Below are 55,675 nucleotides of genomic sequence, written 5' to 3'. Positions count from 1 at the left end.
ATAGCGCGATCTGGTGCGCCGAGGCTCAAGGCTGCCGAGAAATAATAAACAACCTGAGACATGATGCGTCCCCAGTTGATTGAATTCACACCGGAAAGCGAAATGCTATCGCGGAATTCGAGGTCGTTGAACATGCCTTTGACCAGATTCTGACAATCATCGAAGTTGCCTTCGATAGACAGGGCATGAACATTTGAGAAGCCGGAGCTGGTCATCTGGCGCTGCTGCACCGGAGACACGCGGCCATTCGGGAACAGGATGAAAATATCGGTGTTGTCGCGACCGCCAAAGGCTTCAATCGCTGCGCCGCCTGTGTCGCCGGATGTGGCGCCAACAATCGTTGCACGTTCGCCGCGTTGCGCGAGGACATAATCCATCATGCGTGCAAGAAGCTGCATGGCGACGTCTTTGAAGGCAAGTGTCGGGCCATGGAAAAGCTCAAGCACGTATTCATTCGCGCCGGTCTGGACCAATGGGCAAACTGCGTCATGACGGAACGAGCCATAGGCTTCACGCACCATGTGTTCAAAATCTGCCTGCGGAATTTCACCATTTACGAAAGGTGTTAGAACGGCCAGCGCGATATCCACATAGGATTTTCCACGCAAATCACGGATCTGATCAGCGGCGAATTGTGGGTATTCCTGCGGGAGATAGAGGCCGCCATCACGGGCAAGTCCGGCGAGCAGAGCATCGCTGAATCCCAGAACTGGGGCTTCGCCGCGGGTGCTTATATATTTCATCTCAAAGGCCTTCATTTCGGGTCAAGGCAGATTTTTAGCCGAGAATGCAATAAAGCTTCCCTAAAAAAGCCGCAAGAATTAATGCATGTTTTGCGCGATGGGGTTGCTCTTGGCTGCAAAAAACAGGAAAACACCCTCACGCTATGCATCGCACAGCGGTGTAGAACAGGTCGATCAGTGCAGGGAAGCCCGGTTTATGCTTAAAGCATCACAGAATCGTTCATCATTGTTTCCAGTCGTTGCAACGGTTTTGCTCGCAGCACTTGCCGGCTGTACCACCAGTGGCACGCAGAATGCGGCGGATAGCGCAGAGCCGCGCGTCAAAGCATCCGACCTTATGGCGTTTTGCCCAAGTGTTTCACTGCGTGAAGGTACTGCCTATTTCAGCACCTATGAAAAAGGCGGCGACAAAGATGCAGGCCGTGTAATTTACCAAGCTTCGCTGACGGACACGACGCGAGATTGCCAGCATAATGCAGGTACGATTACGCTTGACGTAGCTGCGGCTGGTAAAGTTGTTCCGGGTCCAAAATATAAGAGCGGCAACATTACAATGCCGATCCGCGTAGCTGTCGTTCAGAATGGCAATGTGATCTATTCCAAACTGCACAAACAGACAGTCAGTGTCAGCAATGGCGGCGGCGCAACGCAGTTTGTGTTCAACGACAAGGGAATTTCGATTCCGACCGAAAGCGCGCGCAGCGTGCAGATTTTCGTTGGTTTTGATGAAGGCCCATACAACACCAAGTAATGGGTCTTAGAAGTTATCGAATTTAGAAAGCGGCTTTTGATTTTACCATTGGCCGCTTTTTGCTGTATTGCGTTTTCGATTTTAGATATGTTGCGCTAGTATATTAATTGTTCTTTTTACAGCCGTTTTGAAACAAGAAGCGGTCTGTTTACTTTTCCAATAATTTCGAATTAATGTCATCTATAGAGAAGTGTAATTTCATTTGGACTTTTTGTAGATTTTTATCGAGGCGATCTTTTATGGGGTTGAAACGCAGCGTATTTTTTTCGCCTGTACCCTATGTAATTTGCATCATGTTATTGCTTGGCGCCATTGCAGGTAAATGGGCCGGGGATCAGTTTCGCCTTTTCGATGAAGAAAAGGACATGGATGCGTATATGACTGTGCTCATGACGCAGGCTAACCGTATAGTGAACTCTGCGAAAGAGACACTTAGCAAGGTCAATCAGTCTCCCTATGCTCTGTGTTCGTCAGACGATAAGCGCTATATGCGCGAGTTGCTTTTTGCTGCTTATCACATCAAGGACATTGGTCGTCTTGAGCATGACATGCTGCAATGTTCGACGCTTTTAAGCGATGTCGTGACAACAAAACCCAGAAGCAAAGAAGATGTTCTTCTTAAGGACGGCGTTTATGTTTATAAGGATCAAGAGCTTATAACAGCTGGGAGCCATGGCCCGATTTTTGGCCGGAACACCGGCAATCTCGTTTTAAGTGCGCTGGCTTTTGATGCGGTGCATGTTCCGCAATATGATTTCGCAATCTTTATGACGAATAGCGATCGGACGCAGTACGCCAAGCTTTATAGTAACCCCGATACGTTTCCTGAGAATATCAGCAATAGCTTTATCCCAACCAATAGTATGCGGTCGTTTGGTGTAACGAATGGCGTTTTGCAACAAAAAGCGTGCGACGATGAAACAGGCGTTTGCGTTGCGATTGCAACGTCTGAAAGCTGGTCTGACCATACCGACGAGTTGCTACCGTTTGTGTTCACAAGCCTGGGTTTACTTGTTGGCGGTGGCGTTGCCATTGGCTGGACGTTTTACCGTAACCGTGACCGCTCACTTGTCTCGTTGCTTAAAAAGGCGTTGAAGGCAAACGAGCTTGCGCTGGTCTATCAACCTGTAGTCAATCTTGGTGATGAGAAGATTATAGGCTTTGAAGCGCTTATTCGGTGGGAGATTACAAAAGGCGATTTTGTGCCGCCGGATCTGTTTGTTGCACGAGCGGAAGCGGCTGGTGTAGGCCATCTCATAACCGCTTATGTGCTGGATAATGTTATTGCAGAAATGGGTGATTTGCTACGGCAGCAGCGGGCCCTTTATATCAACGTGAATATAACCTCCGGTGATCTGCAAAGCCCGGATTTCATACAGTCGCTTGAAGCTCGCCTGTCAGACGCCGGAATTCAGCCGCAACAGATTGGTCTTGAATTGACCGAGCGAACCGCAGTGGATTTCGCGAAAGCCAGTAGCGGTATTAAGGCTCTGCGCGAAAAGGGGTATAAGGTCTATATCGATGATTTTGGTACTGGCTATTCCAGTCTCGCTTATCTGGGCGAGTTGCAAGTCGATGCCATCAAAATCGATAAGGCATTTACACGCACGCTGGGTGGTGAGGCAGAAACTGTTTCTATCGTTCCGCAAATTATCGCTATGGCGCATCAATATGGGCTTGGAATTGTGGTGGAGGGTATTGAAACTGGAGAGCAGCTTCGCTGCTTGCGTGATATTTGCACCAATCTTGCGGGGCAGGGTTGGTTTTTCGGCAAGCCGGTGAACGCCAGTTTAGCTCAATCACTGGCTGGATTTTCGATCAAAAAACGGAAGCGGTCCAAGGTTGAATCCAGCTCCAAATAGGTGTTTGACGCTTTGATTTTAGCAATAGAAATTTAACTATAGAAGTAATCTTTGATGCGTTATTTAAAAAACCTTGTTTGTGTGAAGTGAATTGCAAGAAGTTTAATTTAGAAAAACTGTTCGTGGGAAGGCTGTGCCTTAAATTAGCCGGTTGAGCCTCTCATGTGGAATTGCAACGAAACAACAGGGGCAGAACGGCAGTCAGGTCCGTTCTGAGCTTAGGGCCATGAAGCCAAAATATGAACGCGTTCTTGAACCCACGGATACCTGGGCGATCTTCGACTTAGCGACCGACGAGCCTGCATCGATCGGTGACAGGTTGATGATCGGCCTGAGCGAGAGCGAGTCAGAAGAGTTGCTCGCTACGCTTAATGCTGAGGCAAAAGGCAAAGGCAAGCGTAGCGCCGCCTGATAGGTCTTTGCGCGTCGTTAAGAGCGCATCCCGAAAAGTGTGAAGCGGTTTTCGGACAAGATGCGCTTAAAAAATGGTTAGAGCGCCGATCTGATTTCATCAGATCGAAATGCGCTCTAAGGCGCGCAAAAGACATTGTCTGAGTTAGACTAGATCAGATTACGCATCCGTCCAGATTGAAAGCGCCTCGATAACGCTTGGCAGATCTTTATGGCGATGTATGACGGTTTCTGCACCTGCATCCGTTAGCTTGTCGGCATGGCCCGGATAGGTGTGTGCGCCGCCAGTGAATCCGATTACCCGCATTCCAGCGGCGCGTGCGCCATGAATGCCGTGTGCAGAATCTTCAATGACAATGACATCTGCCGGATCCACGCCGAAATGCTTTGCCGCGTGCAGGAAAACATCTGGCGCTGGCTTTGGCTTTTTCGTGCCGACTTCGCGCGCCGAAAAGATATTTGGCTCAAACAGATCGTAAAGACCAACGCGCTTGAGCATAAGATCAAGGCGAACGCTGGTTGAATTTGAGCAGATGCACTTTGGCAGGTTTAGCGCTTCAACGACTTCAACGATGTCTTCAATCGCCTGAACTTCATTTTTCAGACGTTCATCAAGCAGTTTTTCTGCCTTATCGAGAAGCGATGCCGAAATCGGAATGCCAGCTTCACGCTCTACGGTCAGGAGAATGTCCTGCCATGTCAGGCCTGCAAAACGTTCGCCAACTTCAACGGCTTCAATCGGATACCCGGCTTCTGTCAGGAGTGCCGCGTCAACTTCTGCCGCGATGACTTCAGAGTCCACCAAAACGCCGTCACAATCAAAAATAATCAGGGCTGGAGCCGCCATGTCAAAAGCCTTTACTTGGGAGATATTGGGCGAGGATCACCCGCAAAACATTGGGGATGAGCTACAACTTTATGGCCCACAGGTCAAACTTTGCTGGGGCGGCTTTAGCGAATTATGGGAACGATGTTTGCGCGAGGCCGTTCCTTTTCTCCATGAAGGAGAAGTCTATGCGTAAATCCGTTGTGCTGTTTGTTACAGCTGTTGCCGTCGTTCTGTTGTTCATTATCGCGACGCCATATTATTACAGCGTGACACCGGAAAACCGCGGCACAGAACCCGTGACCGAAACCGCGCAGTAATCAAACCTCGCCGGACACCTCACGCCTGCGCCGGTCCAGTTCTTCGCTATAGCGGCGCAGGGTATGCGCTTCGCTCAATTGACCAAGCACTTTGCGCTCCTGCGCATTATTGATCACGGCGAGCGCTTCCGCTTCTGCCCGATCAAAGCGGACAACGGCCTCTTTCGCGTTCATCTGCGGCAGCAAGAACTCATCCTGATAACGCAGCAACTCGCGAATGCTGCGCGCTTCTTCCGTCTTGTCGAAGCTCTCGGAATAAGCCGCGGGTACGGGGATCATGCCAACATAACGACCTTCGCTGTCCACCGCGATAACGCGCTGGGTAGAGCCAAGCGGGAAGTCATGGCGGAAGGTTTCTATGTCGGTATCAATCGGCACAGTTTTAACGTCATGACGCATCATTCGGGTCACAGTCAGATTGCGCACCCAACCAATATCATGTGCTGACCGAATGGCTTCGCCGCGTAGGTGAAAACGCCATGTGGCAAATGAGTAGCCAAAGGTTTTGCGAACCATCATGGATGACGATACAACGGCACCCAGAACGAGCATCGCAATCGGAAAGTCGCCGGTAAGTTCCAGCGCCAAAAATGTCATTGTCAGCGGTCCGCCGATAATTGCCACTGCCATCGAGCTCATGCCGATGACGGCATAGGCTTCCGGCTCAAGCGTTAGTGGCAAGACATAGCCTGTTAGTGCCGCAAAAAGTTTGCCTGTCAGTGCGCCAAGAAACAGTGATGCAAAGAACAGGCCACCGCGAAATCCGGACCCAATCGAAACAGCCGATGCCAACGATTTGCTGAAGATCAGCAAAAGCAGCACAGGAATTGTCAGGTTGGCATTCAGATCAAGATGCAGTGCACCATGGCCAGATGCCAAAACCTGCGGAGAAACGAAGGCAATCATGCCCACGACAATACCGCCAATGGCCGGTGCTAACACGGTCGGCACAACGCTTTTGCGTGCAATACGCTCGACAGTCGTGACACCACGCATGATGAGAATACCAATGCCAGCTGTGATGAATCCGAGAACCAGCGCAGGCACATAATCGCGTGCGGCGATGCCATCAAGCGGGCCAATATGGATCACCAGCGGCGCACCACCGATGGCTTGCGTCACCAGCATTCCGACGATTGCGGCCACGACAACGGGGGCCAGCGTAGCGATCGAATAAACGCCGATAATCAGCTCAAACGCATAGAATGCGCCTGTCAGTGGTGCGTTGAATGCACTTGCAATAGCCGCTGCCGCACCACAGCCTACAAGCGTTCGTAAGTCTGCCCGACGCAGTTTGAGCGCGCGCCCGATGCGGGAAGCAAAGCCACTTGAAAGCTGAGTATAGGCTGCTTCCAGACCTACCGATGCGCCAAACCCATTGGAAATAAGATTTTGTCCGACAAGGATAAAACTATCGGTCAGTGAAAGATGCCCACCATGCAGCGCATTGGCTTCGATCGGATCGACGATGGGCTTTTTGCGCCAGCGTGCCAACACCCATATCACGATGCCCATGAGAATGCCGCCCGCGACGGGTGCAATATAAGCAGTCGTGCTTAGTTGCGATGCTGAACTCAATCGCTCGCCATCGGCGAGACCAAAAAGCGCCTGATGCATCCACTGCGAGATGCCTGCAATCGCGGCCACGGCGAGCGCGGAGATGATGCCAATAACGGCACCCGCGATGACCAGTCCGATTTCGCTACCACGCACAAGCGCACGCATGCGGAAGGGCACAAATAGAACCCGTAAATACCGGTTATGACGCAGCTCGTTGATATTCATGGACCGCACATCAGGAAAAGCAAATCAGTTTCCGCGCGATCATAGGCAAAAACGAATAACCAAGCCTTAGTGATTGCGCCAAATTTTGCTCGTGAACTGCAATTTGTTGACGGCATTAATAAGGCTGGAAGAAAACTCTCAAAATTTGATGGTTGCCAAAAGTGCCAGAAACCCGGGCTTTTTATGTCAAATTAAGAAAAGGTTTACGATTTCAATCACTTGGCGTTAACCGCATATTTACCCTGTTCAGTAACCATAAGGACAAGTTTTTAGCGTTCACAGGTAATCGAGTATCCCATGTCCCTAGTACGTCTTGCACATGAGTTGCCTATTGAGGCCCCACGTACCGCCTGGCTCGACTCTATCATCAAGGGTGATTGCGTTGCCGCTTTGGAGCGTCTTCCTGATCATTCGGTGGACGTCATTTTTGCTGATCCTCCATACAATCTCCAGCTTGGTGGCGATCTGCATCGCCCGGACCAGACCATGGTCAACGCTGTTGATGATCATTGGGACCAGTTTGACAGCTTTCAGGCTTATGACGCGTTTACCCGCGCATGGCTGATGGCTTGCCGCCGTGTGCTCAAGCCAAATGGCACGATCTGGGTCATCGGTTCGTATCACAATATTTTCCGTGTCGGCTCACAGCTTCAGGATATCGGCTTCTGGCTGCTCAACGATGTGATCTGGCGCAAGACCAACCCGATGCCAAACTTCCGTGGCCGTCGTTTTCAGAACGCGCATGAAACGCTGATCTGGGCTTCGCGTGACGAAAAGGGCAAAGGCTACACCTTCAATTATGACGCTATGAAAGCGGCGAACGACGATGTTCAGATGCGCTCTGACTGGCTGTTTCCGATCTGCACAGGCTCGGAGCGCCTGAAAGACGAGAACGGCGACAAGGTGCATCCGACCCAAAAGCCGGAAGCTTTGCTTGCACGCATTTTAATGTCGTCGAGCAAGCCGGGCGATGTCATCCTTGATCCGTTCTTCGGCTCGGGCACAACGGGTGCAGTTGCGAAGCGTCTTGGTCGTCATTTTGTCGGTATTGAGCGTGAGCAGGACTACATTGATGCTGCGACTGCACGCATTGCTGCCGTCGAGCCGCTTGGCAAAGCCGAACTGACCGTTATGACTGGCAAGCGTGCTGAGCCACGTGTCGCTTTCACCTCGATCATTGAATCAGGACTCCTGCGTCCGGGTACGGTTCTGTCTGATGCGCGTCGTCGCCATGCAGCGATTATTCGTGCAGACGGAACTCTGGCGGCCAATGGCGAAGCAGGTTCCATTCATCGCATTGGTGCGAAAGTACAAGGCTTTGATGCCTGCAATGGCTGGACTTTCTGGCACTACGAAGAAGCAGGTGTGTTGAAGCCTATCGATGATCTGCGCAAAGTCATCCGCGATGAAATGGCAGCAGCAGGCGCATAAAATATACAGAACTTAATATCGGACGACCTCCAACAAAGTCTGATGAAAAGACCCTCGAAGCAGTCTGCTCCGAGGGTCTTTTTTGTCGATTTATTTAGAACGAGAGGCCGAGGGCTTTCAAATCATCTGCAAGCTTAGGTGCACCGGTAAAGTGCACAGCTTGCCAGCCAGCAGCTTTTGCACCATCAACATTGGCTGGACTGTCATCAATGAACAGCGTTGCAGCCGGGTCGAGATCAAAGCTTGCGACATGATGCTCATAAATCTCACGGTCTGGCTTCAACATCCGAATATCGCCTGAAATCGTAACACCACGGCTTTCGGTCAGGAACGGAAAGCGAGCCTGTGCTTCGCGCAGCGTATCGGAGGCAAAATTCGTGAGCATCGTCACGTCGTTGCCTTGTGCAATCAATCCACGCAGGATCGCAACGCTGTCTTCGTAAGCGTGCGGAACCATAAGATTCCAGTTTTGCCGGAATGTTTTGATGTGATCGCTGCGCTCAGGATGATCATTGATGAGCAGAGCTTCGGCGTCTTGCCAGCTACGCCCGCGATCTTGTTCGATATTCCATGCGCCGGTGCAGATATTCTCCAGAAACCATTGGCGTTCAGCGGCATCCGGGATTGTTTCCAGATAAGCGAGTTCTGGATCGTAATGCAAAAGCACTCTACCAATATCGAAAACAACGTGCCGGACTGGAGTGGTCAAGGTTTCTTCCTTCCCTTTTTGAATGCTTCTGGAATAGCAGCCGTGATTGCTTTTTTCATGACGGTGGGCAGTGCCTCGCCTTCAAGCTCTGAAGGGGAAGACCACCAGCCATCAATATCATTGCGTTTGGCCGTATTGTTGAGTGAATAGACAGACAGGCGCAATTCAAAATGCGTGAAGATATGCGTGATGCTGCCTGCCGACTGCCAGCTGGCAGGAAAGGGCGCGGCATCAATCGTTGCGTCGCCGTCAATGCGTGCGGTCCATGCGCTGCCGGGAACTTCGCTCATACCAGCTAGCAAGCCTTCGCCCTTGCGCTTTCGCAGCAGCACCGATCCATCCTCGGAAATTGCGATAAAAGCAGCACCAGTTCGCACCGGCTTTGCCGTTTTCGGCGCTTTAACTGGAAAAGTTTCCGGATCGTGGTGTGCAAGCGCTTCGCAATCATCATTGACCGGACAAATGGCACACGCAGGGCGGCGCGGCGTACAAATGGTTGCGCCTAAATCCATGACAGCCTGCGCAAAATCGCCGGGTCGATCATACGGTGTCAACTCGCCCATGCGAATGCGAATTTCTGCTTTTGCAGCAGGTAGGGGAGTGTCGATAGCATAGAGGCGCGAGATAACGCGCTCAACATTGCCGTCCACAACTGCCGCAGGTTCTCCAAATGCTATCGCTGCAATAGCCGCTGATGTGTAATCGCCGATACCCGGCAATTCCTTTAGCTGAGATGCGGTTGAGGGGAATTCGCCGTTATAGTTTGCAGCAATAAGATCGGCACATTTCTTGAGATTGCGCGCGCGTGAATAATATCCCAAACCTGCCCAAGCACGAAGAATGTCATCTTCACTCGCCGCTGCCATAGATGCGACATTCGGCCAGAGTGTAACGAACTTGTTGAAATAGGATTTGACTGCTTCAACGGTTGTTTGTTGCAGCATGATTTCGGATAACCATACGCGATAGGGATCAGCCTTGATGCCGCGCGCTTGTTCTGGTGGTGTCACACGCCAAGGCAAAATGCGGTGATGGCGGTCGTACCAACTGATAATTGCCTTGCTGCGGTCGAATTTAGCTGTTTTGAGCATGGATATTGTTTGATCGCTTTTCACGGGGCAGCTAGTAATTTCTATGTACCTTTAAATTTTGGGAGTTGATTTGAAATTCAAGTGCTTTTGATATGGCGCTTTATGATAGATAAGGCTGTTACAAGGCAAATAAATGTTGAAGAAAGATAATTCGTGAGCAACTCGGTTCCTGTCTACGTCATTAATCTAGCGCGTTCTGCGCAGCGATGGGATGATGTTAAGAAGAGTGCCGATCAGTTTGGGATTGAACTGCGACGCGTCGACGCCGTTGAAGGCAAATTGTTAAAGCCGGACGAACTCCAAAATTTTGATGTAGCGGGTTTTCGTCGACGTCATGGCAAGATCGCACTGCCGGCGGAAATTGGTTGTTATTTTAGTCATATTAAAGTGTTGGAAACGATTATTGCAGCACCCGAAAATCATGCCGTTATCGTTGAGGATGATGTACGGTTTTCATCAGATTTTTTGCCGTTTGTTTTAAGCTTATCAAAAATGAGCGGTTGGGATGTGGTTAAACTCGTTAATCACCGAACGGCAGCATTTCGCCAGTTTGGTTTGGTGAATGGCCGATATTCAATTGGTCGCTGTTTGCATGGACCACTTGGTAGTTCGGCCGCTTATTTGGTTACCCGGGACGGAGCCAGAAAACTACTAGCTGCAATAAAACCAATGTCGCTGCCCTATGATGTTGCACTGGAGCGTGGCTGGGCAGGGGGCTATGAGATTTTTGTAACAGATCGGCCGTTGGTGGAGCTTCCCAATGTCGCGCTTTCAACGATCGCAGATAGTCGCGAGACATACGCTAAGGCACGTTTGCCAGCATATAAAAGGATAAGCACCCTATTCTTTAGAGCAACTGACTATATCAGGAGAATCGCTTACGCTTTGCGAATAAAGCGATTGGTAGGGGTAGAGAAATGAGCTTTTTGAAAAAATCGTTTCTGCTCCGGAGAAGGATAGACGGCTGGGCTTTGGCCGTTGGTTCCGCGGCGATGCCAATAAGGCTGGGGCTGGGGCCGGTTGTGCTTTTTCTTTTCTCGTGTCTTGGTATTTATTTGGCGATTGCCCGACACAATACGACACGGCTGTTTGCGAAAAAATTCTATATTTTCATTCTTCTTTATGCTGTTTGGTCTCTTGGGCTTATTCTTTATCGTGGAGAGCCATTCTCCGGTAATCGTCAGATTAGCTACACAACATTAATCGCCGTTTTTGCTTTTGCAGGCGCGGGTATGGTTCTTATCAAAGATCCCTTGCGTTTCTATGTCCTTGGAGCGCGAGCAGGCGTTATTCTGACCATACTGGCGGTTATTTATTTGGTGTTTACCGAAGGTGGTCGTATTGGCGTTGGCGGCAATCAAGCCGTGTTTGCTTTTGTTGCAGGGGTTGCGGCGATTTCCGCCGCTATTCCTGTTTCCAAAGCGCCACGGTATCTGCCGAACGGGCCACATTGGCTGGTTCTTGGATTTGCAGCCGTGCTGACCTCTGAAACGCGCGCCGTGATCGTTGTTTTGCCGATATTTGCAGCTCTCGAAATCGCACTTTTCTTAAGGAAATATAATCTCAGGCAACAGGGCGCGGTCTATATGGCGCTCATGGCGGCACTTGCTGCGCTGATTGTTGTCGGGCCTTTAGGTGATGTAATTTCCAAGCGCTTTGCAGGAATGGTCGAATATTACGACAGCGGCGATAGCTCAAAATGGGAAGATAAGCTCTCTGCCGATATTCGGGAGGTAATGTGGAAAAGCGCAACTGTGATTATCAAGGAGCATCCGATCACAGGTGTTGGATCCTACGGCAAGATGGATATGGTGAGACAGCAGGCGGGTGAGCAGGCGCCGATGCTTGAAGGCTTCCGACATGTGCACAATACAGTGCTAGATGAACTGCTGAATGACGGGATTGTCGGCCTGTTTTTTATGTTTGCAGCTTTTATCGCGATCTTCATTTATCTGTGGCGAACTGCGGATAGCTGGGCAATGCGGCGAGCGCTGATTTATTTCGCCTTTGTATGTGCCAGCTATGGCATGCTGCATAACCCATTACTGCATGAAGTCACAATCGCATCTACTATGTTCTTCATCGCTGCGTTAAATGCTGCGGCTTCAAGGCGTGTTATGGCGCTGCGTCGCGCTGGCCTTACCAACTACATGTGCAGGAAATGATACTTATGAAAGCGATAGTGACGGGCGCCGCTGGCTTCATCGGCTACCACACAGCAGCGCGCCTTTTGGATGAAGGCTGGCAGGTTATTGGCGTTGATAATCTGAATGATTATTATCAGGTAGATCTCAAAGAAACACGTCTGTCTAAGTTGACTGCGCGTGACGGTTTCCGCTTTGCACAGGCTGATATTTCCGATGCGGCAGCCTTTAATGCTGCTATTGGCACTGACCGCGATGCCGATGTGATCGTGCATCTGGCGGCACAGGCAGGTGTCCGCTATTCCATCGAAAATCCTGCTGCCTATGTCTCCGCAAATGTCATGGGACAGGTGAGTGTATTTGAAACGGCCCTGAAGCTCGATAAACGTCCACCTGTCGTCTATGCAAGCTCATCGTCCGTCTATGGCGCCAACGAAAAAATTCCGTTTTCGGAAACCGATGCGGTTGATCATCCTGTCTCGGTCTATGCGGCGACTAAGCGATCAGGCGAGCTTCTGGCGGTCTCTTACAAGCACGTGCACGGTCTGCACTCGACCGGTCTGCGCTTCTTCACGGTCTATGGTCCATTTGGTCGTCCCGACATGGCGCCTTGGCTGTTTACGTCAGCAATTCTCAAAGGCGAACCGATCCGCGTTTTTAACAATGGCGAAATGCAGCGCGACTTCACATTTGTAGACGATATCGTAAGTGGTGTTTTGGGCGCTGTTAAAAGGATATTGGAACAGCCAGCAGATACGGCTCCGGTCTATAATCTTGGCAATAATCGCCCCGTGATGCTCAATGATTTCATTGCAGCGATCGAAAAAGCATGTGGCAAGCAAGCCATCCGCAAGCTGGAGCCGATGCCCGCTGCTGATGTTCCTCGCACCTATGCGGATATTGCACTGGCCGCACGCGATCTCGGCTTCAGCCCCCAAACCACGCTTGATGAAGGTATTCCTTTGTTTGTTGATTGGTTTCGCGGCTATAATGGAACGCGATGAACGAGCGCAAACCAAAACGAGGCTTTCGCCCGCTGGCTGATATGACATCTGGTCTGATGGACCCGATGTTGCAAAAGCGTGCGGGGATCAGCCTCTCATTGCTGCAATCGTGGGAAGATATTGTTGGTCCGGCAATAGGAAGCTCTTCGCGGCCGTTGCGTATTTTATGGCCTCGACGTTTGAGCGATGACGATCCTTTCAGTCCGGCCACTTTGATTATCGCGTGCGAAGGTTTCGCTGCTTTGCAGATCCAACACGAAACTGGAGAAATCATCAGCCGCGTGAACGGCTTTCTCGGTTTCTCTGCGATTGGTCGTATCAAGATCGAGCAGAAGCCGCCCGCGCTTGATTTTAGACGCAAGCCAAAACGCTTTGCGCCTCTAGCACCGTCGGAAGAGCGGCGCATTGATAAGGCGACTGACGGTATTGAAGATGATGCGCTGCGAGCGGCTCTTGCTCGACTTGGTAAAAATATACTCGCAGAGAAACGATCAACGAAGAAGTGATTGGCCTGCCATAAATTCGATTCAAGACTATTGTTGAACTTCATTTGATCACGTGAGGGCTGGTGAATATCGGCTGGTCGCTCTAAATTGTCTTTAAAAGTCAACATTCAAACAGGACTGGATGATTCGTATGCCTGCAACGCTTAACCGCAGACATGTTATTTCTCTTGCTGGCGCAGCTGCCGCAGGACTTGCTTTTAGCGGCAATGCGAGCGCTCAGTCACGCAGCGCTGAAGCAACTGTCGACGCTGCCAAGGTTGCTGATCCGGGCAAGATTAAAGACATGGTTTATGGCAAGGCCGATGCGCCTGTTACCATCGTGGAATATGCATCGCTGACCTGTTCGCATTGCGCAGATTTCGCTATCAACACCTTGCCGACTATCAAAGAAAAATACATTGATACCGGTAAAGCGAAGCTGATTTTCCGCGAATTCCCATTCGATCCACGCGCGACCGCCGCTTTTATGCTGGCGCGCTGCGCACCGGAAGACCGTTATTTCCCTATGGTTGAAGTGTTCTTCAAGCAGCAGCAACAGTGGGCTGGCGCAGCCGATGGTGAAGCTGCACTGCTCCAGATTGCGAAACTTGCAGGTTTTACACAGGAGTCGTTCAAGGCTTGCTTGACGAACCAGCAAGTTCTCGATGATGTGAGGGGAACCATGGAACGCGGATCGACGGAATTTGGTGTGAACGCCACGCCAACTTTCTTCATCAACGGACAGAAATATGCTGGAGCCCTTTCGGTTGACGAGATGTCGGCAATCATTGACAAGCTGCTCTAAGCCGCCTTTCGGCATGAAAAGCGGACGCTTCATTGCGTCCGCTTTTTGCGTTTCTGAGGGAGGCGCTTACTGATGCGTTTCTCTAAACTGCGCCTTGTTGGTTTCAAGTCCTTTGTCGAGCCGATGGAGTTCGTCATTGAGGGCGGGCTGACGGGGGTTGTCGGGCCGAATGGCTGCGGCAAGTCCAATCTCGTTGAAGCGCTGCGCTGGGTGATGGGTGAAAACTCATACAAAAACATGCGCGCTTCCGGCATGGACGATGTGATTTTCTCCGGTTCTGCTACGCGTCCGGCGCGTAACACGGCAGAAGTTACTCTTTTTCTTGATAATTCCGACCGCTCGGCACCTGCGGCCTATAATGATCAGGACGAATTACAGGTTTCACGCCGCATTGAGCGCGAAGCAGGCTCCGTCTATCGCATCAACGGCAAGGAAGCGCGCGCCAAGGATGTGCAGCTGCTGTTTGCGGATCAATCGACGGGGGCTCGCTCACCGTCCATGGTGGGGCAGGGCCGCATTGGTGAACTCATTCAGGCTAAGCCACAGGCGCGGCGCGCGCTGCTCGAAGAGGCAGCTGGTATTTCTGGCTTGCATACGCGCCGCCACGAAGCGGAGCTGCGGCTGCGTGCAGCCGAAGGAAATCTTGAACGTCTTGAAGATGTAGTGGGCGAACTTGGCAGTCAGATTGAAAGCCTGAAACGTCAGGCGCGTCAGGCCAATCGATTCAAGGCACTATCAGCCGATATGCGTCGCGCTGAGGCATCTTTGTTGCATTTGCGCTGGTCGCAGGCGAAAGCGCAGGAAGGCGAAGCACAAAGCGTATTGGCACAGGCAACCACCGTTGTTGGTGACATGGCACAGGCGCAGATGAATGCGGCGCGCGAACAGGGTGTTGGCGCACATAAATTGCCTGAACTGCGCGAGGCAGAGGCCAAAGCCGCCGCTGCATTGCAGCGTCTTTCTATTGCCCGCACGCAGCTTGACGAAGAGGATGACCGCATTCGTTTGCGCCGTGCCGAGCTGATGAAGCGGCTTGAGCAACTCACGTCAGATATTGCGCGTGAAGAACAGATGGTGCGTGAAAACGCAGATATTCTGGAGCGGCTGGACGAAGAAGAGCAGGAACTGATTGCTTCTAACGAAGCATCTGGTGAGCGCGATGAAGAATTGCGTGCGATCTTTGAGGAATCGGAAATCCGGTTGCAGGACAGCGAAAACTCGCTGGCCCGCGTGACAGCGGAACGCGCAGAGGCCACCGCTGAGCGCACACAGATCGAGCGCGTTTTGCAGGAAACGCAAAGTCGTCGTAACCGTTTGGCAAGCCAGATGGAGACAATAGAGCGCGATATCGCGGCGGTTGCTGAACAGATTGGCGGATTGTTTGATCCTGCTGAAAAGCGTTTGGCGGTTGAAGCTGCAACGGATGCGCTGGCAGCCTCTGAAGATATGGTCATTGCAGCTGAAGAACTTGTCGGTGCTGCGCGTGAGCAGGAAGCGGCAAGCCGCCAGCCGCTCAATGAAGCGCGCACGGAACTCAATCGTGTGGAGACCGAAGCGCAGACACTGGCGCGTATTCTCAATGCGGGTGAAACGGGACAGTTTCCGCCGGTTGTTGAAGAATTGCAGGTTGAGAAGGGCTATGAAATCGCCCTTGGTGCAGCATTAGGTGAAGACCTAGATGCCGCAAGCGATGCTAATGCGCCAGTTTTCTGGGCCTATAATCCGGCAATACAAAGTGACCCGGCTTTGCCAGAAGGCAGTACGCCGCTTGATCGCTTGGTGGAGGGGCCGCAGCAATTGCGCCGCAGACTGGCGCAGGTCGGTGTGGTCTCCGATCAGGACGGCCAACGTTTACAGGCGTCGTTACGCCCTGGTCAGCGGTTGGTTAGCAAAGCTGGTGCATTGTGGCGCTGGGATGGTTACACAGCAAGCGCTGATGCGCCAACGCCTGCTGCACAGCGACTTGCCCAGAAGAACCGCTTGGCGGAACTTGAGCAAGAGGCAGTGAATGCCCGCGCGCGGGTTCAGTCTGCGGAGCAGGCTGTGCAGCGCTTTGAAGTGGCTGTGCGTCAAGCTGTGGAGAATGAACGCGTGGCGCGCGATTCATGGCGCGCCAATCAGCGCAGGCTGGATGAGGCGCGTGAAGCTTTGGCTGCAGTGGAGCGTGCTGCTGGGCAACTGGCGACTAAGCGCGCTGGTCTCGAAGAGGCCAAGTCTCGTCTCGAAGAAAATCTCGAAGAAGCACAGATCCGCGTCGTTGAAGCCGAAGACCGCCTCAATGAAATGCCGGATATGGATGCAATTGGCGAACGTCATTCGGCGATGACTACGGAAGTCCAGTCGGATCGCGTGCAGCTTGCCGAAGCGCGCGCGGCTTATGAAGGGCAGCGACGTGAAGCGGACAATCAAGCCCGTCGTCTCGCGATGATTGGGCTTGAGCGTCGCAACTGGGCGTCGCGCGCAGAAAATGCTGCACAGCAGATTGCGGCCCTGAATGATCGTCGTGCGGAAACAGCCGATGAAGCGGAGGCGCTTGCCGAAGCACCCGAGGAGATTGAGAGCCGCCGTCGTGCATTGCTCAATGAGCTTTCAGACGCCGATGGGCGCCGCAAACAAGCGGCCGATATTCTGGCGCAAGCGGAGACTGCGCAGGCAGAACTCGACAAGGCTGCAACGCTTGCAATTCAACATCTTGCGACCAGCCGCGAACAGCGTGCGCGTGCGGAAGAGCGTCTGACAGCTGCGGAAGAACGCCGCAAGGATACCGAAGCACGCATTGCCGATGCATTGAACTGTGCGCCACATGAAGCCATCCGTCACACGGGCTTAAAGCCTGATGACCGTATGCCTGACCCCGATCAGCTTGAACGCCAGCTTGAGCGCTTGCGTATTGAGCGCGAGCGCTTGGGTGCGGTCAATCTGCGTGCAGAAGAGGAAAGTCAGGAGCTTTCTGCACGTCTTGAGGCGATTATTTCTGAGCGCGAAGACGTTATTGAAGCAATCAAAAAACTGCGTCAGGCGATCCAGAGCCTTAACCGTGAAGGGCGTGAACGTTTGCTGGCGGCGTTTGATGTGGTGAATGCGCAGTTCCAGCGTCTGTTCACACATCTTTTTGGCGGCGGTACTGCGGAATTGCAGTTAATTGAAAGCGATGATCCACTGGATGCTGGCCTTGAAATTCTGGCACGCCCACCCGGCAAAAAGCCCCAAACCATGACGCTGCTTTCAGGCGGCGAACAGGCGCTGACTGCAATGGCACTGATTTTCGCCGTGTTCCTGACCAATCCGGCACCAATTTGCGTGCTGGACGAAGTGGATGCACCGCTCGACGATCATAATGTCGAGCGCTATTGCAATCTTATGGATGAGATGGCGGCTTCAACCGAAACGCGTTTTGTGGTCATCACGCATAATCCAATTACGATGGCGCGCATGAATCGCCTGTTCGGCGTAACCATGGGCGAGCAGGGTGTGAGCCAGCTCGTTTCGGTTGATCTTCAGACCGCAGAGCAATTGCGCGAAGCGGTCTGATCCTTGCAGCTAAGTTAGCTTATTATTCCTCATCGTCGCTTTCGTCTTCGTCATCATCGGCTTCAATGATTTGCCAGATGAACTCATGAAGACGTTCTTCAATGCTTGCTCTGGAAGCACCTGATGCTTCCATGTCGCGCTTGATTTTGAAGAACTGATCCTTGTCGGATTGCGACAGGTATTTAGCGGCGGATTCAAGGGATGACAGAGATGTGGACATGGCTGTTGTTACTGTCTTGTTTGGTCAAATACTAGAGTTTATCAGCGCGCTCTATACGTCACGGTCATTTTTGCGCCCGTGAATGCATGATCTGCAAGCTTGCCCGGTTCCAGATCATTGAGGCCGATTGGCGTTGGTTTGTCGAAATGCAAATCCAGTGTGAAGAAGCCGTTCGGATGCGGCATATCCTGGACAAAGCGCAGCAGAGATTTTCGGGATGAAGCATCAATCTGATTGTCCGGCATGGCTTCGACAGATTTGCTCACAATATCACGCAGACGCGCAATATCGACTTCTGGGTCGCTCTCACCAGTCTCAGTTGGTAAGGCGGCGTAATTGGCAAGAAGGGGCAAAGCGAGGCTTTCCCACAACCCCTGATTATCGAGGCGTATGCGCAAATGAGAGAGCGTGGCGCTCGGATTGGCGGTGAGGCTTCCAACAGTTGAATCAACCGGCAGGTTGATCTCGGCAGACAATGACGCCTTGCCCATCTTGGTGCTGTTAATCTCTGCATTTTGGATATGGAGATAACCGTCTTTCGGATTGAAGCGATAAGAAGCGCTGAAATCGATTGGCCATTGCTGAATTGAGGTGATGTAGTCCGATACTTTGCTGCCGCTGTTTATCGTCATACGCATACCATCAACGGCTATGCGTCCCCATTGCGGGACGGTTTTGTTCAGATCAGGTGCCTCAGAAAGATAGTCTTGAAACCGGTCAACTTCCAGAATGGCTCTCTCGATCGTCCAGCCCATCAAATGCATGGTGTGATAAATGCTGTTCGACACGACGCAACCATCAGGAATATCTCTGACGGCATAATCCTTGGCGGGCGTGAGAAGGCTCATTCCTTTTAGAAATTCTTCACACTGACTGAGTGGCACATTTTCAGGTGCTGGCACTTCTGTTCGGGCAAAAGCAGAGGTTGCAGCGAGGGAAAGCAGAACAGTTGGAAGAATGAAGCGCATGTCACCAAATTCTCTTTGAATTAATAAGATGCGCCGCATCATTTACAAATGGTCGCTGCTGTCAACCAGCGACCATGATGTTGTTAGTTCTCGCTCCAGACTGCAAGCTCATTGCCAGCAGGATCAGTGAAGTGAAAACGACGCCCACCCGGAAATGTAAAGATCGGTTTTACAACAGTTCCACCGGCTTCGGTGACGGCCTTTAGTGTTTCCTCAAGCTGTGCGGAATAAAGGACAGGCAATGGCTTGCGCGTCGCTTCCGGGTCTGCATCGAAACCACCATCCAGACCTTCCGCAAAGGCGGAATAGGTAGGGCCATAATCAATGAAAGACCAGCCAAACGCGCGCGCATAAAAACTTTTGGCACTATCCAGCGAACCATTGCCCGCGGGCATTTCCAGATAATCGAGTTTGCCGGTGATACGCATAGTCAACTCCACATGTTCTATTTTTGTTCTTATTTTTGCCGCAAGACGCATGAAGAGTCAATCGTTGCTACAGCTTAAAAGCCGTCTAATCGATTCTATTACGAGCCTTTGTCTTTTTTGATTGGCAGACAGTGACTTGATCGCATAAGCACGAAGAGAGTTTCTGCAAGCCTGTGGAAAACCACAGACATTGCGGATCGTTACCTGCGCATGGGAGGCCAGAATGGCAAAGTGGGTGTACGCATTCGGTGATGGCAAGGCAGAGGGCGCTGCGAGTGATCGCAACCTTCTCGGCGGCAAAGGAGCGAATCTGGCTGAAATGAGCAGCCTTGGCTTGCCTGTGCCGCCCGGTTTTACAATCACCACAGAGCTGTGCACCTCTTATTACGACAATGAGCGCACCTATCCTGCTGAGCTGGACCAGCAGGTACAGACCGCTCTTGATCAGGTGGCGAAGCTAACCGGACGCGTGTTTGGTGGCGCGGAAAAGCCGTTGCTTGTGTCGGTGCGTTCGGGTGCGCGTGCATCCATGCCGGGCATGATGGATACGGTTCTGAACTTGGGCCTCAATGATGAAACCGTGCAGGCAATCGCACGTGAGGCAGGCGACGAACGCTTTGCCTATGACAGCTACCGCCGGTTCATTCAGATGTATTCGGACGTCGTGCTGGGCGTCGATCATGGCTTCTTTGAAGAAATTCTTGAAGACAAAAAAGCCGATCTCGGCGTTGAGGTCGATACGGCTTTGAGTGCGGATGACTGGAAAGATGTGATCGCGCTTTATAAGGAAAAGGTCGAGGAAGAACTTGGCCAGCCTTTCCCACAAGACCCGCATGAGCAGCTCTGGGGTGCTATCAGTGCGGTTTTTTCAAGCTGGATGAATGCGCGAGCGATTACCTATCGTCGTCTGCATAACATCCCGGCGCAATGGGGCACAGCAGTAAATGTGCAGGCCATGGTGTTTGGCAATATGGGCGACACCTCTGCAACTGGCGTTGCTTTCACACGCAATCCATCGACGGGTGAAAAGAAGCTCTATGGCGAGTTTCTGGTTAATGCACAGGGCGAAGATGTGGTGGCAGGCATTCGCACACCGCAGAACATTACAGAAGAAGCGCGCATTGCAGCGGGTTCTGATAAGCCTTCTCTTGAAAAAGTCATGCCGGAAGCTTTCGCCGACTTTCTGAAAGTGGCAGATCGGCTTGAACAGCATTACCGCGATATGCAGGATCTGGAATTCACCATTGAGCGTGGCAAGCTCTGGATGCTGCAAACCCGTTCGGGCAAGCGCACGGCAAAGGCTGCACTCAAAATGGCTGTTGAGATGGCCGCAGAAGGTTTGATAACGGAAGAAGAAGCCGTACTGCGTATTGATCCAGCAGCGCTGGATCAGCTTCTGCATCCGACCATTGATCCGCGTGCCGAGCGCATTGTCATCGGACAGGGCTTGCCGGCTTCACCGGGAGCTGCGACGGGCGAAATCGTGTTCTCATCGGAAGATGCTGAACAGGCAAAGGCTGAAGGCCGCAATGTCATTCTGGTGCGTGTCGAGACAAGCCCGGAAGATATTCATGGTATGCATGCGGCTGAGGGCATTCTGACCACGCGCGGCGGCATGACCAGCCATGCGGCAGTGGTTGCACGCGGTATGGGCAAGCCTTGCGTGTCGGGTGCAGGTTCGCTGCGCGTTGATTATCGCAATGGCATCATGCTTGCAGCAGGTCAAACCTTCAAAAAGGGTGATGTGATCACCGTTGATGGCAGCAATGGTCAGGTGCTGAAAGGCAAGGTCGCCATGTTGCAGCCAGAGCTTTCGGGTGATTTTGGCAAGCTGATGGAGTGGGCGGACAAAACGCGCCGCATGAAAGTGCGGGCCAATGCTGAAACGCCAGCAGATGCGCGCACTGCGCGCTCTTTTGGTGCAGAAGGCATCGGGCTTTGCCGCACTGAACATATGTTCTTTGAAGGCGAGCGCATTATAGCTATGCGCGAGATGATCCTTGCCGATAAGGAAGAAGGTCGTCGTGCGGCTTTGGCCAAGCTGCTGCCAATGCAACGCTCGGACTTTGTCGAGCTGTTTGAGATCATGAAAGGCTTGCCTGTTACGATCCGTTTGCTTGACCCGCCTTTGCACGAGTTTCTGCCGCGTACCGACGAGGAAGTGGCAGAAGTGGCAAACGCTATGGGTGTGGACGCAGAGAAATTGCGCGAACGTGCCGATAGCCTACACGAGTTCAACCCGATGCTCGGTCATCGCGGTTGTCGCTTAGCGATTTCTTATCCCGAAATCGCTGAAATGCAGGCACGTGCGATCTTTGAAGCAGCCGTTGAAGCGGGCAAGAAGACCGGTGAGCATGTGGTGCCGGAAGTTATGGTGCCGCTGGTCGGTCTCAAGGCAGAGCTTGATTTCGTCAAAGCGCGCATCGATGCTGTGGCAAAAGAAGTGATCGGCGAGTCCGGTGTTCAGATCGACTATATGGTCGGCACAATGATCGAATTGCCGCGGGCGGCTTTGCGGGCTGCTGAAATTGCGGAAACGGCTGAGTTCTTCTCATTCGGCACCAACGACCTCACGCAGACGACATTTGGCATTTCGCGAGACGATGCTGCACCTTTTCTTTCGACCTATCAAAGCCGTGGCGTGATCGAGCAGGATCCATTTGTTTCGCTCGATTTCGATGGTGTGGGCGAGTTGATCCAGATTGCCGCCGAGCGTGGACGCAAAACACGCGACAAGCTTAAGCTTGGCATCTGTGGCGAACATGGCGGTGATCCGGCTTCTATTGCTTTCTGCGAGCAAACAGGTCTTGATTACGTGTCCTGCTCGCCATTCCGGGTGCCGATTGCACGTCTTGCTGCAGCTCAGGCGGCGGCGCGGAACATAAGTGCATCCTGAAAAGAGTGAAGCAGTTTTTTGACAAGATGCCTGTAATAAATGCATGCCATAATTCGGCTTTGGTTCTGGCGCTGTAAGTGCCAGAATTTTTAATTATCGGGGCAACAATGTTTCGTCAGTTGTTAGCGGCGGGGGCCGCTTTGGTTTGCTTTAGCACTGTGTCCAACGCCTATGATGCGCTGCCACAGCAAGAAAAGCATCAAAAGATCAGTATCGTGGAGCCGCAACTGCGCATTGCGAAGGGCGGCGCTGCAGCGCCGCAAGTAGCACTGACGCTTGATGCCTGTATGGGGAAGACGGATCATCGTATTCTGGACGTGCTGGTAGAGAACCGCATTCCAGCGACAATTTTTGTCACTGCGCGCTGGTTGAGGCAGAATGCTGAATCTTTTGCGGTAATGAAGGCTCACCCCGAACTCTTCGATATTGAAAACCACGGCAATATGCATGTGCCAGCCATTACCAATGTGCCGACCATGTATAATATCAAAACGGCAGGGTCGCTGGATGCTGTTCGATCCGAGATTGATGGCGGTGCGGATGCTATTGCCAAATCGGGTGCATCAAAGCCGCAATGGTATCGAGACGCAACAGCACGTTATTCAACCGATGCTGTGAAGCTCGCGGAAACGATGGGTTACAAAATCGGTGGCTATTCGCTCAACGGCGATCAGGGTGCATCTTTGCTGGCACCGGTCGTTGCAAAGCGTATTGCGGCGGCGCGTGATGGCGATGTCATCATTTCGCATATCAACCAGCCGACACGTTCGGCGGGTGAGGGTGTGGCCAAAGGCATTCTGGCGCTTCAAGCCAAAGGCATGAAATTTGTAAAGCTGCGCGATGTTGAGACGACCATGGAGCTTAATCCGGTGCCTGCACATAATTTGCACGCTGTAGCGCCTGCGACAATTGCAAAACCAAAGACTGGCGATTGATACTGTCAGCCGCCGTTTGTCGTCTTGCCGTTCGGTGTCAGGCTTTTCATAACATCTGCATAATTGCGACCAAGGCTTACAAATAAAGCATTTTCACCAGTGGGTGGAGCCACTGAAAGCGTGGTTCCATCATGGCCTAATGTCACAAATACAACCTGATCGTGCGGTTGTCCGGCAATGGCAATCGCACCTATGCGCTGTGCCTGAGTGGTGTCCAGCGCTGGCATGTTGAAAAGAACTTCGCCGCCTACGCGCTCGGCTGCCTTGGCAAGGGCTGTGTCAAATCCTTCGATGAAAACGTCGATGGCGCCAAGAGCAAATTCAAGCTCGACAGCTTCCAGCGTCATGACATCCTGCTCTGCTTGCGCAGTGCTGGGTGTAGCTGGCATATGGCCATTATGAAGGGTGCGATCCATGTCGTCCTCTCCGACGATTCCTAAAGAAGCCCCCATATACGTAATCATGCCTTCCGTTAGAAGTTGCTGCAATAGCTTTTATATTGATTTAACTCTATTTTTCCCGACTATTTTTATAACTGGTTAAATTCACAGGGTAGAGCGAGCCTTTTTCTTTTGCGCTTGAACAGTCTCTGTTATGCATGGACGTGCTCCAAACGCAGTTGGGAACCCGCATGAAAAAGCTTCGCTATCAGCGCCGACAGTCGCGCTCCGCAATATGGGCATTGCGGCTTGGCGTGTTCGCCATGGTTTTTTCGACGATTGGTTTTATCCTGCACCGGTTTGGCAAAATAGAGACGCCTGACTTTGTGCTGCTTGCAGTCGTCGGTGGCATCTTTGCGATTTTAGCACTGATTTTCGCGGCGAAAGGGCTACGCAATCTATGGGTGAATGGTGACAAGGGCGGCGCGCGCTCATTCTGGGCATGTTTTCTTGCATTAACTGTTTTGTTGCCAATCTGTTTTGTTGCTTCACTTTGGTATAGCTCGCCGCCGCTCTATGATCTGACGACCGATTTTGATACGCCGCCTCAATTCCCTTCGACAATGCCCGCGCGCCTTGCACGTATGAATGCACTGCCGTTAGAGATTCAGGGCGATATGCTGGGGCAGATGTCTGCCTATCCTGATGTGATAGGACGCCGTTATGAAGCCGCACCCGATCGGGTGGCGCAAGGTGTCGAAAATACGCTGAAGGCCTTCGGTTGGGAAAAGATCGGGCGCGATACGCCGCTGACCGCGCAGAACGCCACACGATTTGCAGCAACAGCGCATAGCACCATTCTTGGGTTGAAAAGTGACGTTGTTATCCGCCTGCTGGATGAGGGGGAAACGACTTATGTCGATATGCGATCTGTCTCGCAGTACGGCGAGCGGGATATGGGCCTGAATGCTGCCTTTGTCACAGAATTTCTGTCAGCGCTCGAAGGTGAGGTTAACAAGGCACCCGCTGATGTGCAGTGATCAGCGTGGCTGATAGATGCCGCTGATCGATGGAAAGCCATCCGTGGTGATCTCTCCGCGACTGACCAGATCTTCCAGGTGAGCGAGAACAGAAAGTGCGGCTGCTCCATGCAGGCGCGGGTCCGTATCGCGATAGATCGCTTTGACCATATCGTGAATAGTGCGATCACCCTGAAGAATTCTCTCTAATATCGCCCGTTCGCGCATTTTGCGATGCGCGCGCAAGCCACGCACGAAGGCTGCCGGTTTGGTGACAGCGCCGCCATGGCCGGGCAGATATATGCTGTCGTCGCGCTCCAGCAGCTTTTCAAGCGAGGTCATGTAATCGCTCATCGATCCATCGGGTGGCGCTACAATCGATGTTGCCCATGCCATAACGTGATCGGCGGAAAACAGAAAACCTGTTCCCTCTAAACCGAAGGCCATGTGGTTAGCGGCATGGCCGGGCGTATGTATGCCACGCAACGTCCAGCCATCGCCATCAATTGTTGCGCCATCGTTTAGCGCTATGTCTGGCATAAAATCCGTATCTGCACTTGCTTCAAGCATGTTCACTTCGCCACTGTAATAGGGGCGGGAGGGGCGATGCGGACCTTCGGCAACAACAAGCGCGCCAGTTTCGTGTTTTAGTTGCTGTGCAAGCGGCGAGTGATCGCGATGGGTGTGGCTTACAAAAATATGGCTGACCGGACGTCCGGCGATAGCTGCGAGAAGTGCCTGATAATGCGCTTCATCTTCCGGGCCGGGATCAATGACGGCAAGCGTATCGGTGCCGACAATATAGCTGTTTGTACCATGAAAGGTAAAAGCACTCGGATTGTTAACGGTCAGGCGTAAAAGACCTTTACTCACGGCAACCGGAGTTCCATATTCAGGCAGAAAGCTGCCGTTGAAATCGAGTGCCATTGAATAGTCCCCATTGAATAATCATAGTTCTTTGGTTTTATGGTTAAACCGGATTAAAGTTTATGGTGTTGGGTTTCAAATGGATTATCTGGCTTGTTAGCGGAAATACCCAGTCGGAAGGAGTGACACGGATATGCAGAACAGATCACGGGCAAAAGTCGCCACCGCATCGCTCGCAGCACACTACTTGCCGACGCGTCAACTGACGCGCGCTTTTTACTTCGTATCGCTTGCGCTGATCGGCACGGCTATCCTGACGATTTCGGCCAACATCAAGGTCGATCTTCTTTACGTCAATGTAACGATGCAGACCTTCGCACTCTTTGCAATTTCTGCGGTTTATGGATCGCGTCTTGCTGTTGCAACCGTAGCGCTCTATTTGCTTGAAGGCGCACTCGGAATGCCAGTGTTTACCGGCACGCCTGAGAAGGGCATTGGCCTTGCTTATATGGTAGGCCCGACCGGCGGCTATTTGCTTTCCTATCTGTTGGCCGCATGGATGATTGGCCGCGCTGCCGATAAGGGGCTTGCACGCAATCCTTTCAAGCTGGGCGGCGTGATGTTGCTTGCTGAGGCCGTTGTGCTTGTCATGGGCGCAGGCTGGATGGCGTATCTGTTCGGTCTCGAAAAAGGCATTGCCTTTGGCTTCGGTGTTTTCATTATAGGTGATCTGGTCAAGCTTGCATTGGCTGCTTGCGGTGTTCCTGCTGTGAGCGCGCTGTTTAAGCGCCGATAGTCCTAAGTTATCGATAGATTTTAAAGGCCGGGCACGTGACCCGGCCTTTTTCGTATCTTTGTTGAAACTGCTTCGCGGTTGACAATGTGCGACCTGCAAAGCTTTGTTGTTCCAACATTTGTCTGGCTCGTGGGGAGAGTGACGTGAAGTTTGAAGTGCTTGAGGTTGAGCCGCTGACAAAAGTCGGCTTTGCGCCTTTTGGCGATGTGATTGAGACGGAAGGCGCTGAACTGCGTCTTATTAACAATGGCACAACAGAGCGCTTTCACGACCTTGCTCACGTCGAAGCAGAGGGTACTGACGCACGGGTTCTTATCAATATTTTCCGAGGTCAGTCATTCAAAGCTCCAATCGATATTACGATGCTGGAACGCCATCCTTTTGGTTCGCAAGCTTTTGTCCCGCTGCATGGCAGGCCGTTCCTGATTGTTGTGGCAGAGGATGGCAATGGAAAGCCAGCAAGGCCACGGGCGTTTCTTGCGCGCGGCGATCAGGGCGTGAACTACTGGCGCAATGTATGGCATCACCCGCTTGTGTCGCTGGAGGAGACATCAGATTTTTTGATTGTCGACCGCGCAGGCAAAGAGGATAATCTGGAGGAGTATTTCTTCACGGATGCCACATACCGGATTGAAACTATTCCGGCTCTTGCAAGGAAAATTTGAGGTTCATTATGGGCAAGTTATCCACACATGTTCTCGATACGGCACATGGCAAGCCTGCGGCTGCGATGCGGCTTGAACTTTATCGGCTGGGTGCTTTGGGAAAGACGGAGTTGATAAAGCGCACCGTGACCAATCTTGATGGCCGCACCGATGAGCTTTTGTTGAGCGGAGGTGAAATGCAGGAAGGGACTTATGAGCTGCACTTCCATGTAGCTGAGTATTTCGAGGCGAACGGTGCAGAAGTGGCCCATCCACCATTCCTTGACCTGATCCCGATTCGTTTTTCCATTGCGAATGAAGACAGCAATTATCATGTGCCGCTGCTGGTTAGCCCGTGGTCATATTCGACATATCGCGGTAGTTAACTTATCCCCGTCTGCATAAACCCTCTTAAGCTCCCCGTATTATCACTGCGAGGAGCTATTTATGGATCAGACACCCAATCTCAAACTTCCCTATATAATGCCAAGTCAGGCACAAAAACATGTCACGCACAACGAGGCGATACGTCTTCTTGATGCAATTGTGCATCTAAGTGTGCGGTCTCAATCGCAGACTACTGCGCCTGTCACACCTGCATCGGGCGACCGCTATATTGTTGCTGCCCCTGCTACAGGGACTTGGGCTAACAAGGCAGGAATGGTCGCCTTTTTTGTTGATGGAGGCTGGTCTTTTATCGCAGTTGCAAAAGGCTGGCTCGCTTATATTGAAGATGAAAGCAGCTTGTTCGTATTTAATGGCACAAGCTGGGAAAGTACCGCTGGTGCACTGCCTGAAAACTTGTCTGTGTCTATGCTTGGCATTCAGGCAACGGCTGATGCCATCAACCGTTTTTCAGTCTCTTCGCAAGCTAGTCTTTTTAACAATGCCGGTGCCGGTCATCAGGTAAAAGTTAATAAGAACGCATCGACGGATACGGCAAGCTTATTGTTTCAGTCTGGCTGGACGGGGCGCGCCGAGATGGGGCTTAACGGAGACGATAATTTCAGCATCAAGGTCGGCGACGATACTGGCAATTGGCGTGTAGCAATGAGGGTTGATCGAGCAACGGGTAACCTTGCTGTTGGAACACTTTCACCAACCACGAAGCTTCACGTTGAAGGTCCAATACGGCTCGCGGCCTACCCGGTTCTGGCATTGCCATCGGCTGCGCAGATTGGTGCGGGCAGTATAATCTTTGTCAGTAACGCGAGTAGTGGAGCGCAAATGGCTTACTCAGATGGTATTGCCTGGCGTAGTTTTCGAACGGGGGGCAATATTATTTGAGTTGCATTCAGGAATGGCTTGGTGAGGTTTTCGGCGCGCTTTAGTGAATTAATATAAATATTTTAAAATGAAATGTATAAGCCCGAAGAGTTTGCATCTTCGGGCTTATCTGTACCATTTGTCAGATTAATATGGGCTGTCGACTTTACCCATTTCGACATAGACGGTCTTGATCTGGCTATAGTGAGTGAGGGCGGCAATGCCGTTCTCACGGCCAATACCAGACTGCTTGTAGCCACCAAATGGCACCTCAACGGGCGTCAGATTATAGGCATTGATCCAGCAGGTGCCGGCCTTGATCTGGTTGATGACACGATGGCCGCGCGCGATGTCGGCGGTGAATACACCCGCCGCCAAGCCGAACTCGGTGTCGTTGGCGCGCGCAATCACTTCGTCCTCGTCTGAGAATTCGAGAATGCTCATCACCGGACCGAAGATTTCTTCGCGGGCAATTGTCATCGTGTCGGTAACATCAGTGAAGACTGTCGGCTCGATAAAGCAACCCTTATCAAAGCCCTGAAGCTTCGGAATGCCACCACCACAAGCAAGGGTTGCGCCCTCTGCTTTGCCTTTTTCGATATAAGATAGAACCTTGTCGCGTTGTGCAGCATTAATGAGCGGTCCCATCTGCGTGGCTTCATCCAGCGGATCGCCAATGCGGATTTTACGGGTGCGCTCAACCAGACGTTCAACAAATGTCTCGCGCACATTCTTATGAACGAACACACGCGTACCGTTTGAGCAGACCTGTCCGGTCGAATAGAAATTGCCAAGCATTGCGCCGCCAATGGCGCTGTCGAGATCAGCGTCGTCAAAGACGATGATTGGCGACTTGCCGCCCAGTTCCATCGTGACATGCTTGAGGTGTTCACCTGCTTGCGACATGATCCGCTTGCCTGTCGGCACGGAACCTGTGAGCGATACTTTTGCGGTTAGGCGGTGATTAACAAGCGCTGCACCCACATCGCCAAAACCCTGAACGACGTTGAATAGCCCATCGGGAAGTCCGGCCTCCTTATAGGCTTCAGCGAGTGCTAATGCTGAAAGCGGCGTATTTTCGGACGGCTTGAAGATGAACGCATTGCCCATTGCGAGTGCTGGAGCAGACTTCCATGCCGCGATCTGAATCGGATAGTTCCATGCGCCGATACCAACGCAAATGCCGAGCGCTTCCCGGCGCGTATAGGCAAACGAACCGCCAAGCTCTACGAATTCACCATTGAAACCGGAGATGACGCCGCCGAAGAACTCAAGCGCATCGGCTGCGGATGCAGCATCCGCGACCAGCGTTTCCTGTAGCGCCTTGCCTGTATCGAGCGTTTCGAGCTTGGAAAGTTTCTTGTTCCTCTCGCGCAGAATTTCGGCGGTACGGCGCAGGATGCGACCGCGTTCAACTGGCTTGAGGGCTGCCCATTCGCCTTGCGCTTTAAGTGCTGCCGCATAGGCTGCTTCAATCACGTCAGGCGTTGCAGAATATAGCTTCGCAATTTCTTCGCCCGTTGCTGGATAGATAACGGGAAGCGGCTTGCCAGCCTTGTCTTCCACGAATGCGCCGCCGATGAAGTGCGAGGCTTTTGGTTGTACTTTCATTTTATTTTCCTCGAAATTTATTAGCGGTCGGATATTTCCCAGCGCGGATTGATCCATGGTTCCTGATTGGATCGCGCCAGCGGCGTGCGACCCAGAATATGATCTGAAGCCTTTTCGCCTGTCATGATCGATGGGCCATTTAGGTTGCCATTGGTTATACGCGGGAAGATTGACGAGTCCGCGACACGCAATCCCTCCACGCCAATAACACGGCATTCCGGGTCAACAACCGCCATTGGGTCGTCAACTGAACCCATTTTACAGGTTCCGCAAGGGTGAAACGCGCTTTCCACATGCTCCCGGAGGAAGTTGTCGATCTCGTCATCCGACTGCACTTTTGCACCAGGTTGAATTTCGGCACCACGATAGGCGGCGAATGCATCTTGTCCGAAGATTTCGCGTGTCAATCGCACGCAATGACGGAAATCGGCCCAGTCATCCTCATGCGACATATAGTTGAACTTTATGACAGGCTTTTCGCGAGGATTGGCCGAGCGAAGAGTAACACTGCCGCGGGACTTCGAACGCATCGGTCCGACATGCGCCTGAAAGCCATGCGATTGCGCTGCCGCTTTGCCATCATAGCGAATGGCAACTGGCAGGAAGTGATATTGAATATCGGGATATTCCACACCTGCTTTTGAACGTACAAAAGCTGCCGATTCAAAATGGTTCGTCGCGCCATCGCCGGTTTTAAAGAACAGCCATTCCGCGCCAATTCTCGCTTTCGAGAACAGGTTCAGCTTGGAATAGAGCGTAATCGGCTGCGTGCATTCCTGCTGGATATAGACTTCCAGATGATCTTGCAGGTTTTGGCCCACGCCCGGTCGGTCGGCCACGACCTCAATGCCTTGTTCTTTAAGCTGTGCGGCCGGGCCAATGCCTGAAAGCATCAGCAGCTTTGGTGAATTGATGGAGGATGCAGCGATAATAACTTCTCGACGCGCGCGGATGGTCGAGAAAGTGCGACCGGCTTCGATTTCAACGCCGACCGCGCGCTTGCCTTCCATAACGATCTTGCGCGCTAAGCCTTTGACGAGCTTTACATTGGGGCGCTTGAGGGCTGGTTTCAGATAGGCATTGGCGGCAGACCAGCGACGTCCATTATGGATCGTCTGCTCCATTGGGCCAAAGCCTTCCTGTTTCTCACCATTATAATCGTCAGTGACTTCAAAACCTGCCTGATGCCCGGCATCGACAAAGGCCTTGAATAGCGGATTGTCGCGACGACCGCGCTGAACATGCAGCGGCCCATTGGTGCCGCGCCAGCCTTCCTGTCCGCCGTGCGCATTTTCCATCCGCTTGAAGTAGGGCAATACATCGGCATAAGACCAGCCGCGCGCACCACTCTCCGACCAATGGTCGTAATCGCGTGCATGCCCGCGCACATAGACCATGCCGTTGATGGAAGATGAACCACCCACAACCTTGCCGCGCGGTGTGACCAGACTACGCCCGCCGATGTGTGGCTCAGGTTCTGTCGAAAAACCCCAGTCATAGGTTTCCATATTCATGGGGAAGGAGAGGGCGGCAGGCATCTGGATGAGCGGGCCGATGTCCGGGCCACCATATTCGATGACAATCACCGAATGTCTGCCATCTTCTGACAGACGATAAGCCATGGCAGAACCGGCGGAGCCGGAGCCGATGATAACGAAATCTGCTTCCATGCTCATGGCTCCACCGAAAGCTGAACTGCGATATAATCTTCAACAAGCGCAATTGCTGACGCTGCGTTGGGAGCATCGGCACCAAGGGCGTGACGGATATAAAGTCCGTCGATCATTGCGCCAGCACCCTCCGCAATACGGTTTGCACGCTCGCGGCTGGTGAGTTGATCAAGTGCGAAAACCAAATTGGAATGTAGGCGGCGCGCATAGACCCGCAAAAGCCGACGCGTATCTTCTGACTGCTGCGCATGAACATAGAAGGTCAGCCAGGCGGCAATGGTTTCTTGAGCAAACTGAGAGGCAGAAAAGTTCACTGCAATAATCGCAGCAATCCGCTCGCGTGGCGTTTCGGTGCGCTTGATTGCTTCGTGCAGATCGTGACCCAGCTCACGCAGCAAGTGGCGCATGGTGGCGAGGATCAGCTTGTCCTTGCCGCCAAAATAATGATGCGCGAGCGCAGGCGAAACGCCTGCTTCATGAGCAATCTGCGCAACTGTGACATCAAGCGAACCGCGCTGGCCGATTGTTCTGATCGTCGCATCGATAAGCTCGCGCCGCCGTTGAGGCTCCATCCCGATTTTGGGCATAATCATTATCCGCGTTGAGGTTTATTGACTTCAATTTTATCTTTGATTGACTGATCAATCAATAAAAAATCTGACAGCATTTGAAATACGGATTGAGGCTGTCGTGGAGCGACTTCAAACTTGTGGGCTTGCGGGAAATGGCTGCTCTGCATACATTCAGAGCATGAGCAGAGCTTTCACAAAAGAACAGGACGATGCGCCAGCCGACCTCGGTGAGCGTCCGGTTAGTCCGCATCGCAATCTCGTCACATCCGATGGTTTGAAGATGATCGAAGACGAACTTGCCCGTCTGCAACGCGAACTGGCTGAGGCCAATGTCGCGGGCGAACGTTCAGCTATCGCGCGTCTCTCACGTGATCTGCGCTATTGGACGTCGCGTCGTGAAACCGCGGAATTATCCGTGCCTGAACCGGACAGCGACGTAGTGCGGTTTGGCATGACGGTCGAACTTGAAAACCTCGATGAAGGCGATACCCGCACCTGGACTATCGTCGGCGAGGATGAAGCCAATCCATCGGAGGGAAAAATCTCCCATATGGCGCCGGTCGCCATCATGCTTTTTGGCAAACCCGCCGGTGATATTCTTAAAATCAATGGCAAAGACTGGGAGATTGTCTCGCTATCGGTGTGACCTATAACCACCCTTTTCGGCGGAAATAGAACAGCGGCAACAGGGCCGAGGCAACCATCAGGCCAAGCGCCATTGGGTAGCCCCATGGCGAATTGAGTTCCGGCATGAATGAGAAGTTCATGCCATAGATTGATGCGACGAGTGTTGGTGGCATGAAGCCCACTGCTGCGACTGAAAAGATCTTGATAATAGCGTTTTGCTCGACGGAAATCAGACCAACAATCGTATCAAGTAGGAATGTGACCTTGTTGGAGAGAAAATCCACATAGGCGACGAGTGACTGCGCATCGCGCTCCAGTGATTTGATCCATGAGCGCGTGTCTTTTTTGGTCGCTACAGGGCTGTTGATTGCAGAAAGATACACAAGCATTCGACTGACACCGGCAAGACTTTCCCGCATGCGCGATAGAAACGTACCTTGGCCACCGATCTGCGTGAGGATGTGCCGGAAATCTTCCGTCGTCATGGGCCGTGCTTTTGGCTGGCGGCGATAGATAGAATGCGATGCTGCGTCGATCTTACCAGCCACACCTTCAAGAATATCGGCGAGACGGTTGGTGGTGGCTTCGGTGATGCCGAGCATGATTGACAGGCCGGAGCATTTGGCGGGGATCAGTCCATTGCCGGGCTTCGTTGCGCGGGTAATATAAATGCTGACCGATTTCGGATTGGCATAACGGACGGTTACGAGACGCTGGCCGTGGATGATAAAGGTCACAGGGGCCAATTCCCGATGATCGAGATCAACGGCATGAAGAATTGGCACGGTCAGATATTGCGCGCCGTTTTCCATATAAAAACGGCTGGATTCCTCAATCTCCGTCATGTCTTCGCGGGTCGGGATCGAAATGCCAGTCCATGCTTCCACGATGTGATCTTCATTGACGCCGGGTGCAAGCAGGTCAATCCAGATAACATTTTCAGGCAAAGGCGTGCCTGGTTCAACCTCGACACGTTCGAGATGATCTCCATTCAGGCAGTAAAGATTGATCATGCGGCACCCAGTTTTGAAGTCTGAAAGTTCAGCTGCCACATTGCGTTAAAATTGTTAACGGAATGAGGCAAGCGGCTTCATAGCGGTACTTATCACAATGTTTAATCTATTGCTCCATGCGTACGATGTAGTACATCGCTGTTTGTGATGTGATTGAATGAAAGGTGTTGGCGATATGAGCCACACAAATCCTCCGGCGGATGCTGCTCTGGTCGATGCTGAAATCGACAGCGTGCCGCAGCCACCTCTGCCGCCGAAACAAAGCAAAGCGCTGCGCTTGTTGTTAGGTCTGAGCCTCGTGCTGATTGCTGCCAATCTGCGTCCGGTGTTTTCCAGTGTATCGGTGCTTTTGCCCGAAATTATGGAAGCGACGGGGATGTCAGGTTTTGCCGCTGGCATTCTGACAACGCTCCCCGTTGTTTGCCTTGGCGTTTTTGCACCCTTTGCCCCGCGTCTTGCACAGCGTTTTGGTGCGGAAAAAGTGCTGTTGTTTGTGCTCATCGTTTTGACGATCGGCACGGCGATCCGTGGCATCGGAAATTCAGCATCGCTTTATATTGGCGCCACACTTGCTGGTGCGGCAATTGCTACTGGCAATGTGCTGCTTCCGGGCGTCGTCAAACGCGATTTTCCAAAAACTGCAGCGATAATGACCGGGCTTTATACAATGGCGCTGTGCGGTGGTGCGGCGGCGGCGGCTGGTTTTACAATCCCGATTGAGCATATGCTGGGCGGCTCGTGGAATCTGGCGCTGGCTTTCTGGGCCGTTCCAGCCGCACTGGTTCTGGCGCTGTGGTTGCCTCAAGCTATGCGAGCAAAACACAACGTTGCCCATTCTGGCTTCAAAGTAATAGGCTTATGGAAAGACAGGCTTGCATGGCAGGTGACGTTCTTCATGGGGCTGCAATCCTCCATGGCCTATATTGTCTTTGGCTGGCTCGCACCGATTTTGCGTGAGCAGGGGCTGAGCGGAACGGCGGCAGGCGGACTGGTTTCATTTTCGATCATGGTGCAGGTCGTCACTTGCCTTGCAATCCCTTCGATTGCAGTCCGACAGAAGAGCCAGAGCCTGCTCAATGTTGTGCTCTGTTTAAGCGCAGCACTTCCATTGATCGGTTTTCTCTATCTGCCGCAATGGAGCTTCTGGCTGCTGGCAATTATTCAGGGCTTTGGTCAGGGTGGGCTCATCGCTGCTGCGATGATGGTCATCGTGCTGCGTTCGCCCGATTCGCATACGGCCGCGCATTTGTCTGGCATGGCGCAATGCATCGGTTACACGCTGGCGTCGATTGGGCCGCTGGTGGTTGGCCTGATCCACAGTGCGACGGGCAGTTTTGCAGCCTGCGGCATCTTCTTTGCAGTGCTTGGAATAGGCGCTGCCATCAATGGCTGGGGCGCTGGCCGATCAAAACATGTCGGCGTAAAAGTCGTGCAAGGTTAATAAAAAAGCCCCGGTTGTCCGGGGCTATTGTTTGTCGTCAAAATTTAGATGAACTGTCCGAGGCCCGGGATCGATCCCACAACGGCATCAACTGGTTCTGCGCCAGCTTTTTCCTTGGCAAAACGGATGGTTTCTTTGGCAACACCGGAAATCTCACCCATGCCGAGACCTGCGCTCATCAGCTGCGAGCCAAGGCCCATCACGCCGCCCATCAGACCGGACAGAAATCCGCCACCCTTAACCTGCGAAATTGCTTCTTCCGCACCCGGGAAAGCTGCCAGCAGCTGCTGAACCTTATCGGCTGGGCCTTCTTTTTGCAGAAACGCCAAAATCATACCGACGGCCTTTTCTGCCGTTGCTGCATCAATGCCGACATTGGAGGTGATGCGCGCGATCAGTTCTTCCATGAAACTCTCCCGAAAAATCTTACGTTTACGTAATATGCATTGTCACCGAGGCTTTGCAAGTATTGCTGAGCTAAAATCTGCTGAATTCTTCATGAACGAAAGCTGGAAATTAAGTTTGGGTGCGGATTTCGCGTTATCGTTGTTGCGCGACGGTGCTGCTGGTATATCGTATTGTAAGCAAACCTTTTACGGAGCGACATGCCTGATGACCGCCGATGATGCAATTTTTCTTGGTGCAAGCCGCAAACCTGATGATTCCTATCAGCAGCCAGAATATCTGGCGCTGAAATATGGCAACAGGCATGGCCTTGTCACCGGCGCAACGGGCACGGGTAAGACAGTTACTTTGCAAGTGTTGGCCGAGAGCTTTTCTGCGGCTGGCGTTCCTGTTTTTTGTGCTGACATCAAGAGCGATCTTTCCGGCATTGCTGCTCCCGGTGTAGCGAATGAAAATCTCACCAAACGGGCCGAAGAAGTTGAGCTTAATCCTTATGAGCTGCATGCTTCACCCGTTATCTTTTGGGATATTTTCGGCGAAAAGGGACATCCTGTTCGCGCGACCATTTCCGAAATGGGGCCGCTGCTGCTCTCACGTCTGATGAGTCTGACTGATGCGCAGGAAGGTGTGCTCAATGTTGCATTCCGCCTCGCTGATGAAGAAGGCTTGCTGCTGCTGGACCTGAAGGACTTGCAGGCAATTCTTGCAGAAATGGCTGAGCGCTCGGCTGAGCTTTCTGCAAAATACGGCAACGTCAACAAGGCTTCAGTGGGTGCCATTCAGCGCTCGTTGCTGGTTCTCGATCAGCAAGGTGGAACGAAATTTTTTGGTGAGCCAGCACTCCGCATTGCTGATCTGATGAGGACGACGACTGACGGTCGCGGCGTGATTAGCGTGCTTGCCGCTGATAAGCTGATGATGAGCCCGCGTCTTTATTCGACATTCCTTTTGTGGCTGATGTCTGAGCTGTTTGAGGAACTGCCCGAAGTGGGCGATCCGGATAAGCCACGTCTGGTTTTCTTCTTTGATGAAGCCCATCTGCTATTTGATGAAGCGCCAAAAGCGCTTGTCGATCGCGTTGAACAAGTCGTGCGCCTGATCCGCTCGAAAGGTGTTGGCGTTTATTTCGTAACACAGAACCCGCTCGATGTGCCGGAATCGGTGTTGGCACAGCTTGGAAATCGCGTTCAGCACGCACTTCGCGCTTACACGCCACGCGAAACCAATGCCGTGAAGACGGCTGCCGATACATTCCGTCCAAATCCTGATTTCAAAACCTATGAGGCGATCACCAATCTCTCGACAGGCGAGGCGCTGGTTTCGACTTTGCAGGCGAAAGGCGTGCCTTCGATGGTGCAGCGCACGTTGATCCGTCCACCATCGTCGCAGATCGGACCGCTGTCGCCGGAAGCGCGTGCGCGAATCATGGCAGCAAGCCCTGTTGCCGGGCAGTATGATCAGACGGTGGACCGGGATTCTGCTTTCGAAATGCTGGCTCGAAAGGCGCAAGCTGCAGCCGACGCACAGCAAAAAACAAAAGCGGATGAACCCAGTGAGGGCGGCGGACTTCTTGGTGAGATTATGGGAACCGCATTCGGAACGGGTCGCCGTTCTGGTCGTCAGACGGTAGCGGAAACCGCGATGAAGTCGGTCGTGCGTTCGGTAAGCACATCATTGGGCCGTGCGCTGGTGCGTGGAATCTTAGGCAGTTTCAAGCGCTGATAGCTAGCTTACATAAAATAGAAAAAGCCCCGGAATTCCGGGGCTTTTTTTAATTACTATCGCTAATCTCTTATTACATAACCAGAATAGGCGATTTCGCTGGTACGCGATTGTAGAGATCGATGATGTCCTGATTCATCAGGCGAACGCAGCCCGAAGAAACGGCCTTGCCGATTGACCACCATTCAGGATTTCCGTGAAGGCGATAGATCGTGTCTTTGCCATCTTTGAAGATGTAAAGAGCGCGCGCGCCGAGCGGATTTTTGAGGCCAGGGGCCATGCCGCCATTACGCGAGCTGTATGGTTCGAGTTCTGGCTGACGGGCAACCATCTCATCCGGTGGCGTCCAACGTGGCCATTCGCGCTTGTACTGAATGACTGCGCGGCCCGACCATGCAAAGCCATCACGGCCAATGCCGACGCCATAACGCATTGCCTGACCATTACCGAGTACCAAATAAAGGAAACGGTTGGTCGTATCGACAACGATGGTGCCTGGCATTTCGCCGGTCGGATCCTGCACAACCTGACGCAGATAGCGCTTGTCCATTTTCTGGATTGGAATGGCAGGGAGCTGATAGCCATTGTCTTCAACAGCCGCATACATGGATGCCCAGCTTCCATAGGAAGAATCAACGCTGGCTTGCGGCGTCCTGTTGATAGGATTGCCATTAGCATCAACATCTACGATTGGAACATTCTGCCCCAACTGAGCGCAACCGGCGAGGCCGGCCGCCGCTGTTGCTGTCATGGCCGTAAGAAAGGAACGGCGGGTAAGGGTCGTTTGCATATGAAAACCAGATTGGTGACGGGAGGGGTGTTAGATACAACGGTTAGGGTTAATGAAGTGCGACTATTCGTTGTAATAGTCGCAAATTCCGCGGTGATAACGAGTTCGAATGCATTTAGTTGCCGGCAAAACGCCCGATAAATGTGGCCTCTCGCCGTTTATAATGAGGCCTAAACATGGCTAAAGCGCCGTAACGGGTCTCGTGTTGCTGTTGCGACACAATTTTAGCCGCAACAGAAGGTTGTTCACCGCGCCGCATATTCAAGTTTTAGTGATATTCAATCCAGCAGTTCCAGATTCGGTAAAATGAGTGCGGGAGGATATTGCTTATATTCATCGGGTTGATTGGATCGGTTGATCCATACGGCCCGCATCCCGAATCGCGCGGCACCTGCAACATCCCAGCGGTTGGACGACTGGAATGAGATTGCCGAGGGGTAAAGCCGCCACTGCATCGTGATTAGTTCATAGACCGAAGGCGATGTTTTATAGCGCTTCACGCTATCAGCAGAGATGACATCATCAAGTAATACATCCAGTGCGGAGGATTTGACGGCGGCCTCCAGCATCGTTGGTGAACCGTTGGAGAGAATAGCCAATCGCGCGCCTCGGCTTTTCAAATTCTTCAGTGCTGCAGGGACTTCCGGGTAGCAATCGAGCTTCCAGTAAGCTTCCAGCAGGTCACCGCGCAGTGCTTTATCAACAGAAGGATAGCGGGCAAAGGCGAAATCCAGCGCGTCTTCTGTAAGCTTCCAGAAGTCGCGATATTCGCCCATCAGACTGAGTGTCCATGAATATTCGAGCTGTTTTGTGCGCCAAAGCAGAGAGAATGCAGCGCCATCCGGTCCCGCTTTATCCTCATGTCTGCGCACAGCGGAATGCACATCAAATAATGTGCCATACGCGTCGAAAACATAAGAACTATGGGGCACTGATTTTCTCCGTTCGTGCATCAATGTCAAAAAAAGTAAAGTGAACCCTATCCTTATGCAATTTCAATAAAAATTCATTGATTTGGTGGGTGAATTTAGAAAATGCGCCATTGCCGCATGCGACGTTGCGGCCTATGTAGATTGCGCACGCAAGTTTTAGGGCATGTGTTCGCACTGCCCATAGTCAGCTACTCAAAGTAAGCTGAAAGACACAAGAGGAGAGTTCCGATGGCCTTTGAACTGCCCGCCCTTCCGTATGATTATGACGCACTTTCGCCGTTCATGTCGCGCGAAACACTAGAATTCCACCACGACAAGCACCATCAGGCTTATGTTACCAATGGTAACAAGCTGCTCGAAGGCTCAGGTCTTGAAGGCAAGAGCCTTGAAGAAATCGTCAAGGAAAGCTTCGGCAAGAACCAGGCGCTCTTCAACAATGCCGGTCAGCACTACAACCATCTCCATTTCTGGAACTGGATGAAGAAAGACGGCGGCGGCAAGAAGCTTCCAGGCGCGCTTGAAAAGGCCGTTGAATCCGATCTCGGTGGCTACGACAAGTTCCGTGAAGACTTCATCGCAGCTGGCGCTGGTCAGTTCGGTTCGGGTTGGGCATGGCTGTCGGTTAAGGACGGCAAGCTCGAAATCTCGAAGACTGCAAACGGCGAAAGCCCGCTTGTTCATGGCGCAACGCCAATCCTCGGCGTCGACGTATGGGAACACTCCTATTACATCGATTACCGCAATGCGCGTCCTAAGTACCTCGAAGCTTTCGTTGATAGCCTCGTGAACTGGGATTACGTGCTCGAGCTTTACGAAAAGGCATAATTGCCATTTCATTGTGATCTGCAAGAACCCCGCGAAAGCGGGGTTTTTCTTTGCGGTTGGTCCAGAGCGTATTCTGAAATGTGCCACACGCTTATGTAGGTGAGCCGATTACAAGAATTTAGTTCAGCCCATAATAAATCATGACTATAAATATCAAGATAAGTATTATTTGATTTCCAGAATGTGATTCTGACATAATTAAACAATAGTATTGAATTCAAGTTTTTCACAATATCGTGTAATGTTTGTAATACTCCCTATAAATTCGTCATATTACTTTTGATCTGCGGGTTTTATTTGTCGATTCTGTTGCGCACACACGCATTGTATCGGATATTTTACCCAACATGATTGTTGTTCGATTTTGGATGTGGAGGATTACATGCGTTCATTTTTTCTCGCTGTGAGTTCGGTTGCTTTGTTGGTCGCCGGTGTGGCGCATGCTGACGCGATTGCTGATCGTCAGGCCATCATGAAGGATATGGGGCGTTCAGTCGGGCAACTCGCGCCAATGGTAAAGGGTGAAAAACCTTTCGATGCAGCGGCGGCTCTCGCAGCGCTCGAAAAGATTGATGCTGACGCGAAGAAGTTCGACGTCGACACTTTGTTCCCTGCGGGCTCTGATCAAGGCGATACGGAAGCGTCGGCCAAGATCTGGGCAAACAAGGAAGACTTCGTCAAACACGTCGAAAAGTTCCGCGCTGATGCTGCCGCAGCCGTTGCCGCCAAGCCTGCTGATCTTGATGCGCTGAAGCCGGTTTTCCAGCAGGTCGCTGCCAATTGCGGCTCGTGCCATCAGGTCTATCGTGAAAAGAAGAACTGATTAGCAAAGTCATGGTCCGAAAACTCGCATATGTCGCTGGCGTCGTGGTGATCCTGGGGGCTGCTGCATTCTGGGTGCTAACAACGCCTCAGACGGTTGATCAGTCGGTGATTGCATCTTTGCAGCCTGGTGATGCAGCGAATGGCGAGCAGATTTTCTGGGCAGGTGGCTGTGCATCGTGCCATGCCGCCCCCGGTGCGACGGGCGATGCGCGCAAGGTGCTTGCGGGCGGACATGAACTGGCTTCGGATTTTGGCACATTCATTGCGCCTAATATCTCGCCATCAGAACAAGGCATTGGTAACTGGACATTACACGACTTTGCCAATGCGATGCTAGAAGGGACAGGGCGGGCAGGGGAGCATCTCTATCCGTCTTTTCCATATACATCTTACGCTAAGATGAAGCCGCAGGACGTGGCCGATTTGTTCGTCTACATGAAAACGCTGCCAGAATCGGACAATGTAGCGGCGGCGCATAAGCTTGGTTTTCCATTCAATATTCGCCGTGGTCTCGGGCTTTGGAAACAGCTTTATCTTTCAGATAAGCCGGTTGTCGAACTGACCAATGCATCGGATCAGGTCAAGCGCGGTCAATATCTCACCGAAGCGCTGGGCCATTGCGCAGAGTGCCACACACCACGCAATGTCATTGGTGGGTTGGACACAAAGCAATGGATGGCAGGGGCGCTTTCACCTGAAACCGGCAGCGATGGTCGCAAAGGCATCGTGCCTAATATCACCTCAGGCGAGGGTGGCATTGGTGACTGGAGCGCGAACGATATCGCCTATGCGTTGCAAAGCGGCTTTACGCCAGATTTTGACTCACTCGGCGGTTCTATGACCGATGTTGTGGCCAACATGGCGCAGATAAGCGATGCAGATCGAGAAGCGATTGCAGCCTATCTTAAGGCGATCCCGGCGCATAAGAACGGCTATCCGTCCAATCGCTGATTAGCGTTTGGTGCAGCGAACGACAGTCGGCAATCCGGCATTGGTGTATTTGCTTTGCATTGTATAGAGCCAGCCTTTGCATTCAGACATTGTCTGAAAACAGCGGAAGCGATCAACAGGCACCAATCCATCACTGCTGACGAACGGGGAATCTTCTACGCCGCTGAATTGGCCAACAATAACGCCACTGCCGCGTGGTGGCGTGTTGCAGCGTTGCCCGGCATATTCGCTGACATCTTTGCGAACCTGTGCCTGCGCAAGCGTTGCGGGCGCCAACAAAGGAAAAGCAATAAGAGCGGTTAAAAGTGCACGATGCATGATCTGATCTCCGCGTCTGTTCATTTAAATAATATAAGCCCAATAAAAACTCCCGGCAAATAAACTGCCGGGAGCGGTACTCATGTGGCTTTCCTATACTTTCCCGACTGCTTTTAGGGCGAAAGCATAGGTGTAGGCCACTTCTTCTAGCCTGGAAAATCTACCCGATGCACCGGCATGTCCAGCATCCATATTGATGCGGAAAAGCACCGGATGATCATCGGTTTTTAGTTCACGCAACTTGGCGACCCATTTGGCAGGCTCCCAATAGGTCACGCGAGGATCTGTCAGACCAGCGACCGCGAGAATGCGCGGATAGGCTTGAGCCGTTACATTGTCGTAAGGCGAGTACGCCGCGATGGTGCGATAATCAGCTTCTGACGTAATTGGATTTCCCCATTCCGGCCATTCAGGTGGCGTGAGAGGGAGGGTGTCATCCAGCATCGTATTGAGCACATCAACAAACGGTACTTCTGCAATGATGCCGCCGAAAGCTTCCGGTGCGAGATTGGCAATAGCGCCCATCAGCATGCCGCCTGCCGAGCCGCCATGTGCAACAATCCGGTCGTGGCTGGTGAAGCCTTCGCCAACGAGATGCTTTGCAGCCGCGATGAAATCCGTAAACGTGTTGGTCTTCTTTTCACGCTTGCCGTTTTCATACCACGCAAAGCCTTTTTCCTTGCCGCCGCGAATATGTGCGATGGCGTACACAAAGCCTCGATCAACCAGAGATAGTCGTGAGGTACTGAAGCTTGCAGGCATGCTCATGCCATATGAGCCGTAGCCATAGAGCAGGCATGGCGCAGAGCCATCGAGCTTTGTATCCTTGTGATAGATCAGCGATACCGGCACCAGTTCACCATCGCTAGCAGGTGCAAGAACACGCCGCGTCACATAATCCTCAATGTTATGACCGGAAGGAACTTCCTGTGTTTTGAGTAAAGTGCGTTCGCGCGTGTTCATATTGTAATCGAAAAGCTGCTCAGGCGTGGTCATCGAAGAATAAGAGAAGCGGATTACATCCGTGTCATATTCCGCGCTGCCCTGAAGTCCGAGCGAGTAGGCTTCTTCATCAAACGCAATGGCATGTTGTTCGCCGGTCTTGCGGTCGCGGATGACGATGCGCGGCAGGCCGTTATCGCGCTCCATCCAGACGAGATGGTTCTTATACGCGCCGTGTGAGAGGATCAGGCGTCCCGGAACGTGCGCGACCAGTTCTTCCCAGTTTTCCTGCTGCGGTGCGGATGCAGGTGCGCGCATGATCTTGAAATCTTTCGCGCCGTCAATATTGGTCAGAATGAAGAATTCATCGCCGCCGGGCGCAATATCATATTCGACACCTGTTTTGCGGGCCATGACGAGCTGCGGCTTTGCCGCAGGATCATTTGCGGGCAGCAACCAGGATTCAGACGTTTCATGATCATGAATGTCGATGAAGATGAAATCATCGAGTGGCGAACCCCCAACACCTAAGAAGAACCCAGGGTCTTTTTCTTCAAAGATCAGTTTGTCCTGCGTCTGTTCGGTGCCGATCAGATGATAGAAGACTTTGGACGGGCGATGGTTTTCATCAAGCAAAGTATAGAAAAAGCCCTTGCTGTCAGCATCCCAGCTGCCGCCGCCATTGGTATCGGTAAGTACGTCTTCGAGATCCGACATTTTTTCGAGATCGCGAACTCTGAGTTTGTAAAATTCAGATCCCTTATCGTCATAGCCCCAGATCAAACGATTGTGATCGGGTGAATGATCAGCGGATGCTAGACGGAAATAGGCTTTATCTTCAGCCTCTTTGTCGCCGTCGAGAAGGATTGTTTCCGCACCACCATCGCGCGGCGTACGGATGAAATATGGCTGCTCGCCACCGGTCCGGTAGGATACGCCGTAAGCGTAGGGGCCATCCTTCGATGGAATTGATGAATCATCTTCCTTGATGCGTCCACGCATCTCGGCAAAAAGCTGTTTCTGAAGCGCGTCCGTGTCCTGCATCAAGGCTGTTTGATAGGCGTTTTCTGCGTCCAGATGCTCGCGAATTTCAGTTGCCAGAACAGAAGGATCTTTGAAGACTTCCTGCCAGTTATCAGCGCGCAACCATGCATAGTCATCGGTACGGGTGATGCCGTGCCGTGTATCACTTGCAGGATGTTTAGGTGCTTTGGGAGCAGTGGGGAAATTCTGATCGTGGGGCATGTATTATCCGGTAAAAAGCAAAAGAAATCAGTCCGAACCGTTGTGCCGGTCCGGACCGTCAAAAACAACAATTAATCCTGATCGAAGATCAATGCGTTACCATTCATGCAGTAACGCAGACCTGTTGGCGGCGGACCATCAGGAAAAACGTGCCCCAGATGTGCATCGCAATCCGAACAGCGGATTTCCGTACGGTTCATGCCATAGGAATGATCTTCAACTGCGAAAACTGCATCTGGCTCAATTGGTTGGTAAAAGCTAGGCCAACCTGTTCCAGACTCGTACTTCGTTTCCGACTTATAAAGCGGCTTATCGCAGCACACGCAGCGATAAATTCCATGGAGTGAACTATCAAAATTCGGGCTGGAGAAGGCGCGTTCAGTCCCGTGCTGGCGGGTGATCTGATACTGAATGGGCGTGAGTTGTTCACGCCATTCTGCATCGGTTTTAATGACTTTCAGGTGGCGGGTCTGATCAGTGGAATTAGACATTTGTTTCTCCTGTGAGTGGAGCCTAGCAGTTTTGATGATTACATGATCATTTGAATGAGGCGGAACAAGGGGGGCCGCACCTTCATATCACACAAAACTACAAGCGAATTGTTTGATCAAACTGTAGCAACACCTTTTCCAAAATGGATATATTGCTGATTTGATGTACGTCACTCAATGTACAGGTAAAACTTTCGTGTAGATCGATGGCCTTTAAAGGTAACTTGTATATATATTTGATGTAGCTACTGAAATTGAGTTTATTGATATGAATATATTCTGATTTAGCCTTTTTGTTGCCTTAGTCATTGATCATGATTTTCCCCAATAAATATGGTTGTTTTAGCTAGTGTTAAAAAGCTTATCGAAAAAAAAGATTGATTATGTTTGTCTTGTAAACTAAGGAAGCGCTACAGACAATCTATCACCTTTCCCTCAACTTTACGAATACAGCATCGAGCCAATTAGGGCGCCATCTATTGATGACAGTCTTTTTGGAAATTCAATTGCGCATAAATCGGAATTTTATTTGCTTGCTTAAGAAGAATTTCGTTCTTTTAATGTAAAGTGGTTTGACAATTCTATTGCAAATGACACTATTCATTGTTATTTGCGACACGGGCTAATGTTGGGCAGGGAAAAGAATTCGAGCAAGCCAGCCCCAGATTTTTGGGTGCTGTAGTTTGCCTGATATAAAGAGCGACTATAAAGGAAAAAAAATGGAAAACCCTGAAATCTACGACGAGAGCGCAGAATTGCTGCTCAGCCTGACTGCTGAAGTTGTTGCCGCTTATGTTGGAAATAATTCTATTCGCGCAAGTGAACTGCCTCTCCTGATTTCAGAAGTACATTCTGCTTTCAAGAGCAATGTTGTTCGTGAAGAAGCGCCTGTTGTCGTTGAAAAGCCAAAGCCGGCTGTGAACCCGAAGAAGTCGGTTCATGACGATTACATCATCTGCCTTGAAGACGGTAAGAAGTTCAAGTCGCTCAAGCGTCACCTGATGACCCACTATAGCATGTCTCCTGAACAGTACCGTGAAAAGTGGGATCTTGATCCTAACTATCCAATGGTTGCTCCGAACTACGCTGCTGCACGTTCGCGTCTTGCTAAGAAGATGGGTCTGGGCCGTAAGCCTAAGGACGCATAATTTACCGATACGTTAGATCGGACACTTGTTTTGCTATGAAGACAAGTTGATTATAGCCCGGCGCTCTTGTGTCGGGCTATTTTATTTGAACTTAGCTATTTTTTTTGGAATCATCAAAAATGAGCAACATGTCTTAATTGGCTGTTTGATCTCATAACAACTGTTCTGCCCAGTAACCTGTCGAGAGCCTGCTTTAAGGCGATATGCCTATTAAGATCATAGCTCCAATGACCGCTGACACCTTTCAGCCGCTCGCGTTCTATAAGCCGGGTAAGTCTATTTTCTGCTCGATTTTTTTCGTCTTTTGAAGCGTTTAGCAGCGTATCCATATCGATACCCGCTATGATCTGCAGCGCAACGCGCTGCATCGCTCCCATCCGGTCTTCATTACGTTTTGTAATAAAATCTTTGCAGGAATTACGAAGCGTGAGTTCCATTATCTATGTTCCACTTGTTGCGCTCTTTCTGGCGACAGAATGGCAGACGCTTCTGAGGTGTGGATAAAATTCCTATAATTTCGTAATGGCCTGATGATGGATGAAAATATGCTATAAATAAACTTATCCCCGCTTGCAAATTCCTCGCTATAAGAACATATTCCTATAACGGTGAGGAAAGATGAATGTCTCTGAAAACTCCGGATATCATCCATACCCGCGCAGAAGCTGTTGAGGCTTTAAAGGTCATTGCCGCGCGACACGGACGAACACTGAAACTGGATAATTCTGGTCCGGATCTGGGCGCAGGTGCCAGGAATAGAATATTGAGATCTGCGAAGCGTTGATAGACATGTTGTCTGCCTATTTCGGCGTTAGTGGTACTGAGTTGCGTTCGCCTATGCGATGCAGACGGGACGTTGCACAGGTACGACAGTTGGGCATGTATATCGCGCATACCTCTTTCGGCATGGTTATGGGCCAGGTCGCAATTGGATTTTCTCGTGAACGCACGACAGTCATGTATGCGTGCCATCTTGTTGAAGATCGCCGAGAGGACCGGGATTATGATGCGGTCGTTTCCGCGCTTGAAAAACTCGTTAACGTTGGATTCTCGGATTGGAGGATAGCAGCTTGAGTGAAATGTATTCGACGTCCGAAGCAAGAATCATTCGTTTTTTGAAACAGGGTGGATGCGAAGTCCAGGATTCTGTACGTGACACCCATGTTTTGCTTGTGGCTGACCACGGTACAATTGCAACAACGCGTAATGAACTTGATGCGATGCGAAAACGTGGCGTTTTGCTGTATAACGACGGTCGGCTTGTACTTGCGTCTCAAGCACGAAAGAGCTCTGAGAAAAAGCCAGCTACCGCTCGAAAGACTGAAACCATAGAGCTCGAATATGGTGAGAACGTTGAAATTAACCCTTCTGAATCGCCACTGACCAAACTCTTTAGGCTTCGCAATAGTAAAGGTGTGAGTTTCATTTCAGAAGATGAGTTTCGGGCCGGAGAACGGTTGCGTTCAGATTTTACCCGGGGGGCGATGATGCCTTCGATTTCAGCGCGGTGGGATATGGGTGTTGGTAATTCCACGCGTTCGGGGCCGGGAGGTATGGCTGAATTTACAGATATTGCGCTTGCAAGCCGGATGCGTGTTGAGCGCGCTTTGGATGCCGTTGGACCTGAACTAAGCGGCGTGCTTATAGATGTTTGTTGCTTCTTAAAGGGGCTGGAACTCGTGGAACGCGAGCGCCAATGGCCAGTTCGTTCCGGCAAAATGTTGCTCAAAATGGGGCTTTCGATGCTGCACCGGCATTATAATCCGCATTCAGGCAGGGAACCTCGCTCGACCGGTATTGTTCACTGGGGTGCAGAGGATTATCGCCCGGCAGCACGTCCACGGTAAGATTAGTTGCTGTGATGCTTTTTCACCACATTGACCCCGTCAACAGTTTGAATAACAAAGTCATTCTGACGGGGGAAATATGCTTAGTATTAGCAATAAGCTTGAAAATATTTTGTCAAAACTGAGAACACGTGTCGGCAGCGAGCGTGTTTTCAGTACTATTTATGCAGGCAGAGCCACAGCAGAAGCCAGCGAGTCTGATGAACGTTTTATGGCGGGGCGGGTGATTGGTCCGCTGGATGGTCGGATCATATCGATCAAAGACTTGTTCGATATTAAAGACGAACCGACGCTCGCTGGCTCTGTTATACGCAGAACTGCTGCGGTCGCGAGTGAAAACGCCGTAGTTGTCGAGCGTTTAAGGGCTGCGGGTGCAGTCATTATCGGCAAGACGCACATGACTGAGTTTGCGTTTACAGCTGTCGGCTTAAACCCGCATTATGGCGTGCTAGCCAATGCAATTGATCCACAGCGCGTACCGGGTGGTTCATCCTCGGGGGCCGCGGTCTCGGTTGCTGAAGGTACAAGTGAAATAGCAATCGGCTCTGACACGGGCGGTTCAGTGCGTATTCCAGCAGCGCTCAATGGACTTGTTGGCTTTAAACCGACGGCAAAGCGCATTCCCCTTGATGGCGCTTTTCCATTGGCACCATCGCTTGATTCGATTGGCCCAATCGCTAGAACGGTCGCGGATTGTATTCTTGCGGATGCTGTAATGGCGGGAGAGGCTCCTGTGTTGCCAGCGCCAAGGGCTTTGGACAGTTTAACGGTCGGTTTGCCGGAAGGCACGATGCTGGCCGATATGGAACCTGACGTTTGCGATGCTTTCAAACACAGCCTTAAGTTGCTTCAGGATGCAGGTGCGCGGGTCGTTTCATTCGAGCTGAATGACCTCATTCTTGAGTTGCGCAAGGCGGCTTCGATTGGGTCGATTGCGGGCATTGAAGCGAGCCATATCCATGCCGATACGTGGTTGAAAGATCCTGACGCGAATGTCGATGAACGTGTAAAACACACGCTCGCAAAACGTCTAAAAGTGTCTGAAGAGGACTATCATGGCCTTATGCAGATACGGCAAAGCCTCATGACCGAAATGGATCGGAGGCTTGCAGACATAGATTTCCTAGTGACGCCCACCACGCCAATCGTAGCGCCGACGATTGCGTCGGTGATTGACGATCCCGTCGAATATGACCGCGTTGAAGGGCTGCTTTTGCGCAATACGCAGATCGCCAATCAGTTCGATCTTTGCAGCATTACGCTGCCGATGCCCGTAACTGGAATGCCAGTGGGTCTTATGCTAACGGCGCGCAACGGCGCGGATAAGGAATTGCTCGCCGCCGCACTTGCTGTTGAAAAGCTATTAAGCTGATGCTTTAAGCGCTTCCGCATCGCGGCGGATACGCGCCACCATTGACCGCAGTCCATTGGAACGCTGCGGCGTCAGATGTTCATCCAGCCCGAGTTTTTTGAGAACCTCTTCCGGGTCGGATGCCACGATTTCGGAAGCTTTGCGCCCTGAATAAAAGGCGAGCACGATTGCAACAAGACCGCGCACGATATGCGCATCTGAATCGCCCAGAAAATCGATAACCGGGTCAGAACCTTCATGCGGAACGGTTTTGAGCCATACCTGACTGACGCAGCCCTGCACCTTGTGCGCAGCATCGCGCGCATCATCTGGGTATGCGGGCAGCTCTTTTCCCAGATCAATCACATAACGATAGCGATCTTCCCAATCGTCGAGAAATTCGAAGTCGGAAATGATGTTATCTATTGTCGTGGTCATGATATCTGCTCAAATTGGGTCACTGTTCGCTTGTCTATATAAGGACAAAGCGTGCGAACGTCACCCTAAACCATCAATTGCGAGAGGGAATTGCGCCGGTTGTCGAACGATCAAGTGCGCGAAGCCCTTCAGCGCGCGGGGTAGGGATCGGGATTTTCGAAATCGCTGTCTGATTTTGTTGAATGGAAACCTGCTGTGGGATTGTAGGTTCGGGTGAGGCCAGTGTTGCGGTTGGGGGCTTCGTGCCAAAGCGGTCACTCAGATATTCAAGTACACCGCCAGTGCGCTCCATTGCGCCGCTTGCAGCGCTGGATAAAAAAGACACGCCGTGTTCACACAATGAGGGATTGTTTACGCAGATCTTGCTGAGTTCCAGCGCAGTTTTGCCATTGGAAAGTAACTGTTCAATCTGGTCCGGTTTGGTGTTTGATGCAGCGTCGATTTGCTTCTGAGCCGGTGTGCTTTCTTCATCCGCAGGAAAAAAGTGCGGCATTATCATAAATGCCAACGACAGCCAGATTGCAGATTTGATGAGAAAACGGATCATTGCTCTCGAATGTGTTGGCCGGGATTGGCAAAAACATTCTTCACTAAAATTAAAAAGATTCCGTAACCGTAAGAATCGCTGGTCTCAAAAATGTTGGATTGGTTAATTGCCAAGCAGCGCCTAACCTTTATCCACCTTCTGTTTACCATAGCTGGAAAACTAGGGCTCCAGACTGTGAGATTTTACATCAATTCGCCCATCGCCGGTTTGTTTTATCGTTTCTTTAAAGCCTCGGCTGCATTCTGCCATCAACAGGCTAATCCCTGATGGATGTGCCGAATGAGTATTGAGTGAGTAAGGCAAGTTGAGCGCCATTCTTTTGAACGCAGCGGAGAGAGCAGGCACGAATGTGCTGGCGCTTGCGCGTTTTTATGAACGTTTTTGCCAGCGCTGGACTGATCGTTCAGATGCGTCAGCGATTCGCATCGTTGGTTCGTTCATGCTTTTGCCGGTGCTGCTGTTTGTATCGGTCTTTGCATCGGGTATTGCGAATGATTTTGCGACATACGCTGTGCTTGCAGCAAGTTTCGCAGGCGTTGCGATGATATTGTGCGCTTTGAGCCTGATGGGCGTGAATGCTGCAGTTCTCGGAACGCTGAATTTTGCCGTGTATGGCGCTGGTCTTGCCACAATCGCGGCACTTACCAATGGCAGCAGCATCGTGCTTTGGGTGATGGCGGCAGCCTTTCCATTAGAAGCATGGTTGGTGAGCGGTAAACCGCTTGCAGCGCTCGCAGCTGTTGGTGCGGCAGCTCTTATTCTAGCTGCCGGTGGTCTTACTGTTGCAAGCGTGTCGGCCGCTGCACTGATCATCTCTCTCTTATATATAACAAGCCTTATCGCTCGTAGTTCGACGGTCCAAACAGTGGTGGTTTCGGCTCCGCAGGCTGCACAAAAGCCGGTTATTGCAGCTGGTGATATTCTCATGACGCTCGATGCTGACGGCGTTGTTTCAGAAATCGGAATGGCGTCTGCAGCAACTCTTGGTGTTCAGTCGACAACGCTGGAAGGCGTCGCACTGCTTGATCGCGTTCACGTCGCTGATCGCGTCCAATATGTTTCTTTGCTTGCTGATCTGCGCTCTGGTCGTAACGCGCGTCCTGCCGATGTGCGCCTTCGCACAATCGAAGATGGCAATACCGTGTTCCTGTCATTCCGCATGGAAGGTGTTGCAGCGAACGGCGTGATGACGCTCACTGGACGTTCGCTGGAAGGTGAGCACCGACTGCTTGAAGAAATCAATGCTTTGAAAGCTGAGCTTGAAGCAGAACGCATTGGCAAGGGGCGTCTTCTGGCAACCGTCAGCCATGAGCTGCGTACGCCGCTCAATTCGATCATCGGTTTCTCGGATATGCTCACGCACGAAATGGGCTGCCAGTTGCAGGATGAAAAGCAGCGCGAATATGCGGGACTTATTCATAAGTCTGGCCATTATCTGCTCGAACTGGTCAACTCGGTACTCGATAACTCCAAGCTCGAAACTGGCACCTATCGCATTGAGCCACAGAGCTTCGCTTTCCGTGAAGCTGCTGATTTGTGCGCGTCTGTTATGCTGCCACAGGCCGAAAAGAAAGGCCTCGCTTTTTGTCATCGTGTGAATGCGATGACCGGCGATGTGGTCGCTGATCGTCGTGCAGTTCAGCAGATTTTGCTCAATTTGACAGCCAATGCTGTGAAGTTCACCCAGTCGGGTGGTTGCGTCACCATTGATGCATCGCGTGTTGTGATTGACGGTAGGCCGCAGCTCGAAATCATTGTTGCAGATACAGGAATTGGTATTGAGCCGGAAGATATGCAGCGCATCGGATCGCCGTTCGTGCGGGCCGATAATCAATACACGCGCGCGCAAGAGGGAACTGGCCTTGGGCTCTCAGTGGTCCGGGGATTGGTAGAGCTGCACCAGGGCTCGATGAATATTAAAAGCTGTGTGGGCGAAGGAACGGTTGTGACTGTTCATCTGCCGGTGGCAGGCCCGCAGAAACTATTTGATCAGGATTCTTTGGGAGAAGAAGACGAACAGCAACTTGGCACGGTCATTGACATGCACCGTCACCAGGGAGAACGGAACAATGAGTGGAACAAAGACGAAAACCGTGAACAGAGCCAAGAGCGGATCGACGCGCAAGCCCGCAAAACGGCCTAGTCTCGGACGTCGTCTGCTTCAGGTCTTTTTCAGTTCGGCTTCGTCGCTGGCGATTTTCGCTGGCAACTTTATCGTGCGCAATCCTGTGCTTACCGGCGGCGCGACGGCCTTCGCAGTCGTAATGGGCTTTGTTTCGGCCAATGCACTCTGGTATCAGCCTGAAGCGCATAATGCTGTCTTCTTCAAAACTCGTACCGATTTTGTCTTTAAAGCGACGCCGCGCGCCTATCTGCCCGGAACCGCTCCAGAACATAAGCAGGAAGTAACAGCAAACGTTCAACCCGCTGCAGCGTCAGCACAAACTCAGACAGAATCAGCCGAGCTTTCGCCGGATCGTTTGCAGCTGACTGGTTCCGTCGATGAAATGCTGCCAGCATTGGCACCTAATGCTGATGTTGAAATTGCTCGTCTACAACAACGATTGCTGACGCTTGGTATCTATCAAGGTGCAGTTGACGGCTTTACAGGCCCACAGACACGTGAAGCCATTGAACGCTGGCAGGCATTGCAGAAAAAGGTGGGAGCGCCTGCGCAGAACGGTGCAGTTGCGGCGCCGAAAGAAGATGATGTCGCGAAGCTTATAGATACTGCAGTGCCGACACCACGACCTCAGCCTGCAGTTCTAAAGGTCGAAACACCTGCAAAGCGTGCGCCTGATCTGGCATCTCTGGAAAGCAAACCCGCGCAGCCTAAGAAGCAGCCAGTCGAACTGGCCGCATTCCAATCGCAGGCGAAGATTTCGTCGCAGGATATCGTCCGCGTTCAGGCTGGCCTGAAGGCGTTTGGTAATGAAATGGTCAGCGTTGACGGTGTTCCCGGCAAATCGACACAGGATGCCATTCGCGAGTTTCAGAAACTGTTTAAACTGCCTGTGACTGGCGAAGTTGATGCTGCGTTGATTTCTAAAATGCGCGAAATTGGCCTGATCAGCTGATACGGGATAAGCTATGCGCCTGACATCGGACTTCTGGGTTTCTGCGCTAATCCGCAAAGTGCAGGGCGAGGGCGGCTTTGCCTATTTGGCGCGTCGCGGCTCTAAGGAAGCGGGAGCGATTTTCATCAAGATCAGTTCACGCTTTGGCACCTCTGATCTTTATTCACCCGCGCCGCAGACTTCTTATGAAGAAAATAGCGATGGTGAACGCATGTTTTTGCGCATTCTCCACGATGTCGATGATCTTAAGGTCAGTGAAAGGATGGAACGGGAAACCCGTTTCGACCCTGATCTTTGGCTGATTGAGCTGGAAGATGTAGCCGATCCGACTAATCTCTTCTCAGTCGCTTTGGATGACTTATAGGCTGGTTCGAATGGAGGCGGAATCGACGTTTGCAGCCGTAACCATCTCACGCAATTTGCTGCGCAGTGCCTTTGACATGTCGTCAGCTTTCCAGCGACGGACGAGCATGACAGCTTTTTCCTGATCAATAGAGCGGTAAATCTGAATAAATTCACGCAATCCGTCACGGTCGGCGACAACTGGTCCGAGGATTGCAGACATAATCATGAAACATTCGGATGCCGACATGCCGAGCGCACGCAAGGCTATCGGTAAATGCGAATCTGGCCATTTTCCAATGATGCGGTCGGCACGATCAAAAGACACATCCAGCGAATCAGCAAGAGCCGTGCGGAAAATCTGATCATCAATCAGAAGCGCCGTATCGATCAGGTGTTCCGGTGTCGCAAGTGTGCCGGGATTGAAAAAAGAGGCTTGTGGCGCTTCTTCGTCCGCGTGTTGATCCTCATCAACTTCGGAAAGGCTGGCCGACTTCCCCGTTTCTATGCCTGCAAGGTTCTCTTGCAAAGCAAGCAGACGGTCGATCACGGCATCATTGAAGCTGCGCAACACACCTTTGAGCAACGGGTCGTCCGACTGCCTGCGTGCGATGGCGCGGGCATGGGCTAGTCCATTTTTACTGATAATATCGAGAAGGTCTTGAGGTCTTAAAGTTGCCGAGCGTAACAAAATTGGCGCTGAAATTTCGACGGGCTCATTGGCCAGAGCGAGGACCAGACGTCGCGGCGCATCTTCGATTTGTGCAATCGCATTGGCTGCTTGTCGTTTGCCACGCAAGGTCGCGCGGTCAAGAAGCGGGAATGCGAGATCTTCAAGCTGATGTGCGTCTTGTCTTCCGGGGCGCGTCAGTGAGGCAAACGCAGCTATTGCAGCGACCAGAAGGTCGTCCGCTTTGCTGCCATCAGCTCTCGAATTTGACTGGTTCCGATTGCCTGAAATCTCTTCCAGGACGCGGAACTGATCGTTTGTCACGCAGGGTACTCCGGTAGGCTAAAACTATGAACGCGGCCTGCCGCATGTCGGCATCATGGATAATAATTATGAAGCCTTAGCAACTCATTAACCGTGCGCGAGAAAGTGTCTGTTTTGAGGCAGTTAACTGCCTTCGTAAGTTGAACAACGCGCTTGATTAAAGAAGCTTTGCACCTGCTGGGTCCAACTTACGTCAGGGACGAAGCTGTGCAGAACGACTGCACCTTCGCTAATATCCTGTTCGATAATGATTGACCGACCATCATTCTGAACGCCTTCTGAGCGCAGCGCAGCAATACCAATTGGATCAGCAATAATCAGATCAAGCTGGCGGTCACCGGCAACACTGTCATTCAAACTGTAAAGATTGTCGCCATTCGGTGCATAAATGGATAGCGACCAGAAAGGCAGGTTGCCTTTCGTTGTGATATGCACAGGCCCATCCGTCAAATCAAACCGGCATGCAGCCTGCCGCATGAGCGGGTCCTGGTCACTCACAAGGCGGGATGTTTCGGAAAGAACATGGAAGCGATAGGCGTCACCAAGGGCTTCGAGATGTGACCATGCGTTTTTGCTCGAATAGAACGGAACCAGCAGTAAGACGGCTATATGCACAATCGCTGCACCAACGAGACCAAGAAGAAGCAGGCGCAGTATTTTAGCCACGGCAGGCCTCCGTGTTCGCGAGAGGCGTGATGCGCGGCATAATAAGATCAACCAGACCGGAAGAACTGGCGGCAGGCGTATCATACAGTGTCATGACCAACACAAAGTTGCCTGCGCCTTCAACGGGTAACCAGTTGTCAGGGCTGGCATCGGGGCTGATGGTAATTCTCACGCTGCCGTCTTGTTCATACAGCACCTCGCGCGAGTGCAGGGCTGGCTGCAAGCCTGCGCGTGGTGCAATTGGCTCAAGATCGGTGCTTGCCGGATAGAGCGTCCAGAACCTTGCAGAAGGAGTGAAACCGCTCAAGCTATAGCTGCATCCCTGGCGCAAGTCGCGTCCATTACTATCCCTACGCGCATAAAAGGGGAGACCTTCGGCGGTGCCGAGCGCAAGATAGGCCTTACGTGCTGCACGCGCTTTCGAATAAGGATCGGCATCGGTTGTGCCTGCGGCTGGATACGCATTCCACGCGCCGAGCTGCAACTCGCCGAAGCCATCAAAATGATCCAGCGCGTAATCGGTTGCCAAAATGCCGCCGCCAAGCGCAATGACGAGTACCGTAATGAC

At 51.8% G+C, this 55,675-nt stretch carries 57 protein-coding genes and 1 pseudogene (2 of these 58 running past the window's edge); 32 read left to right on the top strand and 26 right to left on the bottom strand.

Annotation, left to right across the window (positions count from 1 at the left end; all coding sequences use genetic code 11):
- A protein-coding gene (thrC, locus tag ACOZHT_RS02295) for a threonine synthase (RefSeq protein ID WP_339508055.1) crosses the window boundary here: on the bottom strand, positions 1 to 743 show its 5' portion. Its footprint begins 649 nt before the window's first position; only the first 743 of its 1,392 coding nucleotides appear in the window; its start codon is at positions 741 to 743; its stop codon lies beyond the left edge, outside the window.
- Positions 744 to 939: 196 nt separating this feature from the next.
- On the opposite strand from thrC, the gene ACOZHT_RS02290 reads away from it, so the two are divergent.
- From ACOZHT_RS02290 to ACOZHT_RS02280, 3 genes are all read left to right on the top strand, one after another.
- On the top strand, positions 940 to 1,494 hold the full coding sequence (locus tag ACOZHT_RS02290) for a hypothetical protein (RefSeq protein ID WP_339508056.1): 555 nt from the start codon (positions 940 to 942) through the stop codon (positions 1,492 to 1,494).
- A gap of 239 nt (positions 1,495 to 1,733) precedes the next feature.
- On the top strand, positions 1,734 to 3,356 hold the full coding sequence (locus tag ACOZHT_RS02285; RefSeq protein WP_339508057.1) for an EAL domain-containing protein: 1,623 nt from the start codon (positions 1,734 to 1,736) through the stop codon (positions 3,354 to 3,356).
- 226 nt (positions 3,357 to 3,582) lie between these two features.
- Positions 3,583 to 3,768, top strand: a complete 186-nt coding sequence (locus ACOZHT_RS02280; RefSeq protein WP_310010749.1) for a hypothetical protein — start codon at positions 3,583 to 3,585, stop codon at positions 3,766 to 3,768.
- A gap of 159 nt (positions 3,769 to 3,927) precedes the next feature.
- Here the strand turns inward: ACOZHT_RS02280 and ACOZHT_RS02275 are convergent, their stop codons facing one another.
- The gene (locus ACOZHT_RS02275; protein WP_310010748.1) at positions 3,928 to 4,614 is read right to left on the bottom strand and encodes an HAD family phosphatase; all 687 of its coding nucleotides are present in this window, start codon (positions 4,612 to 4,614) and stop codon (positions 3,928 to 3,930) included.
- On the opposite strand from ACOZHT_RS02275, the gene ACOZHT_RS02270 reads away from it, so the two are divergent.
- Positions 4,613 to 4,789, top strand: a complete 177-nt coding sequence (locus tag ACOZHT_RS02270; RefSeq protein ID WP_339508060.1) for a hypothetical protein — start codon at positions 4,613 to 4,615, stop codon at positions 4,787 to 4,789. The two genes, ACOZHT_RS02275 and ACOZHT_RS02270, sit on opposite strands and share 2 nt — an antisense overlap.
- The gene (locus ACOZHT_RS02265) at positions 4,782 to 4,913 is read left to right on the top strand and encodes a hypothetical protein (protein ID WP_339508061.1); all 132 of its coding nucleotides are present in this window, start codon (positions 4,782 to 4,784) and stop codon (positions 4,911 to 4,913) included. Before ACOZHT_RS02270 ends, ACOZHT_RS02265 begins: the two co-directional genes overlap by 8 nt.
- On the opposite strand, the gene ACOZHT_RS02260 is transcribed toward ACOZHT_RS02265, so the two are convergent.
- Positions 4,914 to 6,698: a chloride channel protein gene (locus ACOZHT_RS02260; RefSeq protein WP_339508063.1), complete on the bottom strand. Its 1,785-nt coding sequence runs from the start codon at positions 6,696 to 6,698 to the stop codon at positions 4,914 to 4,916.
- Positions 6,699 to 6,995: 297 nt separating this feature from the next.
- Here ACOZHT_RS02260 and ACOZHT_RS02255 point away from each other — a divergent pair, with 297 nt between their 5' ends.
- On the top strand, positions 6,996 to 8,129 hold the full coding sequence (locus tag ACOZHT_RS02255) for a site-specific DNA-methyltransferase (RefSeq protein ID WP_339508064.1): 1,134 nt from the start codon (positions 6,996 to 6,998) through the stop codon (positions 8,127 to 8,129).
- A 94-nt stretch (positions 8,130 to 8,223) separates the two neighbouring features.
- Here ACOZHT_RS02255 and ACOZHT_RS02250 read toward each other — a convergent pair whose 3' ends face one another.
- Positions 8,224 to 8,838, bottom strand: a complete 615-nt coding sequence (locus tag ACOZHT_RS02250; protein WP_339508065.1) for an HAD family phosphatase — start codon at positions 8,836 to 8,838, stop codon at positions 8,224 to 8,226.
- Positions 8,835 to 9,929: an A/G-specific adenine glycosylase gene (gene mutY / locus ACOZHT_RS02245; RefSeq protein WP_339508067.1), complete on the bottom strand. Its 1,095-nt coding sequence runs from the start codon at positions 9,927 to 9,929 to the stop codon at positions 8,835 to 8,837. Before mutY ends, ACOZHT_RS02250 begins: the two co-directional genes overlap by 4 nt.
- A 153-nt stretch (positions 9,930 to 10,082) precedes the next feature.
- Here mutY and ACOZHT_RS02240 point away from each other — a divergent pair, with 153 nt between their 5' ends.
- The 6 genes from ACOZHT_RS02240 (at position 10,083) to smc (ending at position 17,898) form a co-directional block, all read left to right on the top strand.
- Positions 10,083 to 10,850, top strand: coding sequence for a glycosyltransferase family 25 protein (locus tag ACOZHT_RS02240; RefSeq protein WP_339508069.1), 768 nt, complete (start codon positions 10,083 to 10,085; stop codon positions 10,848 to 10,850).
- Positions 10,847 to 12,094, top strand: coding sequence for an O-antigen ligase family protein (locus ACOZHT_RS02235; RefSeq protein ID WP_339508070.1), 1,248 nt, complete (start codon positions 10,847 to 10,849; stop codon positions 12,092 to 12,094). The genes ACOZHT_RS02240 and ACOZHT_RS02235 overlap by 4 nt, the downstream gene beginning before the upstream one ends.
- A 5-nt stretch (positions 12,095 to 12,099) precedes the next feature.
- Positions 12,100 to 13,077, top strand: coding sequence for an SDR family NAD(P)-dependent oxidoreductase (locus tag ACOZHT_RS02230; protein WP_339508071.1), 978 nt, complete (start codon positions 12,100 to 12,102; stop codon positions 13,075 to 13,077).
- Complete coding sequence (locus tag ACOZHT_RS02225; protein ID WP_339508072.1) at positions 13,074 to 13,583, top strand: DUF721 domain-containing protein; 510 nt, start codon at positions 13,074 to 13,076, stop codon at positions 13,581 to 13,583. Before ACOZHT_RS02230 ends, ACOZHT_RS02225 begins: the two co-directional genes overlap by 4 nt.
- 130 nt (positions 13,584 to 13,713) lie before the next feature.
- Positions 13,714 to 14,367 carry a DsbA family protein gene (locus ACOZHT_RS02220; protein WP_339508073.1) on the top strand — a complete coding sequence of 218 codons (654 nt, stop codon included), beginning with the start codon at positions 13,714 to 13,716 and terminating at the stop codon, positions 14,365 to 14,367.
- Between the two features lie 72 nt (positions 14,368 to 14,439).
- Positions 14,440 to 17,898 (top strand): chromosome segregation protein SMC, encoded by a 3,459-nt coding sequence (gene smc, locus ACOZHT_RS02215; protein ID WP_421565300.1) that lies wholly within the window; start codon positions 14,440 to 14,442, stop codon positions 17,896 to 17,898.
- 22 nt (positions 17,899 to 17,920) lie between these two features.
- Here smc and ACOZHT_RS02210 read toward each other — a convergent pair whose 3' ends face one another.
- The 3 genes from ACOZHT_RS02210 to ACOZHT_RS02200 form a co-directional block, all read right to left on the bottom strand.
- Entirely contained in the window at positions 17,921 to 18,118 is a 198-nt protein-coding gene (locus tag ACOZHT_RS02210) for a hypothetical protein (RefSeq protein WP_339508075.1), read from the bottom strand.
- 41 nt (positions 18,119 to 18,159) lie between these two features.
- On the bottom strand, positions 18,160 to 19,086 hold the full coding sequence (locus ACOZHT_RS02205) for a hypothetical protein (RefSeq protein WP_339508076.1): 927 nt from the start codon (positions 19,084 to 19,086) through the stop codon (positions 18,160 to 18,162).
- Between the two features lie 83 nt (positions 19,087 to 19,169).
- On the bottom strand, positions 19,170 to 19,514 hold the full coding sequence (locus ACOZHT_RS02200) for a VOC family protein (protein ID WP_339508077.1): 345 nt from the start codon (positions 19,512 to 19,514) through the stop codon (positions 19,170 to 19,172).
- A 223-nt stretch (positions 19,515 to 19,737) separates the two neighbouring features.
- Between ACOZHT_RS02200 and ppdK the strand changes: the two genes are divergently transcribed.
- Together ppdK and ACOZHT_RS02190 are read left to right on the top strand one after the other, a co-directional pair.
- On the top strand, positions 19,738 to 22,410 hold the full coding sequence (gene ppdK / locus ACOZHT_RS02195) for a pyruvate, phosphate dikinase (RefSeq protein WP_339508078.1): 2,673 nt from the start codon (positions 19,738 to 19,740) through the stop codon (positions 22,408 to 22,410).
- 107 nt (positions 22,411 to 22,517) lie between these two features.
- Positions 22,518 to 23,345 (top strand): polysaccharide deacetylase family protein, encoded by an 828-nt coding sequence (locus ACOZHT_RS02190; RefSeq protein ID WP_339508079.1) that lies wholly within the window; start codon positions 22,518 to 22,520, stop codon positions 23,343 to 23,345.
- Between the two features lie 5 nt (positions 23,346 to 23,350).
- Here the strand turns inward: ACOZHT_RS02190 and ACOZHT_RS02185 are convergent, their stop codons facing one another.
- Positions 23,351 to 23,761 (bottom strand): hypothetical protein, encoded by a 411-nt coding sequence (locus ACOZHT_RS02185; RefSeq protein WP_339508080.1) that lies wholly within the window; start codon positions 23,759 to 23,761, stop codon positions 23,351 to 23,353.
- A gap of 215 nt (positions 23,762 to 23,976) precedes the next feature.
- On the opposite strand from ACOZHT_RS02185, the gene ACOZHT_RS02180 reads away from it, so the two are divergent.
- Positions 23,977 to 24,765, top strand: a complete 789-nt coding sequence (locus ACOZHT_RS02180) for a DUF1499 domain-containing protein (protein WP_339508082.1) — start codon at positions 23,977 to 23,979, stop codon at positions 24,763 to 24,765.
- Here ACOZHT_RS02180 and ACOZHT_RS02175 read toward each other — a convergent pair whose 3' ends face one another.
- Positions 24,766 to 25,671, bottom strand: coding sequence for an MBL fold metallo-hydrolase (locus ACOZHT_RS02175; RefSeq protein ID WP_339508083.1), 906 nt, complete (start codon positions 25,669 to 25,671; stop codon positions 24,766 to 24,768).
- 133 nt (positions 25,672 to 25,804) lie between these two features.
- Here ACOZHT_RS02175 and ACOZHT_RS02170 point away from each other — a divergent pair, with 133 nt between their 5' ends.
- From ACOZHT_RS02170 to ACOZHT_RS02155, 4 genes are all read left to right on the top strand, one after another.
- A complete protein-coding gene (locus tag ACOZHT_RS02170; RefSeq protein WP_339508084.1) occupies positions 25,805 to 26,407 on the top strand; it encodes a biotin transporter BioY in 603 nt (200 codons plus the stop codon).
- A gap of 143 nt (positions 26,408 to 26,550) precedes the next feature.
- Positions 26,551 to 27,072 (top strand): ureidoglycolate lyase, encoded by a 522-nt coding sequence (locus ACOZHT_RS02165; protein ID WP_421565299.1) that lies wholly within the window; start codon positions 26,551 to 26,553, stop codon positions 27,070 to 27,072.
- Between the two features lie 8 nt (positions 27,073 to 27,080).
- Entirely contained in the window at positions 27,081 to 27,437 is a 357-nt protein-coding gene (gene uraH / locus ACOZHT_RS02160; protein ID WP_339508086.1) for a hydroxyisourate hydrolase, read from the top strand.
- Positions 27,438 to 27,498: 61 nt separating this feature from the next.
- Positions 27,499 to 28,338 (top strand): DUF2793 domain-containing protein, encoded by an 840-nt coding sequence (locus ACOZHT_RS02155; RefSeq protein WP_339508087.1) that lies wholly within the window; start codon positions 27,499 to 27,501, stop codon positions 28,336 to 28,338.
- Positions 28,339 to 28,464: 126 nt separating this feature from the next.
- Here the strand turns inward: ACOZHT_RS02155 and betB are convergent, their stop codons facing one another.
- From betB to betI, 3 genes are read right to left on the bottom strand one after another with little or no spacing between them, the layout of a single operon-like run.
- Positions 28,465 to 29,928 carry a betaine-aldehyde dehydrogenase gene (gene betB, locus ACOZHT_RS02150; protein ID WP_421565298.1) on the bottom strand — a complete coding sequence of 488 codons (1,464 nt, stop codon included), beginning with the start codon at positions 29,926 to 29,928 and terminating at the stop codon, positions 28,465 to 28,467.
- Positions 29,929 to 29,948: 20 nt separating this feature from the next.
- Complete coding sequence (gene betA / locus ACOZHT_RS02145; RefSeq protein ID WP_421565297.1) at positions 29,949 to 31,598, bottom strand: choline dehydrogenase; 1,650 nt, start codon at positions 31,596 to 31,598, stop codon at positions 29,949 to 29,951.
- 2 nt (positions 31,599 to 31,600) lie between these two features.
- Positions 31,601 to 32,185: a transcriptional regulator BetI gene (gene betI, locus ACOZHT_RS02140; protein ID WP_339508091.1), complete on the bottom strand. Its 585-nt coding sequence runs from the start codon at positions 32,183 to 32,185 to the stop codon at positions 31,601 to 31,603.
- 163 nt (positions 32,186 to 32,348) lie between these two features.
- Between betI and ACOZHT_RS02135 the strand changes: the two genes are divergently transcribed.
- Entirely contained in the window at positions 32,349 to 32,816 is a 468-nt protein-coding gene (locus tag ACOZHT_RS02135; protein WP_339508092.1) for a GreA/GreB family elongation factor, read from the top strand.
- A gap of 1 nt (position 32,817) precedes the next feature.
- On the opposite strand, the gene ACOZHT_RS02130 is transcribed toward ACOZHT_RS02135, so the two are convergent.
- Entirely contained in the window at positions 32,818 to 33,810 is a 993-nt protein-coding gene (locus ACOZHT_RS02130) for a magnesium transporter CorA family protein (RefSeq protein WP_250042758.1), read from the bottom strand.
- 175 nt (positions 33,811 to 33,985) lie between these two features.
- Between ACOZHT_RS02130 and ACOZHT_RS02125 the strand changes: the two genes are divergently transcribed.
- On the top strand, positions 33,986 to 35,251 hold the full coding sequence (locus tag ACOZHT_RS02125; protein WP_339508096.1) for a CynX/NimT family MFS transporter: 1,266 nt from the start codon (positions 33,986 to 33,988) through the stop codon (positions 35,249 to 35,251).
- A 44-nt stretch (positions 35,252 to 35,295) separates the two neighbouring features.
- On the opposite strand, the gene ACOZHT_RS02120 is transcribed toward ACOZHT_RS02125, so the two are convergent.
- Complete coding sequence (locus ACOZHT_RS02120) at positions 35,296 to 35,658, bottom strand: DUF2267 domain-containing protein (RefSeq protein WP_310010712.1); 363 nt, start codon at positions 35,656 to 35,658, stop codon at positions 35,296 to 35,298.
- 205 nt (positions 35,659 to 35,863) lie between these two features.
- On the opposite strand from ACOZHT_RS02120, the gene ACOZHT_RS02115 reads away from it, so the two are divergent.
- Positions 35,864 to 37,378: a helicase HerA-like C-terminal domain-containing protein gene (locus ACOZHT_RS02115; RefSeq protein WP_339508098.1), complete on the top strand. Its 1,515-nt coding sequence runs from the start codon at positions 35,864 to 35,866 to the stop codon at positions 37,376 to 37,378.
- A 73-nt stretch (positions 37,379 to 37,451) separates the two neighbouring features.
- Here ACOZHT_RS02115 and ACOZHT_RS02110 read toward each other — a convergent pair whose 3' ends face one another.
- Positions 37,452 to 38,168 carry a L,D-transpeptidase gene (locus tag ACOZHT_RS02110; protein WP_339508100.1) on the bottom strand — a complete coding sequence of 239 codons (717 nt, stop codon included), beginning with the start codon at positions 38,166 to 38,168 and terminating at the stop codon, positions 37,452 to 37,454.
- 278 nt (positions 38,169 to 38,446) lie between these two features.
- The gene (locus ACOZHT_RS02105) at positions 38,447 to 39,100 is read right to left on the bottom strand and encodes a haloacid dehalogenase type II (RefSeq protein ID WP_339508102.1); all 654 of its coding nucleotides are present in this window, start codon (positions 39,098 to 39,100) and stop codon (positions 38,447 to 38,449) included.
- A gap of 228 nt (positions 39,101 to 39,328) precedes the next feature.
- Between ACOZHT_RS02105 and ACOZHT_RS02100 the strand changes: the two genes are divergently transcribed.
- The 3 genes from ACOZHT_RS02100 (at position 39,329) to ACOZHT_RS02090 (ending at position 41,701) form a co-directional block, all read left to right on the top strand.
- Complete coding sequence (locus ACOZHT_RS02100; protein WP_339508104.1) at positions 39,329 to 39,925, top strand: superoxide dismutase; 597 nt, start codon at positions 39,329 to 39,331, stop codon at positions 39,923 to 39,925.
- Positions 39,926 to 40,307: 382 nt separating this feature from the next.
- On the top strand, positions 40,308 to 40,748 hold the full coding sequence (locus ACOZHT_RS02095; protein WP_339508105.1) for a c-type cytochrome: 441 nt from the start codon (positions 40,308 to 40,310) through the stop codon (positions 40,746 to 40,748).
- Positions 40,749 to 40,759: 11 nt separating this feature from the next.
- Positions 40,760 to 41,701: a cytochrome c gene (locus ACOZHT_RS02090; RefSeq protein ID WP_339508107.1), complete on the top strand. Its 942-nt coding sequence runs from the start codon at positions 40,760 to 40,762 to the stop codon at positions 41,699 to 41,701.
- Here ACOZHT_RS02090 and ACOZHT_RS02085 read toward each other — a convergent pair whose 3' ends face one another.
- From ACOZHT_RS02085 to msrB, 3 genes are all read right to left on the bottom strand, one after another.
- On the bottom strand, positions 41,702 to 42,019 hold the full coding sequence (locus ACOZHT_RS02085) for a hypothetical protein (protein WP_339508108.1): 318 nt from the start codon (positions 42,017 to 42,019) through the stop codon (positions 41,702 to 41,704).
- 93 nt (positions 42,020 to 42,112) lie between these two features.
- Positions 42,113 to 44,206, bottom strand: coding sequence for a S9 family peptidase (locus ACOZHT_RS02080; protein WP_339508110.1), 2,094 nt, complete (start codon positions 44,204 to 44,206; stop codon positions 42,113 to 42,115).
- A gap of 71 nt (positions 44,207 to 44,277) precedes the next feature.
- Positions 44,278 to 44,697: a peptide-methionine (R)-S-oxide reductase MsrB gene (gene msrB, locus ACOZHT_RS02075; RefSeq protein ID WP_310010702.1), complete on the bottom strand. Its 420-nt coding sequence runs from the start codon at positions 44,695 to 44,697 to the stop codon at positions 44,278 to 44,280.
- Between the two features lie 719 nt (positions 44,698 to 45,416).
- On the opposite strand from msrB, the gene ACOZHT_RS02070 reads away from it, so the two are divergent.
- Positions 45,417 to 45,845 carry a MucR family transcriptional regulator gene (locus ACOZHT_RS02070; RefSeq protein WP_310010701.1) on the top strand — a complete coding sequence of 143 codons (429 nt, stop codon included), beginning with the start codon at positions 45,417 to 45,419 and terminating at the stop codon, positions 45,843 to 45,845.
- Positions 45,846 to 45,958: 113 nt separating this feature from the next.
- On the opposite strand, the gene ACOZHT_RS02065 is transcribed toward ACOZHT_RS02070, so the two are convergent.
- Positions 45,959 to 46,285 (bottom strand): cytoplasmic protein, encoded by a 327-nt coding sequence (locus ACOZHT_RS02065; RefSeq protein WP_339508899.1) that lies wholly within the window; start codon positions 46,283 to 46,285, stop codon positions 45,959 to 45,961.
- A gap of 182 nt (positions 46,286 to 46,467) precedes the next feature.
- On the opposite strand from ACOZHT_RS02065, the pseudogene ACOZHT_RS02060 reads away from it, so the two are divergent.
- The 3 genes and pseudogenes from ACOZHT_RS02060 to ACOZHT_RS02050 all read left to right on the top strand — a co-directional run bounded on the left by ACOZHT_RS02060 (position 46,468) and on the right by ACOZHT_RS02050 (position 49,064).
- Positions 46,468 to 46,919 (top strand): annotated as a pseudogene (locus tag ACOZHT_RS02060) (helix-turn-helix domain-containing protein).
- Complete coding sequence (locus tag ACOZHT_RS02055) at positions 46,916 to 47,692, top strand: DUF6456 domain-containing protein (RefSeq protein WP_339508111.1); 777 nt, start codon at positions 46,916 to 46,918, stop codon at positions 47,690 to 47,692. The pseudogene ACOZHT_RS02060 and the gene ACOZHT_RS02055 overlap by 4 nt, the downstream one beginning before the upstream one ends.
- Positions 47,693 to 47,771: 79 nt before the next feature.
- Positions 47,772 to 49,064, top strand: a complete 1,293-nt coding sequence (locus ACOZHT_RS02050) for an amidase (protein WP_421565296.1) — start codon at positions 47,772 to 47,774, stop codon at positions 49,062 to 49,064.
- Here the strand turns inward: ACOZHT_RS02050 and ACOZHT_RS02045 are convergent.
- Positions 49,056 to 49,481 carry a SufE family protein gene (locus ACOZHT_RS02045; RefSeq protein ID WP_339508113.1) on the bottom strand — a complete coding sequence of 142 codons (426 nt, stop codon included), beginning with the start codon at positions 49,479 to 49,481 and terminating at the stop codon, positions 49,056 to 49,058. The genes ACOZHT_RS02050 and ACOZHT_RS02045 overlap by 9 nt on opposite strands.
- Positions 49,482 to 49,554: 73 nt before the next feature.
- Positions 49,555 to 50,028, bottom strand: a complete 474-nt coding sequence (locus ACOZHT_RS02040) for a hypothetical protein (RefSeq protein ID WP_339508115.1) — start codon at positions 50,026 to 50,028, stop codon at positions 49,555 to 49,557.
- Between the two features lie 304 nt (positions 50,029 to 50,332).
- Here ACOZHT_RS02040 and ACOZHT_RS02035 point away from each other — a divergent pair, with 304 nt between their 5' ends.
- Genes ACOZHT_RS02035 through ACOZHT_RS02025 form a run of 3 tightly spaced genes read left to right on the top strand, consistent with a single transcriptional unit; the run spans position 50,333 to position 53,469 of the window.
- Positions 50,333 to 52,171, top strand: coding sequence for a HAMP domain-containing sensor histidine kinase (locus ACOZHT_RS02035; RefSeq protein WP_339508116.1), 1,839 nt, complete (start codon positions 50,333 to 50,335; stop codon positions 52,169 to 52,171).
- Entirely contained in the window at positions 52,098 to 53,105 is a 1,008-nt protein-coding gene (locus ACOZHT_RS02030; RefSeq protein WP_339508117.1) for a peptidoglycan-binding domain-containing protein, read from the top strand. Before ACOZHT_RS02035 ends, ACOZHT_RS02030 begins: the two co-directional genes overlap by 74 nt.
- A gap of 13 nt (positions 53,106 to 53,118) precedes the next feature.
- Positions 53,119 to 53,469, top strand: coding sequence for a DUF1491 family protein (locus ACOZHT_RS02025; protein WP_339508118.1), 351 nt, complete (start codon positions 53,119 to 53,121; stop codon positions 53,467 to 53,469).
- Here ACOZHT_RS02025 and ACOZHT_RS02020 read toward each other — a convergent pair.
- The 3 genes from ACOZHT_RS02020 to ACOZHT_RS02010 all read right to left on the bottom strand — a co-directional run.
- Positions 53,464 to 54,441, bottom strand: a complete 978-nt coding sequence (locus ACOZHT_RS02020; protein ID WP_339508119.1) for a DUF2336 domain-containing protein — start codon at positions 54,439 to 54,441, stop codon at positions 53,464 to 53,466. The two genes, ACOZHT_RS02025 and ACOZHT_RS02020, sit on opposite strands and share 6 nt — an antisense overlap.
- Before the next feature lie 123 nt (positions 54,442 to 54,564).
- A complete protein-coding gene (locus ACOZHT_RS02015; RefSeq protein WP_339508120.1) occupies positions 54,565 to 55,107 on the bottom strand; it encodes a hypothetical protein in 543 nt (180 codons plus the stop codon).
- A protein-coding gene (locus ACOZHT_RS02010; protein WP_339508121.1) for a DUF1214 domain-containing protein crosses the window boundary here: on the bottom strand, positions 55,100 to 55,675 show its 3' portion. It continues 21 nt past the right edge of the window; the window shows 576 of its 597 coding nt (coding positions 22-597); its start codon lies beyond the right edge, outside the window; the stop codon is at positions 55,100 to 55,102. The genes ACOZHT_RS02015 and ACOZHT_RS02010 overlap by 8 nt, the downstream gene beginning before the upstream one ends.

This window comes from Ochrobactrum sp. EDr1-4, from assembly GCF_049199085.1.
Classification (GTDB): Bacteria; Pseudomonadota; Alphaproteobacteria; order Rhizobiales; family Rhizobiaceae; genus Brucella.
This window is presented reverse-complemented; position numbering and strand designations above follow the sequence as displayed.

Bases quoted from the DNA above. Each gene is read 5' to 3' on its own strand.
- ACOZHT_RS02025 (WP_339508118.1), top strand. From the start codon at position 53,119: ATGCGCCTGACATCGGACTTCTGGGTTTCTGCGCTAATCCGCAAAGTG.
- ACOZHT_RS02225 (WP_339508072.1), top strand. From the start codon at position 13,074: ATGAACGAGCGCAAACCAAAACGAGGCTTTCGCCCGCTGGCTGATATG.
- msrB (WP_310010702.1), bottom strand. From the start codon at position 44,697: ATGTCTAATTCCACTGATCAGACCCGCCACCTGAAAGTCATTAAAACC.
- ACOZHT_RS02120 (WP_310010712.1), bottom strand. From the start codon at position 35,658: ATGGAAGAACTGATCGCGCGCATCACCTCCAATGTCGGCATTGATGCA.
- ACOZHT_RS02220 (WP_339508073.1), top strand. From the start codon at position 13,714: ATGCCTGCAACGCTTAACCGCAGACATGTTATTTCTCTTGCTGGCGCA.
- ACOZHT_RS02090 (WP_339508107.1), top strand. From the start codon at position 40,760: ATGGTCCGAAAACTCGCATATGTCGCTGGCGTCGTGGTGATCCTGGGG.
- ACOZHT_RS02235 (WP_339508070.1), top strand. From the start codon at position 10,847: ATGAGCTTTTTGAAAAAATCGTTTCTGCTCCGGAGAAGGATAGACGGC.
- ACOZHT_RS02170 (WP_339508084.1), top strand. From the start codon at position 25,805: ATGCAGAACAGATCACGGGCAAAAGTCGCCACCGCATCGCTCGCAGCA.
- ACOZHT_RS02275 (WP_310010748.1), bottom strand. From the start codon at position 4,614: ATGGCGGCTCCAGCCCTGATTATTTTTGATTGTGACGGCGTTTTGGTG.
- betA (WP_421565297.1), bottom strand. From the start codon at position 31,598: ATGGAAGCAGATTTCGTTATCATCGGCTCCGGCTCCGCCGGTTCTGCC.
- ACOZHT_RS02290 (WP_339508056.1), top strand. From the start codon at position 940: ATGCTTAAAGCATCACAGAATCGTTCATCATTGTTTCCAGTCGTTGCA.
- ACOZHT_RS02100 (WP_339508104.1), top strand. From the start codon at position 39,329: ATGGCCTTTGAACTGCCCGCCCTTCCGTATGATTATGACGCACTTTCG.
- ACOZHT_RS02285 (WP_339508057.1), top strand. From the start codon at position 1,734: ATGGGGTTGAAACGCAGCGTATTTTTTTCGCCTGTACCCTATGTAATT.
- ACOZHT_RS02040 (WP_339508115.1), bottom strand. From the start codon at position 50,028: ATGATCCGTTTTCTCATCAAATCTGCAATCTGGCTGTCGTTGGCATTT.
- ACOZHT_RS02155 (WP_339508087.1), top strand. From the start codon at position 27,499: ATGGATCAGACACCCAATCTCAAACTTCCCTATATAATGCCAAGTCAG.
- ACOZHT_RS02190 (WP_339508079.1), top strand. From the start codon at position 22,518: ATGTTTCGTCAGTTGTTAGCGGCGGGGGCCGCTTTGGTTTGCTTTAGC.
- ACOZHT_RS02260 (WP_339508063.1), bottom strand. From the start codon at position 6,698: ATGAATATCAACGAGCTGCGTCATAACCGGTATTTACGGGTTCTATTT.
- ACOZHT_RS02180 (WP_339508082.1), top strand. From the start codon at position 23,977: ATGAAAAAGCTTCGCTATCAGCGCCGACAGTCGCGCTCCGCAATATGG.
- uraH (WP_339508086.1), top strand. From the start codon at position 27,081: ATGGGCAAGTTATCCACACATGTTCTCGATACGGCACATGGCAAGCCT.
- ACOZHT_RS02210 (WP_339508075.1), bottom strand. From the start codon at position 18,118: ATGTCCACATCTCTGTCATCCCTTGAATCCGCCGCTAAATACCTGTCG.
- mutY (WP_339508067.1), bottom strand. From the start codon at position 9,929: ATGCTCAAAACAGCTAAATTCGACCGCAGCAAGGCAATTATCAGTTGG.
- ACOZHT_RS02070 (WP_310010701.1), top strand. From the start codon at position 45,417: ATGGAAAACCCTGAAATCTACGACGAGAGCGCAGAATTGCTGCTCAGC.
- ACOZHT_RS02045 (WP_339508113.1), bottom strand. From the start codon at position 49,481: ATGACCACGACAATAGATAACATCATTTCCGACTTCGAATTTCTCGAC.
- ACOZHT_RS02230 (WP_339508071.1), top strand. From the start codon at position 12,100: ATGAAAGCGATAGTGACGGGCGCCGCTGGCTTCATCGGCTACCACACA.
- ACOZHT_RS02185 (WP_339508080.1), bottom strand. From the start codon at position 23,761: ATGGATCGCACCCTTCATAATGGCCATATGCCAGCTACACCCAGCACT.
- ACOZHT_RS02205 (WP_339508076.1), bottom strand. From the start codon at position 19,086: ATGCGCTTCATTCTTCCAACTGTTCTGCTTTCCCTCGCTGCAACCTCT.
- ppdK (WP_339508078.1), top strand. From the start codon at position 19,738: ATGGCAAAGTGGGTGTACGCATTCGGTGATGGCAAGGCAGAGGGCGCT.
- ACOZHT_RS02085 (WP_339508108.1), bottom strand. From the start codon at position 42,019: ATGCATCGTGCACTTTTAACCGCTCTTATTGCTTTTCCTTTGTTGGCG.
- ACOZHT_RS02125 (WP_339508096.1), top strand. From the start codon at position 33,986: ATGAGCCACACAAATCCTCCGGCGGATGCTGCTCTGGTCGATGCTGAA.
- ACOZHT_RS02280 (WP_310010749.1), top strand. From the start codon at position 3,583: ATGAAGCCAAAATATGAACGCGTTCTTGAACCCACGGATACCTGGGCG.
- ACOZHT_RS02200 (WP_339508077.1), bottom strand. From the start codon at position 19,514: ATGCGTATCACCGGCAAACTCGATTATCTGGAAATGCCCGCGGGCAAT.
- ACOZHT_RS02050 (WP_421565296.1), top strand. From the start codon at position 47,772: ATGCTTAGTATTAGCAATAAGCTTGAAAATATTTTGTCAAAACTGAGA.
- ACOZHT_RS02030 (WP_339508117.1), top strand. From the start codon at position 52,098: ATGAGTGGAACAAAGACGAAAACCGTGAACAGAGCCAAGAGCGGATCG.
- ACOZHT_RS02175 (WP_339508083.1), bottom strand. From the start codon at position 25,671: ATGGCACTCGATTTCAACGGCAGCTTTCTGCCTGAATATGGAACTCCG.
- ACOZHT_RS02265 (WP_339508061.1), top strand. From the start codon at position 4,782: ATGCGTAAATCCGTTGTGCTGTTTGTTACAGCTGTTGCCGTCGTTCTG.
- smc (WP_421565300.1), top strand. From the start codon at position 14,440: ATGCGTTTCTCTAAACTGCGCCTTGTTGGTTTCAAGTCCTTTGTCGAG.
- ACOZHT_RS02135 (WP_339508092.1), top strand. From the start codon at position 32,349: ATGAGCAGAGCTTTCACAAAAGAACAGGACGATGCGCCAGCCGACCTC.
- ACOZHT_RS02270 (WP_339508060.1), top strand. From the start codon at position 4,613: ATGTCAAAAGCCTTTACTTGGGAGATATTGGGCGAGGATCACCCGCAA.
- ACOZHT_RS02095 (WP_339508105.1), top strand. From the start codon at position 40,308: ATGCGTTCATTTTTTCTCGCTGTGAGTTCGGTTGCTTTGTTGGTCGCC.
- ACOZHT_RS02115 (WP_339508098.1), top strand. From the start codon at position 35,864: ATGACCGCCGATGATGCAATTTTTCTTGGTGCAAGCCGCAAACCTGAT.
- ACOZHT_RS02130 (WP_250042758.1), bottom strand. From the start codon at position 33,810: ATGATCAATCTTTACTGCCTGAATGGAGATCATCTCGAACGTGTCGAG.
- ACOZHT_RS02080 (WP_339508110.1), bottom strand. From the start codon at position 44,206: ATGCCCCACGATCAGAATTTCCCCACTGCTCCCAAAGCACCTAAACAT.
- ACOZHT_RS02110 (WP_339508100.1), bottom strand. From the start codon at position 38,168: ATGCAAACGACCCTTACCCGCCGTTCCTTTCTTACGGCCATGACAGCA.
- ACOZHT_RS02255 (WP_339508064.1), top strand. From the start codon at position 6,996: ATGTCCCTAGTACGTCTTGCACATGAGTTGCCTATTGAGGCCCCACGT.
- betB (WP_421565298.1), bottom strand. From the start codon at position 29,928: ATGAAAGTACAACCAAAAGCCTCGCACTTCATCGGCGGCGCATTCGTG.
- betI (WP_339508091.1), bottom strand. From the start codon at position 32,185: ATGCCCAAAATCGGGATGGAGCCTCAACGGCGGCGCGAGCTTATCGAT.